The following is a 57,671-nucleotide window of genomic DNA, read 5'->3' as shown; positions in this document are numbered from 1 at the left end:
CTGTTCAGGCAATTGCGTTAACTCAAAATAGTGGGTAGCAAATAGAGTCATCGCTTTGATTTGGTTAGCTAAATTTTCAGCACATGCCCATGCTAATGAAAGTCCATCATAGGTTGAGGTGCCACGGCCAATTTCATCCATTAATACTAAACTATTTGGCGTAGCGTTATGCATAATGTTAGCGGTTTCAGTCATTTCAACCATAAATGTAGAACGGCCTGAAGCTAAGTCATCAGATGCCCCAATTCGAGTGAAGATACGATCAACAGGACCAATTGTCGCTTTAGAGGCCGGAACAAAACTACCTATGTAAGCCAATAAGATGATTAACGCCGCTTGACGCATGTAAGTACTTTTCCCGCCCATATTTGGGCCGGTGATAATCAACATTCGTCTATCTGATGAGAGAGACAGCGAGTTGGCGATAAATGGTTTTTGTAATACTTGTTCGATCACAACATGTCGACCATCTTTGATTTCAATACCTGTTTGATTAGTTAATGTTGGACAATGATAGTTGAGCGTGAAAGCTCGTTCAGCAAGATTAGTTAGAACATCAAGTTCGGCAATCGCATCGGCACTGGTTTGCATATCAGCTAATTCAGGCATAAGTAGATCAAACAGTTGTTCATAAAGCTGCTTTTCAAGCGCTAATGCACGACCTTTTGAAGTTAAAACTTTGTCTTCATACTCTTTAAGTTCAGGAATGATATAACGTTCGACATTTTTCAGTGTTTGTCTACGCGTGTAGTGTATTGGTGCGAGGTGGCTTTGACCTCGGCTAATTTGGATGTAGTAACCATGTACTGCATTAAAGCCTACTTTTAGAGTATCAATTCCTAAGGTTTCGCGCTCGCGAATTTCGAGCTGTTCTAAATAATTGGTTGCACCATCTGCTAAATCACGCAGTTCGTCCAGCTCTTGATTATAACCGCTAGCAATGACACCTCCATCTCGAATGATAACCGGTGGGGCTTCGACAATTGCCCGATTTAAGAGATCGGCAATTTGATCAAATTGGTTGATTTTGGCGCGTAGTGCGATGAGTGATGGTGCGTTAAATAGCGTTAACTGTTGTTGGAGTTGTGGTAATAGGTTATAGGCATCACGTAACCGAGCAAAATCGCGTGGCCGAGCACTTCGTAGCGCTAATCTTGCTAAAATTCTTTCAAGATCACCAATTTGCTTTAATAGCGGTTGTAGTTCGGTGACATCATTTTGTAATTCTTTAATTGCTTGTTGACGATTTTCTAAAATGGCCAAATTACGAATTGGCGAGTGTAGCCAACGTTTAAGCATTCGACTGCCCATTGCCGTTTGGGTTTTATCTAAAATGTCGGCAACGGTATGTTCAGTACCACCTGATAGGTTTTCGGTAATCTCTAAGTTTCTACGAGTGGACGCATCTAATACCACAAAATCAACTGAAGATTCTTTAATTATTGAACGAATGTGTGGCATGGCTGTGCGTTGGGTATCTTTGACATATTGCAATAAGCAGCCAGCTGCACATAAGGCATAATGACAATCTTCCACCCCATATCCGACTAAGTCATTGGTGCCAAATTGTAAATTAAGTTGCTGTTTGGCCGTTTCCAGATCAAAATCCCAAATTGGACGTCGTCTTAATCCGTGGCGATTTTCGATTAAACACATTGATTGAAAATCTTCAGGATAGAGTAACTCAACTGGGTTGGTTCGTTGTAATTCAGCTTGCATTGCTTCCGAATTATCACATTCAAATACAAAAAAACGTCCTGAACTCATGTCTAAAGTAGCATAGCCAAAGTGCTGTTTTTGTTGCCATAAGCAGGCAAGTAAGTTGTCTTTACGATCTTCTAATAATAATTCATCACTTACCGTGCCGGGAGTGATAATACGGACAATTTTACGTTCTACTGGCCCCTTGCTAGTTGCGGGATCACCTATTTGTTCACAAATTGCCACTGATTCACCAAGTGAAATAAGTTTGGCTAAATAACTTTCTACTGCATGATAAGGTACCCCAGCCATCGGGATCGGCTGACCATTTGATGAACCACGTTTAGTAAGCGAAATATCTAAAAGTTGTGAAGCACGCTTGGCATCTTCATAAAACATCTCATAAAAATCACCCATACGATAAAACAATAAAATATCTGGGTTTTCAGCTTTTAACTTGAGATACTGTCGCATCATTGGTGTGTGGTCAGTCAAATCTTGGTTTTCTGTCATAGCGTTGTTTCTTTAGTTTAAAAAATATTTAGATTTTAATCGTTAAATTTCATATGTAAGTGGTTATCTGTATTTATAACCGTTTACAACTGTTTTAAATACCAACAGTTAAAGTTTGTATAGAATAATAATATATATTCTTTTTTGGATCGATTCGTTCTTAGCTACTTTATTGACAAGGTATTGAGCTAATAGCCCATTATTATACCCAATTATTTTTACTTAATGCAGAAGTTATTTTTTTCTTGCAGCGTTAAATTATTTTATAATTTAATATATTGATTATAATTATTATTTTATTTGGTTTATTTGTTTACCTAAAACTATTTCATTAATTCGTGCCTAATTACGTGTAATGATCTTGAATAAACCCCCAAAATTTGGTAGTTTACTGCAAGTTATTTTTATCATATACAACAAAAAAGAAGGTAATTGTTATGACAATCAAAGTAGGTATTAATGGTTTTGGCCGTATTGGTCGTATTGTTTTCCGTGCTGCACAAAAACGTTCTGACATTGAAATCGTTGCGATCAATGATTTATTAGACGTTGATTATATGGCTTATATGCTTAAATATGATTCAACTCATGGCCGTTTTGACGGTACTGTTGAAGTTAAAGACGGTAAATTAATCGTTAATGGTAAAACAATCCGCGTTACTGCTGAAAGAGATCCTGCAAACTTAAAATGGAATGAAGTAGGTGTTGATGTTGTAGCTGAAGCAACTGGTTTATTCTTAACTGATGAAACTGCTCGTAAGCATATCCAAGCTGGTGCTAAAAAAGTTGTATTAACTGGTCCATCTAAAGATAGTACTCCTATGTTTGTTATGGGTGTTAATGATAAAGACTATGCTGGTCAAGATATCGTTTCTAACGCATCTTGTACTACTAACTGTTTAGCGCCTTTAGCTAAAGTAGTTAATGATAACTTCGGTATCGTTGAAGCGTTAATGACTACTGTTCACGCAACTACAGCAACTCAAAAAACTGTTGATGGTCCATCTCACAAAGATTGGCGTGGTGGTCGTGGTGCAGCTCAAAACATCATCCCTTCATCAACTGGTGCGGCTAAAGCGGTAGGTAAAGTTATTCCTGAATTAAATGGTAAATTAACTGGTATGGCTTTCCGTGTTCCAACTCCAGACGTTTCTGTTGTTGACTTAACAGCTCGTTTAGCAAAACCAGCTAAATATGAAGACATTTGTAAAGCAATCAAAGCTGCTGCAGAAGGCCCAATGAAAGGCGTTCTTGGTTATACTGAAGATGACGTTGTGTCTACAGATTTCTTAGGTGAAGTTTGTACTTCTGTATTTGATGCTAAAGCAGGTATCCAATTAAGCGATAACTTTGTTAAATTAGTATCTTGGTACGATAACGAAGTTGGTTATTCAAATAAAGTATTAGACTTAATCGCAGTTGTTTCTAAAAAATAAGAATCAATTGTAATAAAAAAAGCGACCTTGTTGTCGCTTTTTTTATTTCTGCTTGAATCTTTATTTTTAAGCATAAAAAAACGCCTATTTCGAGAAATAGGCGTTTTGCTTATATTATTTAATTAAATTTAATTAGATAACAACAACTTCAGCCGCTGCTGGTCCACGAGGGCTATCTTGGATAGCAAATTCGACTTGTTGTCCTTCAGCTAAGGTTTTAAATCCGTCGCCTGAGATAGCAGAGAAGTGAACAAATACATCTTTGCTTCCATCGGCAGGGGTAATAAAACCGAAACCTTTACTTTCGTTGAACCATTTTACTTGGCCTGTTTTTTTATTCATTTACTAGACATCCTAACAATAATTAATAATTTGCCTTATCGGCTGTTTAGGCTTTACTAAGCATTATTACATCAACTCAATAACTAATTTAACTTGTTAAACACTAAATTAAAAAGTTAATCGTTTCCATAAAAACGCTTCATGTTGTTAGCCCATTACTATTACCTCATAATTTAAAATCGAAAGCAAGAGCTTCATTACAATTTTTTCATCTTATGATAAAGTTTTTTTTATGATTTTTTGGTAATTGATCGTTTTTTGATCTATAGCAAATTGCTTATATTATAACTACTTGAAGATATTTCGAAAGTCAAAATAAGTGGAAAAACACGAGCCATAAAATTATTTTTTTATGACTCGATAAAACGATTACTTTTTTGTTAAGAAATGTTATTTTTGTTTTGCACGTTCAAAAGATTCGATAATTTCTTTGCGTGCGGCTTCAGCATTATCCCATCCTTCAACTTTTACCCATTTGCCTTTTTCAAGTGCTTTATACTGTTCAAAGAAATGTTTGATCTGAGATTTTAATAATTCAGGTAAGTCATCAACATCTTTAATGTGATCATATTCTTTTGACAGTTTAGTATGTGGAACCGCGACTAATTTTGCATCAGAACCTGCTTCGTCCGTCATTTTTAATACGCCAACTGGACGACAACGAATAACTGAGCCCGGTTGTAATGGGTAAGGTGTTGGAACTAATACGTCAACAGGATCACCATCGAGTGATAAAGTGTGATTAATGTAACCATAGTTACATGGATAAAACATCGCAGTTGCCATGAAACGATCGACAAATACTGCACCAGTATCTTTATCTACTTCATATTTAATTGGATCAGCATTTGCTGGGATTTCGATCACAACATAGATGTCGTCTGGTAATTCTTTACCTGCTGGTACGTTTAATAGTCCCATTTTTGTATCCTCTATCTTTTATTTGTTAATAGTGTTTAATGATAAATATAATGCAAACATTATAAAAATTTACTCTGTTTCGCTCAAATCTTTTAAATATTGAAAAATTTGTCTAGCAGTTTTTGGCGGTTTGTTTGCAGTGAGTTCTTTTTTTGCTAAACGCGCTAATGTACGCAATTGCTGTCTATCTGCGGAAGGAAATAGCTCCATGATTGATTCTGCATCACCAGTATCGATAAGTTCATCGCGTAATCTTTCTAATCGATGAAATTGAGCGACTTGCTGATTATGGCGATTTTTAAGTTTATCTAAAGCTAATGTAATCGGTTCGATATCACGACTTCTAAGTAATTTGCCAATGTATTGGATCTGTCTTCGATAACCCTCTTTTTTTATTTTTTGCGCTAATTCAACCGCATAAAGTAAATCTTCATCAAGGGGAATTTTGGCAATTTCATTTTTACTTAAGTTGACAAGTTCGACGCCTAACTTTTTAAGTACTTCAGCATCTCGTTTGATTTCACTTTTACTAACGTAAATAATGTCTTCATCATCAGGTTTTATATTGAAGTCAGGTTCTAAATTTGGCTCTTGATTGCTATTCATGCTATTTCTTTTGTTAACTAAAATTGAATTCTGGCATATTATAACGTATCACTAGCAGAATTGTAGAAAATAATAGAATGAGTATAGAACAAATTAAAAAAGACGCAATGAGCCAAAAGCAGCATTTGTCAGAGATTGTCGCCGATGCGATAAAACAGGCACAAGCCCGAGTTGATGCTGTTGAAGTGTCGATTAATCAATCGACCGGTATTAGTGTCAGTACTCGAGAAGGGGAGACAGAGAATGTTGAATTTAATAGTGATGGTGCATTAGGCATTACTGTTTATCAAAATCAGCGGAAAGGTAGTGCTTCAACCAGTGATTTATCACCTCAGGCAATTAGTCAAACGGTGGATATGGCTATTAATATTATGCAGTATACCTCAGCGGATCCCTATTCTGGTTTGGGCAACCCTGATTTAATGGCTTTCGAGGCTCCGGATTTAGATCTATTTTATCCAAGTGATTTGAATGTTGATAATGCTATTGAGCAAGCAAAACAAGCTGAACATAGTGCGCTAGCTCACTCTTCTTTTATAAGCTGTGATAGTGGTTATTATAGTAGCCGTTATGGTGTTTATGTTTATGGAAACAGTTTAGGGATGTTACAAGGCTATTGCGCAAGTTCGCATTCACTTTCTTGCTCAGTTATAGCTCAGCAAAACGGACAAATGGAGCGTAATCATGAATATACGTCATCCCGCGATGCTAACCAGCTAAAATCATCTGCTTGGGTTGGTAAGCATGCTGCAGAAAAGGCGCTTGCCCATTTAGGTGCGAGGCAAATTTCGACAATGCAAGTTCCTGTTCTTTTTTGTGCTGATGTTGCTGTGGGGTTGATGCGGCACTTAGTTGGTGCAATCAGTGGTGGTGCTATCTATAGAAAATCCTCTTTTTTATTAGATAGTGTCGGTAAAGCGATTTTTCCCGCTTGGCTGACAATTTTAGAAGATCCCCATATTTTAACAGGGATAGGTTCGTCACCATTTGATAGTGAAGGTACCCAAACATTTAAGCGTAATATTATTGATCAAGGTATCTTACAAACTTATTTGTTAAGTAATTATTCAGCAAGAAAATTGGGTTTGAAATCAACTGGACACGCAGGTGGTATTCATAATTGGTTAGTTTCACCAAGTCAATCTGATGCTGATTTTGCTGCAATGCTTAAAAAATTAGATAAAGGTGTTGTCATTACCTCTTTAATGGGACAAGGTGTTAATAATGTAACCGGAGATTATTCGCGTGGTGCTACAGGTTTTTGGGTAGAAAATGGTAAAATCCAATATCCAATCAATGAAATTACTGTTGCGGGTAATCTTAAAGATATGTATCAAAATATTGTAGCAATAGGTAATGATATTGAGACCAGAAGTAGTATTCAAACTGGATCAATATTAATTGAAAATATGAGTATAGCAGGGAAATAGGCAAACATGGAAAAGTTTACCAATAGCACATTATTCCAAAAATTGATTCTTTGGATGCCGGGGTTAATGAGTTTATTGCGCTATAAGCGTGAATATCTTAGTTTTGATATTAAAGCGGGATTATCAGTAGCAGCAGTCTCTTTGCCAGTATCTATCGCCTATGCGGAGCTTACTGGTGTCGGTGCGATTGCTGGATTATATTCAACGATTTTACCGCTGATTGTTTATGCACTTTTTGGATCTTCAAAACAACTCATTGTCGGCCCTGACACGGCAACTTGTGCAGTGGTGGCGGCAGTGGTGTTTCCTTTGGCCGCTAATGATCCTATTTTACGTTGGCAATTAGTGATACTGTTAACTATTATGATCGGTATTTGGTGTCTTATCGCTGGTAAACTTCATTTAGGTGCGTTGGCTGATTTATTAAGTCAACCAATTTTGATTGGTCTGCTTAATGGGATTTCCATTACCATTATGGTTGATCAGTTAGCTAAAACTTTCGGCTTTAACTATGACTACTCATATTTAATTGAACGTATCGTGTATTTACCGTTTAAAATATCGGAAATCCACTTATTAACTACCTTGGTGTCTTTTTTTACATTAGTGATTTTAGTGGTTTTAAAAAAATTCAAACCGCGTTATCCCGCACCACTTTTTGCTGTAATTATTATGACTTTTCTCTCTTGGCTATTTAATTTTGAACATTACAATGTTCGGATTATTGGTAGTGTAACTAGTAATTTTATTCCTGCTGAGTCATGGATAGATTTTGATAAAGGTTTGATGCGAAATTTAGTGGTACCTTCACTTAATATAGCCGTGATCTGCTTCGTTAGTATGATGATAACGGTACGTAGTTTTGCCTCTAAAAACAATTATGAAACTAACGCCGATGTCGAATTTAAAGCGTTAGGTATGGCAAATATTGTAGCTGGTTTATCACAAGGTTTTGTAGTAAGTGGAACTTCTTCGCGTACTGCTGTTAATGATGCTAATGGTGGTAAAACTCAATTAGTGTCAATTATCGCCGCTGTTTTGATTGGCTTTGTAGTATTGTTCTTTTTGTCACCGCTACAGTATATTCCAACTTGTGTGTTAGGGGTGATTTTAATTTATTCCTCTTTATCTCTTATTAATTTTCAGACAATCATTCGATTTTTCAAATTTGATCGAGATGCATTTTATTTAAGCTTAACAACGCTAATTTCAGTGTTAGTCATTGGTATCATACCAGGTATGGCGTTGGCGGTGTTATTAGGTCTATTTTTGTTTTTACGACGTGTTTTCAGACCAAATGATCAGTTATTAGGTGTTGATGAAAGCGGGCGAATTCATTCCATTGGTGCTGATGTCAATCCGTTAAGTAATACGATTATTTATCGTTTCAATTCACCATTAACTTATTTCAATATAGCCTATTTTAAACGTAGAATTATCGGTTATATTGATGAATCTTCTGAGCCAATTAATTATGTTATTGTTGATGCGATACCTTGTTTTACTTATAAAGATGTCAGTGTATTAACCGGTATCGATGAGTTGGTTAAATCATTAAAAGTTAGAAATGTCGTGCTAATTTTATCAGGTCGACGCAAAACTTTGAAAAATTGGTTTAAACAGATGAATCTAAAATTAGATAGTGATTATATTGAGTTCGCTTACGATCTTTATTTTGCGGTGCGGTTAGTACAAAGTAAAGAGCATATGGACAGCAGAACCGACGAAGATGTTGATAATTAAACTGTTAAGTATCATATTAAATTAGCTAAGGATAATTATGAATCAGATAAAATAGCGCATCAAAATTGAAATGCTTAGTACTGGTGATGAAGTTTTATATGGTCAAATTGTCGATACTAATGCAGCTTGGTTATCAGATTTTTTATTTGAAGAAGGGATCGCTATTACATCGCGCCATACGGTAGGCGATGATTTATTGACCTTGGTCAATACTTTGCAAGAGCGTAGCTTATGCAATGATATTTTAATTGTGAATGGTGGATTAGGACCAACCACAGATGATCTTAGTGCCCAAGCCGCAGCGCAGGCGAATAATGAATCGCTGGTTTTACACGAAGAATGGCTTAAGGCGCTTGAACGCTACTTCCTTAATCGAGGTAGAGCGATGCCTGCAACTAATATTAAACAAGCTATGTTACCTCAGAGTGCAATGTTAATCGATAATCCTATCGGCACTGCTTGCGGTTTTAAAATGCAGTTAAATCATTGTCTTTTATTTTTTACCCCAGGTGTGCCTTCTGAATTTAAAGAAATGGTTAGAAATTCGATCCTACCGGAAATTAAAGCTAATTATCCAATAACCGAAAGTAAACTTTGTTATCGATTAACCACTATGGGACGAACTGAAAGTGATTTAGGGCAGGCGATCGAGACAACCGTTGAGATTCCTCATTATATTACTGTTGGTTATCGTGCAGCTATGCCTATTATTGAGTTGAAATTAACTGGGCCACAAAGTAAAAAAAGTGAAATGGATAACATCTGGCTAAAGATAAAATCCATTGTAGCAGATAATTTACTTTATGAAGGGATCGTGTTTAATCAAGGTGAGTCGGGCCTAGCTCAAGTGGTATCAAAGTTATTAAATCAAAGTAAGCAATCTATTGTCGTTATTGAACAGCAATCCGCGGGAATGGTGAGTTACCAATTGCTCGAAGCTAATGCACCTGTTGTAAAGTCAGAAGTAGTCCCTTTTGTAATGGAAGAACCAATTGATTACTTTTCACAAATATTGCAAAATCAAAGAGCTGATATTGCACTCGGCATAGTGAATTTTCAGGAGAAAAATACTGAGTTCACTTTAATTATTGCCACCATAAAGCACGTTTTACAATTTAAATTAAAATATATTGGAAGGTCGCAAAATAGTAAAATTCAACAACAAATTTTGACAGCGATTGCCTTGGATGGTTTGCGTCGTTATTTGTTAAATTTGCCTATTATTGGTCCAAATGTTTGGTTGGAACTGATTACATAGATTTATCAAATATTTTTTGCTTTTCGAATAATTTAAATTGGGTTTTTCACTAATTAGTAATATAACTATGGACAATTCCCTACAAAATTAAGTAGAATAATTGATCTTTCAATTGAAGCATTTAAGTTAAAAAATTAGAGGTAAAAATGGCTCGTGTAACTGTCCAAGATGCAGTAGAAAAAATTGGTAATCGCTTTGATCTCGTTTTAGTTGCAGCAAGACGCGCTCGTCAACTACAAGTTGAAAACAAAACACCACTAATTCCTGAAGAACACGATAAAGAAACTGTAGTGGCTTTACGCGAAATTGAGAATGGGCTTGTAAATAAGCAAATCCTTGATACAGCTGAATTCCAAGCTCGTCAAGATGAAGAATCTGAAGTGCGTAATGCTCTTCATGAAACGGTACTTTTAGAAAACACTCCTTCATACGAATAAACATTGCTGAGAATTGTCCATGCAATATTTTGAAAGCTTAAAAGAGGTTGTTGCATCTTATCTTCCAGCGAAACAAGTTGAATTTATTCAAGATGCCTATTTCTTTGCCAAGCAAGCGCATGATGGACAATTCCGTTCCAGTGGTGAACCTTATATTACTCATCCGGTTGCGGTAGCAACCATTTTAGCCGAAATGCGGTTAGATTATGAAACCGTTATCGCGGCACTTTTACATGACACCATCGAAGATACTCCAGTCACCTTTCAAGATATCACCCAAAAATTTGGTAAACATGTCGCTGTTTTAGTTGAAGGTGTCTCAAAACTTGATAAGTTAAAATTTAGAAATCGACAAGAAGCCCAAGCTGAAAATTTTCGAAAAATGGTTCTAGCCATGACCGAAGATGTGCGTGTAATTTTAATTAAGTTAGCAGATAGAACGCATAATATGCGTACTCTTGGTGCATTGCGACCGGATAAACGTCGTCGGATTGCCAAAGAAACCTTAGAAATTTATGCGCCTTTGGCTCATCGATTGGGTATTCATCATATTAAAACTGAGCTTGAAATTCTTGCTTTTACCGCTATGCATCCGAATCGGGCTAAAGTTCTTGAAAAAGTGGTTAAAATTGCTCAGGGAACCAGAAAAGAACTGATCCAACAAATTCTTTCTGAGATAAGAGGCCGTCTAGCAGATGCAGGAATTGATGCTCAAGTAGAAGCGCTTGAAAAGAATATCTATGCGATTTATCAGAAGATGCAACTGCGTGAGCAACATTTCCATTCAATTATGGATATTTATGTTTTTCGCATTGTCGTTGCTGATGTCGATGCTTGTTATCGTACGCTTGGTTTAGTCCATAATCTGTATAAACCAAGACTTAATCGCTTTAAAGATTATATTGCTATTCCCAAAGCCAACGGTTACCAATCATTACATTCGTCATTAATTGGTCCACATGGTACACCGGTCGAAGTGCAAATAAGAACCGAAGATATGGATCAAATGGCAGAAATGGGGGTTGCTGCGCATTGGATTTATAATGAGAATGATGAGTTAAATAACACTACGGCACAAATCAAAGCTCAACGTTGGATGCAAAGTTTATTAGAGCTTCAGCAGAGTGTGGGTAATTCATTTGAATTTATTGAAAATGTTAAGTCAGATCTATTTCCCAAAGAGATATATGTCTTTACACCAAAAGGTCGAATCGTCCAATTACCCGAAGGGTCAACAGCAGTTGATTTAGCATATGCCGTCCATTCTGATATTGGTTTCCAATGTATTGGTGCTATGGTTGATCGTAAACCTTATCCGCTTTCTCAACCGTTAAGTAATGGGCAAACGGTTGAAATTATTACCTCCCCTGAAAGTCGTCCTAATGCAAGTTGGTTAAATTTTGTGGTGAGTGCCAAAGCCAGATCACGTATTCGTCAAGCATTAAAAACCTTGAAACGAGAAGATGCTATATTGTTAGGGCGTAAATTGCTTAATTTGGCTTTAATGAAAACCAGCGGAATTGATTCGCTAACTGATAATCAAAAAGAGCGTATTGTAGGATTGACTCAGTTGAGCTCATTTGATGATGTTCTAGCCGAAATAGGGCTTGGCAATATTATGAGCTATTTTATTGTCAAAGGTCTTGAACATAAAGCACTTTTATCTAACGAATCTGAGGCCAATAAAACATTAGTTATAACCGGAAGTGAAGGAGTATTAGTAACCTTTTCAAGATGTTGCCATCCTATCCCTAATGATCCGATTATCGGTCATGTTAGTCCGGAAAAAGGTTTGACGGTTCACCATGAATCTTGTCGTAATATCACTGGTTATCAAAGCAATCCTGAAAAATTTATTTCGCTTAAATGGGCCCCCGATATTGAACAGTTTTTTGTGGCGGAAATCTGGGTAGATATTGTCAATAATCAAGGTTCTTTGGGGCATGTTCTTTCTATAATTAATGATGAAAAAGCCCATATTCAATGGTTGAATACCGAAGAAAAAGATAGACAAATATATACCATTATTTTGCAGATTGAAGTTAAAAATACGCAACAACTTAATGATTTAATCCGAAAATTATCACTCCAGCAAGATGTAGTGAGTGTGATACGCAATATTAATTAGTTATTATGGCTGATCGTTTGCTAAACCGCATACCACTTGCAAAATTAGCGGGAATTGGGTCTAGTTTAGAAAGTAAATTCTCTCAGCTAGGTATTAAATCTGTTCAAGACTTGTTATTACATTTTCCGCTTCGTTATGAAGACCGTACTACATCTTCCGCTATTGGTGAGGTGGCAATTGGCGAAACAACCACTATTCAAGGTTGTATCATTAAAAGTGAAATTATCATTACCAAACGTAAAATGTTGTTGTGTCATATTCAGGATGATTCTGGTATCGCTACTTTACGGTTTCTTCATTTCAATATGGGGATGAAGGCTTCCCTAGCGCCAGGTAAATGGGTGAGTGCTTACGGGGAGATAAAAAGAGGTAGTCATTATCCGGAAATTATTCATCCACAATTTAAAATTCAAACCAAAAAAGAAGCGAATTCCACTTTTTCTGATGCCAATGAAGAGCGATTTACGCCAATTTATTCTACTACCCATGGATTAACTCAAAATGTTATTCGTAAAGCAATACAATCGGCACTAATATTATTAAAACGCAATCCACCCGATGAAATTTTACCAGCTACATTGAGTTCCAGATATTTGCCTGTCTGTGAATCATTAGACATTGTTCATAATCCTTCATTAACCACCGATATCGAGCAGTTAATTGCTGGAGAGCATCAGGCAATAAAGCGATTTGTTTTAGAAGAGTTACTTGCTTATCATTTAAGTATGTTGCTGATTAAGTTTGATAATCAAAGACAACATTCTTACCCAATGCATGTTACTCAACGTTATACTCAGCCTTTTCTTGCTGCATTACCATTTGAACCGACCAAGGCGCAAAAAAGAGTGGTGCAGGATATCTATCAAGATATGGCAAAATCAGTGCCAATGATGCGATTAGTCCAAGGCGATGTAGGGTCGGGTAAAACCTTAGTTGCCGCGTTGGCAGCTTTAAATGCTATTGAAAATAAACAACAAGTCGTCTTAATGGCACCAACTGAAATATTAGCCGAGCAACATTTTCATAATTTTTGTCAATGGTTTGAGCCACTTGGGATAAAGGTTGAGTTACTTACTGGTCGCTTAACCGCTAAAAATAAACAACTACGCTATAATGATATCGAATTGGGTGAAATTTCAATGTTAATCGGTACTCATGCAGTGTTTGTTGATAAAGTTAAGTTTAGCCATTTAGGATTAGTCATTATTGATGAACAGCATCGGTTTGGGGTAAATCAACGATTAAGTCTTTGGGAAAAAGGTGCTAAAGATGAATTTCATCCTCATCAATTGATTATGACGGCAACACCAATTCCAAGAACCTTAGCAATGACGGTTTATGCTGATTTAGATGTATCAATCATTGATGAGTTACCCCCCGGACGAACCCCAGTAACAACTATTGTTATACCTAATTCACGTCGAGATGAAATTATTGAAAAAGTGAATAATGCTTGTCTTAATAATCGTCAGGTTTATTGGGTTTGTACGTTAGTTGAAGAGTCTGAAACGCTAGATGCGCAAGCTGCTGAAATGTTGGTTGAAGAATTGCGACTATTATTGCCTCATTTAAAGATCGCTTTAGTCCATGGCAAAATGAAATCGGAAGAAAAACAAGCTGTTATGAAAGCGTTTAAATCAGGTGAAACACAACTTTTAGTTGCAACAACCGTTATTGAAGTCGGGGTTGATGTGCCAAATGCAAGCTTAATGATTATTGAGAATGCTGAACGATTAGGGCTTTCGCAATTACATCAATTACGAGGGCGAGTTGGTCGAGGTAGTGCCATTTCATATTGTGTCTTAATGTATCAAGCGCCACTGAGTAAAATCGCTCAACAGCGGATGAAAGTGATGCGCGAGAGTAGCGATGGTTTTGTTATTGCGCAAAAAGACCTTGAAATCAGAGGAAGTGGCGAAATTTTAGGTACCAGACAAATGGGAGTAGCCAACTTTAAAGTGGTTGATTTAATTCGTGATCAACATTTAATTAGCGACGTCCAACAAGCCTCATATTATATTCAACAAGATTATCCAGAGTCTGCGCAACAACTTATTGAATGCTGGTTGCCAGAAAGACAGAAATATATAAATGCCTAGCTGTATGACTAATTGCTTAGTTTGGCTTAAAATCAATTAGCGGATTGCACTACAAACAAAAAACGGACTTTGAGATTATTCAAAGTCCGCTTGCTTTATCTTTTTACTTTACAAGAATGAACGGTATGGCAATTCAGGTTCATCAGTAAAGATATCTCTAAATCCACGATAGTGTTGATAGTGCATTTTGTTTTTATCGGTTGGATAAGTATATTTGCCACCAACTTGCCAGAAGAATGGCGTAAATTGATATTCCAGACGATCCTTTTTCATTTGCCAAAGGACTTCTATTTCTCGGGGATCACTTTGGAAATTGGCCCATATATCGTGGTGGAATGGAATCACTACTTTGGTATTTAACGATTCTGCCGCACGCAAAATATCTGATGAAGTCATTTTATCGGTTACGCCGCGCGGGTTCTCGCCATAAGATAACAAAGCAACATCGATTTTATGATCATTACCATGTTTGGCATAATAATTAGAGTAGTGAGAATCGCCAGAATGATAGAGTGATCCGCCAGAGGTTTCGAATAAATAGTTAACCGCACGATCATCCATACCATCTAATATTGATTTATCGGTGGAAGAAACACCTTTCGGTAAAGTGACTAATGAAGTTCTATCAAAAGAGTCTAAAACGCGAATGGTAATATCACCAACTTGAATAGTTTCACCTACTTTGGCAACGATACAGCGATCTTCAGGAACCCCCCAATTTTTCCATAATTCAACACAGGCTTTAGGACCAATGAATTTGACTTTTGGTGAGCAGTTTTGAATGACTGCTGCCGCAACATTGACATCAATATGATCAGCATGATCATGGGTTGCCATTACCGCATCAATCTCTTTGATTGCAAAAGGATCAAGAACAAATGGGCTAGTTCTAAGATTTGGTTGTAATTCACGCACGCCACCCATTCGCATCATTTGATGTTGTTTATTCATCAATGGATTTGCGTGAGTTTTTTTACCTGTACCACACCAAAAATCGACAGAGATATTTGTATTACCTGCTGATTTTAACCAAATTCCGGTACAAGCAAGCCACCACATCGTAAACGTATTAGGTTTAACCTCTGTTGTTTCTATTTCTTCATTAAGCCACGTTCCCCATTCAGGAAAGGTATTTAATATCCAAGATTCTCTGGTAATTTCGTTTACTTTACTCATACTTTGTTCCTTTTACAATTTAATTATTAAACTAAAATCACTTCTGTGCCTTGTTCCTTTATGCTTTCAATTATTTCCTTATTCGCTTGTTTACCAGTTATTAAAATATCAATTTTAGTAATCGGGCAAAAAAGCATGCCAGAATTTGCTTTGGTATTTATCTTAGAACTATCAACAACAACGACTAATTTCTCAATTTTCTCAAGTATTTGTTGTTCTGCTACCGCACCTAATATTTCATTTTTATACAGTCCATTAGGCGTTAAGGTTTTACCACTGGTAAACATCCATTTACCTGCATAAGAATCAGTTATGTTAGCGATTGGGTTGAGAATAATATTTTGTGTTTTGTTATATAACCCTCCCATAATGATGACGTTTTCATGATCATGTTCAATCAAGTAACACGCTAATGGAAAATAGTTGGTGATGATTGAAACATTCTTGCCACAAAGTTCACGACCTAACAGAAATGCTGTAGAACCACAATTAATCACGATATTTTCATCACTTCCACATAATTTGGCTGCTCTAATCGCAATGCGTGCTTTTTCATGATAATGATCGGTATTGTTATTGCCTATCGGCGCCCAAATGGGTTTTGCAACTTCAATCCGCATAATACCATTGCGAACTTTTTTTACTCTTCCATCTTGATCGAGCTTGGTAATATCTCGACGAGCCGTGGCTGGTGATATTGAAAAATAGGAAACTAGTTCAGTGACTCTTACCATTCCTCGATCATTAACCATCGCTACAATTTCATTATGTCGTGATATTTCGTTCATTATTGCCTCTTATTAAGTAAATATGATTTTTTATGATTGAAAATGATATTAATTTTCATTTATTTATTTGTCAATCGTTTAAATCAATAATCTTAACTTGTCACTACAATTTATTGATAATAATAGTTATATTTTCAAGTTTTACTTGCGTTTTTTTATCAAAATGTGATGAAAGTCACAATTGTTTGGATAATAACATAAGAAAAGTGATCCTCGTCAAAATAATCATAAACAATCATTGAGTGATTATTTGTGATTGTGGAATATAGCAGTAGTTATTCATTTCTCTGATTTGAATAACGCTAAATGAGCAAAAGTTCCATCAATTCGTTTTTGCGAGATGAGTAATTATACAAATGACATTAAGTGGGGTTGATGTCTCCATGCTATAGCGCTAACGCTATCTAAAGTTGTCAACAATCAATGAGAGGGACATATGGAAGTAATTTATAATATATTTTATATCTTTTATAGTCAGGTTATGACGAAGGCACCATTATTACTAGGCTTAGTTACCTTGCTAGGTTATTGTCTTTTAAGAAAAGATATCACCACGATTTTAAAAGGAACGATTAAAACCATTGTTGGATTCATGCTATTACAAGTTGGTTCAGGTGTTTTAGTTTCAACATTCAAACCCGTTATTGCTAAACTTTCCGAATATCATGGTATAACAGGATCGATTATCGATACTTACGCTTCAATGGTAGCTGTCGAAAAGGGGATGGGTGAGCAATATTCATGGGTTGGTTATGCTGTATTGCTTGCATTAGCGATTAATATTTTACTGGTTATCTTTAGGCGTTTTACCGGAATTAGAACCATCATGTTGACCGGTCATATTATGTTTCAACAGGTTGGTTTAATAGCACTTTTCTACTTCCTGTTTGGTTATAGCATGTGGGAAACCATTATCTACTCAGCAATAATTACGGCATTATATTGGGGAATCTTTTCAAATATGATGTTTAAACCGACAGAAGCGGTAACTGGCGGTGCGGGTTTTTCAATTGGTCACCAACAGCAGCTTGGCTCATGGATTGCGGTGAAATTAGCGCCAAAATTGGGTGATAAAAATGATTCAGTAGATAATTTAAAATTACCAAAATGGTTACATATTTTCCATGATAGTATTGCCGCCACAACGATCGTGATGACAATCTTCTTCGGTATTATACTTATCTCTTTTGGTCTAGATAATTTACAAACAATGGCGGGGTCGACCCATTGGACTATCTACATTTTCGAAACCGGACTTAAATTTGCCGTAGCCATCCAAGTTATTGTTGGTGGTGTAAGAATGTTTGTGGCGGAGTTGTCAGAAGCATTTAAAGGAATTTCTGAAAAATTAATACCAAATGCAGTGCTGGCTATCGATTGTGCGGCTATTTATGCTTTTTCACCTAATGCCATGGTATTTGGTTTTATTTGGGGGGCATTAGGTCAATTTTTAGCAATAGCGCTATTACTGGTATTTAAATCGCCAATCATGATCATCCCTGGTTTTATTCCTATGTTTTTCTCTAATGCCACCATTGGCGTATTTGCTAATCATTATGGTGGATGGAAAGCGGTAATGAAACTCTGTTTCGTTATGGGAATGGTTGAGGTTCTTGGTTCAGCTTGGGTAATTAATATTTTCGCCCAAAATGGTACGCCAATTGATTCTTGGATGGGAATGGCTGATTGGGCAATCTTATTCCCGCCGATTTTACAAGGTTTATCTTTCTCTCATCTGTTTATCTATGTCTTGATTGCGTTATCTCTGGTCTATATGTTATTTGCAGCTAAATCACTGCGAGCAGAAGAAGCCTTACAAAAACAACAACCGGCCAATGATATTCATGATGATGTTAATGAAGCAGTAGTTGAAAAAATGGAGGAAGTCGCAATTAGTGAAGGTCAACCGATTCGTATTCTTGCTGTTTGTGGTAGTGGTCAGGGATCGTCAATGATGATGAAGATGAAAATTGCCAATTATTTAGATAAAAAAGGTATCGCAAATGTCATGGATTCATGCGCAGTCACGGATTACAAATCAAAACTACCTAATGTCGACATCATCGTTGCTTCTAAACATTTGATTCATGAAATTGAGGTTAACGAAGGACAACATGCATTAGGTGTACAAAACATGTTAAATCCTCAAACTTTCGGCGATGAACTTATTGAGCTTATCAATAAAGTGAATGGTAAATAAGCAGAATATTTAAAGGAGTCCTACAATGGCTTTCAAAGAATCATTAATTGAAAATAACTCTATTTTACTTAAAGCAGAAGCTACAAATTGGCAAGACGCGGTTAAGCTAGGAACAGATATGCTAGTTGCGTCTAAAGCAATTGAGCCTCGTTATTATGATGCCATCATTCAATGCGTTAAAACCATGGGGCCTTATATCATTATTGCACCTAATCTAGCCATGCCACATGCGCGACCAGAAGATGGCGTTAACCGTACGGCTTTTGCATTAGTAACTTTGAAAAAACCTGTTTATTTTGACGGGGAAGCAGATCCGGTTGATGTCCTAGTTACCCTCGCCGGCAGTACTTCTGATCAGCATATGGAAGGATTAATGGAAGTGACTCAAATTTTAGATGATGAAAATAGTGAGACAGGTGTTGATCTGGATAAATTGAGACGCTGTAACAGCAAAGAAGATGTTTATGCGGTTATCGATCGCGCGCTAAATGGAGGCTAAATGATGTTTCAAGCATTAAAAGAACGCGTACTACAGGCTAATTTATTGCTACCACAATATAATTTAGTCACCTTTACATGGGGAAATGTATCGGAAGTTGATCGTGCAAAGGGGGTCATTGCCATTAAACCATCTGGGGTTGAGTACAGTGATATGACCATAGATGATATTGTTGTGGTTTCATTAACCGGTGAAATTGTCGAAGGCAAACTTAATCCCTCTAGTGATACCGCAACTCATCTTGAACTCTACAAGGCCTTTGCAAATATTGGCGGAATTGTGCATACCCATTCTCGCTATGCAACGGTTTGGGCACAGGCAGAATTGGATATTCCTGCATTAGGTACCACTCATGCTGACTATTTTTATGGTGATGTACCTTGTACCCGCAGATTAACTGATAGTGAAATCGCCACAGATTACGAAAAAAATACCGGATTAGTTATTATCGAGGAATTTAAACATCGTGGTATTGATCCTATGGCGATGCCTGGCGTTATTGTTTCTGGTCATGCGCCATTTTGTTGGGGTAAAAATGCCTTAAATGCGGTACACAATGCCGTGGTACTTGAAGAAGTCGCAATGATGGCAATTTCAACTCGACAACTTAATCAAACCATCAAAATTCAACAAACATTATCCGATAAGCACTATTTTCGCAAACATGGTGCTAATGCTTATTATGGTCAAAAATAAAATTAGATAAGGAAACCAACATGACAACACCAAAACTACAAATTGCTTTAGATCAAACTGAATTAACCTCAGCATTGGAGGTAGCAAAAAATGTTTCAGGATTTGTTGATATTATCGAAGTTGGCACTATTCTCGCTTTTGGTGCCGGAATAGAAAGTGTTAAAAATTTAAGAAAACTATATCCTAATCATATATTAGTCTGTGATTTAAAAACAACTGATGGCGGAGCGATATTAGCTAAAATGGCTTTTTCAGCTGGGGCTAACTGGTTAACGGTTTCAGCTGCAGCGCATATAGCTACCATTGAAGCATGTAAAAAAGTAGCTGACGAATTTAATGGCGAAATTCAGATCGAATTATATGGTCATTGGACACTTGAAGATGCTAAAGCATGGCGGAAATTGGGGATTAAACAGGCTATTTATCATCGTTCTCGTGATGCCGAGCTAGCTGGCGTAGGTTGGGGGGAAGCAGATCTTGTTAAAATGCGTCAACTTTCGGATTTAGGTCTTGAGCTATCTATTACCGGTGGGATAGTACCAGAAGATATTCATTTGTTTGCTGGTATTAAAACTAAAGCTTTCATTGCTGGTCGCGCATTAGCAAATGAAAATGGTAATAAAACGGCGCAAGCATTAAGAGAGCAGATCGCTAAATATTGGTAATTTAACTGATGCAGTCGGTAATACGACTGCATTTTTCTGTGATTAAACAACTGTTATTAGGTTTTAATTATGTCGAAATTTGCAATCGATCCAACCAAGCTGACTAATCATATTGGTATTTATGAAAAAGCCTTACCTAATGATCTCACTTGGCAAGAAAAACTATACCAAGCAAAGTCACTCGGATTTAATTTTATTGAGATCTCAATTGATGAATCAGATGAACGTCGGGCAAGACTTGATTGGTCAGATGACGAAATTTATCAATTAAAACGATTATGTGAACAATCAGGTTTACCATTACATTCAATGTGTTTGAGTGCTCACCGTAAATATCCTTTTGGTTCTGCTGATGAAACCATCCGTCAACAAGCAAAAATCCTTATGAATAAAGCGCTCATTTTTGCCTATAAATTAGGTATTAGAGTTATTCAATTGGCTGGCTATGATGTTTATTATGAACCAGCCAATTTACAAACTCACCAACGCTTTATTTCAGGTATGCAATGGTCTGCCAAACAAGCAGAAAAATTAGGGATAATGCTAGCTGTGGAAATTATGGATACTAATTATCTAAATTCGCTTACCAAGTTTGAAATTCTCAAAAAAGAGGTGAGTTCACCTTATTTTATGGCTTATCCCGATGTGGGTAATATATCCGGTTGGAATTATGATGTTTGTACTGAACTTATGTTAAGTCGTGAACATATTGTGCAAATACATTTAAAAGATACTTATAAAGTTAACGCCAATTATGAAGGTCAATTCAGAGATTTAACGATTGGTGAAGGTGAAGTTGATTTTCTTTCCATCTTTAAAACCCTAAGAAGGATGGATTATACCGCACCATTAGTTATCGAGATGTGGGCTAAAGATGATAAATGGCAAGAAAATATTATCACCGCAAAAAAACGCCTACAAGCAATCGCTAAACAGGCAGATTTTCCTTTATTTTGAATATCTCATTTGCAATGATAATTCAAAACAATGCTCCATAAAATTTTAACTTGGAGCATTGATTAGGTTAGGCTGTGGCGGTTATCAGACTTAACCAGATAGTGATGACACGGTATACATGTCGCAATATTTTTTATCAAAAATTTTATTAAACCAAGTAATCATCGTCGAAAAAATAATCAACTTATTAAATTATTTCAGTTCAAGGTGTGATGATATTTATCGGATAACCTTTTTTTTAAAAAGAGATAATATTGGGTATTCATCACTAACTAGAATTTGTTGATAAATAAAGCATCATGCCAGTTGATAGTTAAATTTTTTGTCGCAATTTTCTCGGATTTACTGTAGAAAACTTAATGAATTGCTCTTTGCACGAATATGGCTATCGTGTAATATAGATCACATTATAAATTTGATTAAATCGTGAATATTGTATGAAATTCTTTCTGAAATTTGTTGCTATTTTTTTAGTTGTTTTCGCTTTAGTCGGCTGTGGTTTAAAAGGCCCGTTATATTATCCGGCTGATGAGTCAGCTGCTGCTATTGAATCTAACGATATAAATAAAATCGCTTAAAGGAATCATTTAATGGAATTGTTACACTATCACAATGGCCAGTTATTGGCTGATAACGTCGCTATTTCTGAACTAGCTAACCAATATGGCACGCCGTTATATGTCTATTCTGCAAATCATATCACTCAGCAATTTCGTGCTTATCAAGATTCGCTTAAAGATAAGCAACATCTAATTTGTTATTCCGTTAAGACCAACAGTAATTTATCGGTTCTCAACTTATTAGCCAAACTTGGTGCAGGTTTTGATATTGTTTCGCAAGGTGAGTTAGAAAGAGTATTAAAAGCCGGTGGTGATCCTAAAAAGATTGTTTTTTCAGGTGTGGCAAAATCCATTGTCGAAATCAAAAGAGCGCTTGAGGTTGGCATTAAATGTTTTAACGTTGAATCCGAATCAGAATTATATCGCATTAACCAAATTGCTCAACAATTGGGTAAAATCGCTGCAATTTCATTACGAATTAATCCTGATGTGGATGCAAAAACCCATCCCTATATTTCAACTGGACTGCGGGAAAATAAATTTGGTATAAGTTATCAATTAGCTTTAGACGTTTATCGTAAAGCGGCTTGTTTAAGTCATATTAAAATAGCTGGAATTGATTGTCATATTGGCTCTCAGTTAACAGAACTATCACCATTTCTTGACGCTACCGATAGAATTTTAGCTTTAGTTGATAAGCTTAAAGCAGAAAATATTCATCTTGAACATATTGATTTAGGTGGCGGATTGGGTGTTTGTTATGATAACGAAACACCACCTTCCGCATCATTACTTACTTCAGAATTAATAGCAAAATTAACCAATTATACTGATCTTGAAATTATTTTTGAACCGGGTAGGTCAATTATCGCCAATGCAGGTATATTAATTACTAAAGTTGAATACACCAAACATCAAGATGGTAACCATTTTGCTATTGTAGATGCCGGAATGAATGATTTAATTCGACCCGCACTCTATAAAGCTTGGATGCGAGTTTTACCGGTTAAAGAACCAACAAGTTCGGATAAAAAAGAATGCTATAATGTTGTTGGGCCTATTTGCGAATCAAGTGACGTATTAGCCTATCAGCGCGAATTATCTGTTGCACAAGATGATCTGTTAGTAATTTGTAGTGCAGGTGCTTATGGCTTTAGTATGGCGTCAAATTATAATAGCCATCCACGCCCAGCCGAAATCTTGCTCGAGGGAGGCAATCAACATAAGCTAATTCGAAAACGTGAAACGTTTGATGATTTATGGCGTGGTGAATTAGTACTATAATTTGCTTAAGAGGGCACTAACGATGTGCTGATGCGTAGGCAAATAAAGCGCTTTTTGAATCAAATTTTAAACAATAATCAATAATAATGTTTCACACTAAAAGGTAATTAAAGATGAACTTTTCTAAAATGCATGGATTAGGTAATGATTTTATGGTTATTGATGCAGTAACGCAAAATGTTCATCTTTCTAGTGAAATGATTAAACGAATGTCAGATCGATATACTGGAATAGGATTCGATCAGCTACTGATTGTAGAACCACCTTATTCACCAGAAAGTGATTTTCATTATCGAATATTTAATGCTGATGGTACTGAAGTTGGACAATGTGGCAATGGTGCACGTTGTTTTGCTCGTTTTGTTCGTTTAAAAGGGTTGACGAAAAAACGGGTATTAAAGGTGAGTACCATGAAGGGTAATATTGTTTTAACCGTTAATGATGATGAAACCGTGCGGGTTAATATGGGAAGTCCCATATTTGAGCCGAATAAAATTCCTTTCAAAGCCATTAAAGAAGAAAAAACCTATATTATTCGGGCGCAAGAACAGACAGTTTTGTGCGGTGTGGCTTCAATGGGTAATCCTCATTGTGTTTTGCAAGTAGATGATATATCGACAGCTCAAGTTGCCACATTAGGTCCCTTATTAGAACAACATGAACGTTTCCCTGAAAAAGCCAATATTGGTTTTATGCATATTATCGATAAAAGTAATATTAATTTGCGAGTATTTGAACGCGGTGTTGGTGAGACACAGGCTTGTGGTACCGGTGCCTGTGCAGCAGTTGCTGTTGGAATAAATCAAGGACTGTTAAATCAGCGAGTCAATGTTAATTTGCCAGGTGGCAAATTAGTTATCGAATGGCAAGGCAATCAGCAACCACTTTATATGACAGGACCTGCTACACACGTATATGATGGTTATATATCAATTTAATAACTTATCAGGCAATGAGGTTTACTGTAACTAACCTCATTGAGCACAATAGAAATAAATTATGGTCAAAAAAAAAGCAGAGAAAATCAAAAATAAGCTAAGTCCTCGACAAGAAGCTGTCGTCAAATTGAATGATGAAATGGTGAGTCAATATATCATTGATAATCCTGATTTCTTTATTCGCAATGCGGCGCAAATTGAACGTATGCGTGTACCACATCCTGTCCGTGGGATAATTTCATTACCAGAATGGCATATGGCTAGACAACGGAATAAAATTAATCAGTTAGAATCTGAAATAACCATGCTGATGGAACATGCTAGTGCTAATGAACTGTTGTTTAATCAGCTAATGAAATTACAATATGAATTAATTAAAGCAAATGATATCGATGGGCTAATAGCTTCTTTAAAAAATTGGGCTAAAGAGTTAGGTCTCAATGGTGCTTACTTATATCTTTTCGATGATAAATGGTTGATAAATGCACCATCTAACTATCATCATTTAGCTTTAAGTTCTTCACAATTTGATTTTATTCGTGTCCGTCATTTACAGTATAGTCAATTCTATTTAGGGCAGTTAAACACCAGTGAATTAGATCTTCTATTACCACACCATGGCTACGTAGGGTCGGTTGCTTTATCCTTGTTTGGCCAATTTGGCGACCTCGGGGTGTTAGTTTTTACTAGTTCTGATTCTATGCATTATCAGGTTGGACAAGGTACTTTGTTATTAGAAAAGGTAAGTGAAATATTACCTATTTTGATTGAAAAATGGATTATGCGAAAAAAGTAAGGAATTATGATGGTTGAAAATAATCCCAGTCACTCCTCTTTATTAGCTATACCGATTGAACAGTTCTTAAATTATTTAAAATCGGAAAAACAACTTAGTCTTAATACACAAATTAATTATCGTCGCCAACTCTATGCTATTATCGATTTAAGCAGAGATTTGGATCTCACTAATTGGCAAGATCTCGATTCATCAGCGGTACGACTGTTAATTAGTCGTAGTCGGCAAACTGGCTTACAAGCAAGAAGTCTCTCCTTACGCTTGTCTGCTCTACGTAGCTTTTTAGATTGGATGGTGAAAAATGAATTGATAGTGGCCAATCCGGCTCGCGGTGTAGTTAATCCGAAATTAGGTCAGCATCTTCCCAAAAATATTGATATTGACGAAGTGAATCAATTACTGAATATTGAATATAATGACCCATTATCGGTACGCGATAGAGCTATGCTCGAAGTGATGTATGGTTCTGGATTACGACTTTCTGAATTAGTCAATATCAATTGCCGAGAGCTAAATTTAAGAGAAGGTGAAGTCCGTGTAATGGGGAAAGGCAATAAGGAAAGAAAATTACCTCTAGGGCGCGAGTCCATCAAATGGATTGAACATTGGCTAAGCATGCGTAATCAATTTAATCCCCATGATGATGCTCTATTTATTTCAAAATTGGGTAAACGAATTTCGCCGCGTAATGTGGAAAAACGTTTTGCTCAATGGGGTGTCAAACAAGGTTTAAGTTCGCATGTTCATCCACATAAATTACGTCACTCGTTTGCCACGCATATGCTTGAATCGAGTGGTGATTTACGAGCAGTACAAGAATTACTAGGTCATGCTGATTTATCCACAACTCAAGTTTATACTCATTTGGATTTCTCACATTTATCGGAAGTTTATGATTCTGCTCATCCACGAGCTAAAAGAGGGAAAAAATAATGCATTTTTATCGTTCAATTGACTGCATTAAAGCGATTACTTTCGATCTTGATGATACTTTATACGACAATAGTATGATTGTCGATAAAGCTGAAGAGGAGATGTTGAAAACATTACAAAAATATAAACAATTAGCAAATTTAACCTTAGACTTATATTATCAAGAAAAAAATCTGATACTCAATTTAAATCCGGAAATCTATCATGATGTGATAGATTGGCGGATTGAGACCATCAAATCACTATTGAGTAAAACCAATATCCCCGTATTACAACATACTAATATTATTGATAGCGCTTTAGACTGTTTTAATATTTGGCGGCATAAAATGGTGATTCCTGAATCTACGCATGTCTTGTTAGCTAAACTCGCCAAAAAATATCCATTAGCCGTAATTACTAATGGCAATGTCGATGTCAATAAAATAGGTTTAGGTGACTATTTTCAATTTTCTTTACGTGGCGGTCCGGATGGTCGTTCAAAACCATTTCCTGAAATTTTTGACTTAGCTGCAAAAAAATTAGCGGTAGCTAATAACTACATTTTACATGTTGGTGATAATTTAGAGACTGATGTAAATGGTGCCATTAATAATGGCTATTTGTCATGTTGGATAAATATTTTTGGTCAAGATATCTACCGTCTTAGTGATGCAAGGTGCTTACCTCATGTTGAAATAACTCGATTGCCAGAATTAGATAATCTGTTATAATTGTTCAATATGTGTATAAAAAGACAGTGAAGTTAGATGTAATTACGAGTTGCATTTACTCTCTGTCTTTATTTTTTTAACGGATTCTCTAATAAATATTATTAAGAAAATGAAATTATTAAAAAGAGTTGCAACATTTAAAACCAAGAGTGGTTTTTGTTATCGTGATGGGTTAATGCATAATGGACATTAATCAATCATTATTAAGCGATCTTAATACCGAACAACAAACTGCAGTAACAACTGATAATCAATATACTATCGTACTTGCCGGTGCTGGAAGTGGTAAAACTCGTGTATTAGTACATCGAATAGCTTGGCTTTGCATTGAAAAAAATTATTCATCCGGTTCAATTTTTGCGGTCACATTTACCAATAAAGCAGCAGCTGAAATGCAAGAACGAATAAAAGCGCTGGTTGGTGAGAGCTATTTAACTGGTATGTGGGTGGGAACCTTCCACGGCTTAACCCATCGTTTACTACGGATGTTTGCCCAACAAGCTAATCTTCCCGATAATTTCCAACTTATTGATACTGAAGATCAGATTCGACTTATCAAGCGGATCTTTCGCGAATTACAAGTAGATGAGAAAGAGTGGTCAGCTAAAGAGTGTGCCAATTTTATCTCTGCTCAAAAAGAAAAAGGATTACGTGCGAAAGATTTAGTGCCAGAAGATCCAAAACAAGTTATGTGGCAAACGATCTATCGCGATTATCAAGCAATTTGCGATAAAGTAGGTTATGTCGATTTTTCGGAACTAATTTTGAGAGCTTATGAATTACTCTGTAAAGACGAAAATGTTTTAAATTATTGTCGTCACCGTTTCTCAAATGTGTTGATTGATGAATTTCAAGATACCAATAAAATTCAGTATCGATTTGTACAAAAGCTCGCGGGGAACACGGCTAATGTAATGATTGTTGGTGATGATGATCAATCTATATATAGTTGGCGTGGAGCTAATGCTGATAATCTTCAATTATTTATCAATGATTATCCTGATACAGAGATTATTCGTTTAGAGCAAAATTACCGGTCTACGGGGATTATTTTAGATACTGCAAATAAATTAATTGCAAATAATAAGAATCGCTTAGGTAAAAATTTATGGACGGATAGTGGTGAAGGCGAGAAGATCACTGTATATAGGAGCTTTAATGATGCAGATGAGGCCAGATTTGTTATTGGCCAAATAAAAAAGTATCATGATGAAGGTCAGAAATACGCAAGTTGCGCTATTTTGTATCGTAATAATATTCAATCACGAATATTTGAAGATACCCTAATGCAAAATGCTATACCTTTTCAAATTTATGGTTCAATTAGATTCTATGAAAGGCAAGAGGTTAAATTAGCACTCGCCTATTTACGTTTATTGCATGACCATAACAATGATATGGCATTTGATGCTACCATAAATACCCCGACTCGCGGTATCGGACAAGTCACATTAGATAAAATTAGAAATTGTGCTAACCATAATGCTATCTCATTATGGGATGCTTGTTTAATGTTGATTGAACAAAATGCACTTACTGATCGACAACGTAACGATGTTAATCGTTTCTTACATTTAATGGAATCAATCTACGCCGAAGTTAAAGATTTACCTTTCTATAAACAACTTGAAAGGATCATTAAATTATCCGGTGTAATGCGAATGTATGAACAAGAACCAGGCATTAAGGGACAAACAAGAATAGAAAATCTTGAAGAACTTGTTTCGGCGGCTGAACAATTTTATCTTTTAAATCAAAATGCGGTGATTGAAGATAATGCCACTGGTAAGCCATTAACTGTTCTTGAATCATTTTTATCGGTTACCTCACTTGAAAGCCGGGATGCGGTTAGTGAGCAAGATTCAGTTCAATTGATGACGCTTCACTCGGCTAAAGGTTTAGAGTTTGATAACGTGTTTATTGTGGGGTTGGAAGAAGGGATTTTTCCTGCACAACGATCAATCCAAGAAACAGATAAAATGGAAGAGGAAAGACGATTAGCTTATGTGGGAATTACTCGTGCTCGAAAATGTTTAACACTTTCATTGTCAGAACAAAGACGACTTTATGGACGTGAAGAACGTAATTTACCATCGCGTTTTTTAGATGAATTACCGATTGAAAATTTAAATGAAACTTTCTACCATGGTAGTTTTTCATCATTTAGCCATCGTGGCAAATATCAGGACAAAGATGATCAATTCTATCAAGAACGTAAAAAATCATATTCTAAAAAGAAGAAAGAAGATGATGGCTATACGTTAGGTAGAAAAGTGAAACACAACCGTTTTGGTGAAGGCTCTATTATTAATCTTGATGGTGAAGGTGAGCATAAACGGGTCCAAATTGCTTTTGTTGATGTTGGTATTAAATGGCTCGTGATAAAACTAGCTAACCTGACGTTACTGTAATTAGTATATGTACTAAAAATCGGCGCTAAATTACGATCTAGCGCCTTTTTTAGATAGCTATTATTCGGCCTGTTCTTGTACAGCTTGGGCAAAGATATCTACAAATGATTGATCGCTACGGTTGCAGATCCATTTGTCATTGATAAAGTCAAAATGATACCCTTGCTTTCTGGTGGCTAACCAAACTTGAAATAGGGGTTCTTGAGTATTAATAATGATTTTACTGTGATTAGGAAAACTAACGGTAATGACATTCCCGTTAGTTTCATAATCTAAATCGATATCATGCTCATCAGCATAATCATCAAGGTATAATTCGATTTGATTAAAAAGTTGATCAGTTAAGGTATGGAATTGAGCGATATTCATATTGATCTGATTATAGTTGGCTGACTAAAGTGGCGATATTAGCATAAATAAAAAGACTCTGCCACAGCTAGGTGGCAAGAGTGTGAATAAGTAAATAAAGAGTTTATTTATTAAGTGGTAAAGAACAAGCAATTACGAGTAACTGATGCTTATCGTCCCCTTTCCGTGCTCGAATCCAACGACTAGGAATATTAATATGATTAATCATCTTACCTTCTGCAAAAAAGTTTTCAACAAGGTCTAGTTGTCCTTTAGCGATCTCTTTTTTCGCGCAGTTAGCATAATAATTAATGGCAATTGCATGATATGGCGTTTTTACATTATCAATGTTTTGTACTAATTCTGGGACATAATTGATAACTTCCCTAAAAACACGAATTCTTTGATTATATGGGTGTAATTTTATTGAATCCTTATCGAGGTAAGCATAACCGGCCTTGTTATCTTCATTACTTTTCGAAATTGGAATGAATTGTTTGCCAATTTTGGGATTACTCAGCATTAATTCAACTTGCTTTGCTTGCGCTGCTTTCTCTTCCTCGGTATAGGGTGATGTCTCTTTTTTTTCTGCAGCATGGATTGTTGCAGCAAAAGAAAAGAGCATTAAGAATAGACATAATTTTTTCATTTAAGTTTAATCTCCTTCCTTCGAGCTACTGTTTTTTAGTTGGCTGTGGTTGGTTTTGGGACACTGTTTTTTTTTCTTGTTGTTCTTTTTGTTTCTTCAATTTATAGGCTTTGATCTTTTCTTGACGATTTTTTTCAATCTCTTCGTCAAATGGTTTTATATCTGGACGATCTTTGTAGAGAAGTTCTTTATTTAAATCGCCTTGAATAGAGCAAAGTATACTATTCTGTTTATTATCAACCTTTTCTAAATAAAGGGCTTTTTCAATAGTGCCAAGTCGTGGTACTACAGAATCAATTGAGTAGGGATTGTTTTTCCATTCAGCTATTTTGGTGTTGCGATCATAGATTTTTGAATTAGCAATATAGACTTTTTCATTGTATCTGGACCATTTTAAATTATCTAAGTTTTTGACAATTTCATCTTGGTTATTATCAAAAATAAAACCCCAATAATAATATTGACCTGATAGATTGGTTGGTATGAAAATATTTTGATAGCCAATTATTTTCAAACCACGATATTCAAATGGTTTTTTGAAATTGACGCTATTTTTATCTGGTTGATAAATCGATTCAACTGGGATAAAAGTGACATTATCCTTAGTAGTTAAATCAACATATTCACTTATTGCTTGCTTATTTTCTGCTAAATAATGAAAAAATTGACTATCACAGTTAAGAAAAGTATCGACTAAATTATCAGTAACGCTTGGTTTATAATCTTGCGCAAAAACCATGCAAGAAAATAGTGAAAAACAAGTAGAAAGTGTAAATTTTTTTAAAACCATGTTGTAGTTCCTATAAAAAAGTACTCTTATAAAATGTAATAGCATTGTAAAGTAATGTAAATTTAAGTCAATTTAAACAGCATCTATCTTCAATGAAAATTAATAAATTACCATTTTTAAAGGAAATTTCTACTGTGTCAGCAATCGCTTTATTACGTAAACTGGTAAAACCACCCAAAGATAAAGTTTGATTATCTAATGGGTATTTAAAGCCGCTAATAGTCAAATGTGTTACCGTTGATAATGGCATTAGTGAAATAATATGGTGTTTGACATGGTGAATAATTTGATGATGAGTAGCAAAAAAAAAGTGACAATAATCATCGTAAAACACCATTTTGAACTGTTGATGATATTGCATAGCAACCGATAAATTACCTAAAAAATGGTCACTAGCACGTCCTGTTGCACCATATATAGTAAATGATGTGACCCCTTTACTATTTAAAAATAACAGCGCCTTTTCAAAATCAGGTTTAGATTGATCTGGGGTGTGAATGATTTGCGTTTTATCCGGCACGGTCATTTTCGGGTTAATACTGTCTAAATCGCCAATAATAAAATCAGGCACAATTGCGGATTCAGATAGATAACTGTGATATGCGCCATCCGTGCAAGCAATATAATGATAGTTCGCTAAATGTGTAGGAAGATTTTTAGGTGGCTCGCCATTTACAAATAATAGTGCTCTGGACATAATTACTCCCGTCAAAATAATTTATAGCGCTAAAGTATAAGCCATAATAATTGCATCTTCCCGATGACCATTGGTAGATGGATAATAGTTTTTTCTTATAGTTATTTGATTAAATCCAATTAACTGATATAAGGCAATTGCTGGAGTATTTGATCTTCTAACTTCTAACCATAGTGTTGAAATCTTATAGGGTGCGTTTATTGACATTAACTCATCAATTAAATGGTTTAATAGTGCTTTAGCTAATCCTTGCTTTCGGTATTTGGGGTGGATTGCAATATTAAATAAAGTTGCTTCATCAATCACTTTTTGGCAAATACAAAAGCCTACAATTTTATTAGCAACTGTTATTTTAAGATTTAAATAACGTTCGCCCTGATTTGAAAAAAAAGTCTCCTTAGACCATGGAATAGGGTGACATAGTTGCTCTAATTGATAAGCTTCGGCTAAATCATTTTCGTTCAGGATGGAAATGGTTTTCATAATTACATAATTGTTGCCAAAGTTTGCGCTTTTGTTGCGGATCTTTGGCGAGCGAATCTAAATCGCTAGTGTTAATAATTAAGTTATTTTGCCAAGATTCAGTGCTATTTACATCAATAAACCAAATCACAATTTTTACTTCATTTGCTGGTATTATTAATTGCGAAGGGGTAAGAAATAAAACTTGCTCTTCGGTTAATTCTATGGCTTTTAAAATATCATAATATATTTTTTGTGTTGGTTGTTGTTTAGCGATCACAATTAAACGAATTTTATCATCTATATGAGTAGCAAGTTCACCTTGAAAAACGGCAGAATTGCGTAAAACATATTGGGTAATATCGCATTGCTTAAGATACCAATCAATTTGTGTCATTGTCGGATTTCGGTTTTTATTAGAGATTAAAGTGAGTTAATTGTATAATCTTCGCTTCAATTTATAAAGGTTTTTCATTGAGGCATTATGGCAACATCGATATTTACTCCTGCTAGCCAAGTACTTGAACGTCACCAATCCTTTTTTGAGGATAAAAATATTTTAATTGCAGGCGATATCCAAGATAATTATCCAGCGGTTATTGCGGCTAATTTGGTTAAGATCCACTGCTCGCAATATCACACATTCTTAAATTTTAAACACAGCAAACGAGCAGATAGTACAAATTTTTCGCTCTATCCTGACGAATCTTTTTATACCGATATCAATACACTCATTTACTATTGGCCTAAAACCAAAAGTGAAGCGCAATTTCAGTTATCGTTTTTGTTAAATAATATGCCAAAAGAGAGTGATATTTTCATCATAGGTGAAAATCGTACAGGGGTAAAAAGTGTTGAAGGGTTATTAGCTGATTTTGGCACTATTCAAAAAATAGATAGTGCTAGACGATGTGGTTTATATCATTTTCGAGCAGATAGCCGTTTAGCTTTTGATTTAAAAGAGTGGTGGTTGAGTTATCATTTAACTATTGGAAACCAAGCTATTGAAATTAAGAGTTTGCCAGGTGTCTTTAGTCAAAAAAGTTTGGATGCTGGAAGTGAATTACTATTGAATGCACTTATGGAGCAGAGTGATATTATTAAAGGCAACGTCCTTGATGTAGGCTGTGGCTCTGGGATATTATCAACAGTTATAGGTAAGTTATATCAAGATCTAAACTTGACATTAACCGATGTTAATAGCTCAGCGTTAGAATCCAGCAAAGCTACTTTAGCTAGCAATCACATTGCTGGAAATGTGATTGCTAGTGATGTTTTTTCAGATATCAACGATAAGTATCACTTGATCATCTCTAACCCTCCTTTTCATGATGGTAAGGAGACCAGTTATACGGCAGTGAACAAACTGATTAAAGAAGCTAAAAAGTACTTAAAATTAAACGGTTATCTTTGTATTGTGGCAAATTCATTTTTACCTTACCAGTCGATTTTGGATGAGACCTTTAAACGGGTTGAAGTTATTGCACAAACAACCAAATTTAAAGTCTATTTAGCCAGTCATTAATTATTAAAGATAACCAAATATTCATGCGTGAATTAAGCAAATTAAATCACGCGTGAAAATTGATGTTGTCGGACTAAGCGACGCATATAGATATCAAAGCACATACAAATATTGCGTATTAGCAAATGACCTTTAGGTTGAACAACGATGCTATCTTGATTAACGATTACTAGTTCATCTTGGGCTAATGGTGCAAGTAGTTTTAAATCGTCAGCAAAATAGTCATCAAATTTAATGTGATAAAGTTGTTCAATCGGTTTTTTATCAAGATGGAAATGACAAATTAGCTGCTTAATCACATCTCTGCGTATTTTATCATCTTGGTTTAAGGTAAAACCTTTCCATAGACCATGACCTTTTTGTTCAACCAAAGTTTGATATGATTTTAGATCTTTCTGATTTTGCGCATAACTATCACCCAGCATGCTAATTGCCGATACCCCAAGCCCCACTAAATCCGCATCGCCTTTAGTGGTGTAACCTTGAAAGTTACGATGCAGCTTATTTTGCTGTTGGGCGATAGCTAACTCATCGGTTGGTTTGGCAAAGTGATCCATGCCGATAAATTGATAACCAGCTTGGGTTAATTTTTCGATACTGGTTTGTAAGATATTTAGTTTTTGGTTTGCATCGGGTAGATCATGGTCTTTAATTTTACGTTGAGCAGCAAAACGGCTAGGTAAGTGTGCATAATTAAACACACTTAATCTATCAGGAGAAATATCAATAACTTTATTTAATGTCTCGGTAAAACTTTCAACAGTCTGCTTAGGTAATCCATAAATTAAATCAAGACTAATCGATCGAAAATGATTTTTTCGTGCTTGGGTAATTAATGAGCGGATCAAATTCTCATCTTGTTCACGGTTAATAAGATTTTGAATTTCATGATTGAAATCTTGAATCCCCATACTTAACCGATTAAAGCCAAGTTTGGCAAGATGATCGATAGTTTGAGGGGTAATTTCTCTAGGGTCAATTTCAATGGATAGTTCGGCATCTTGAGCAAAGTTGAAGTGTTGCTTTATAGAGGTAATTAATCGGCTAATTTCATCATCAGTCAAAAAAGTTGGTGTACCGCCCCCCCAATGCATTTGGGTGACAATTCGATCTTTGAATAATTCAGCTTGTTTGGTTATTTCAATATCTAATATATCAAGATATCGGGTAACTTTATGAGTTTGCCGGGTTACGAGTTTATTACATCCGCAGAAATAACAGAGTTTGTGACAAAACGGAATATGAATATAAAGCGATAATGGCCGCTGAGGATAACAATTAGCGGCTGAAATAAAGTCTTGCTCAGTAAACTGCTCATTAAATTCAAGTGCTGTCGGGTATGAGGTATACCTTGGGCCGGAATAGTTATACTTTTCAATTAACGCTTGATCCCAGAGTTGCGATTGAAGCATATTATTATTTTTTAATTCTACGTTTGACATTGCCACTTCCATAACGTTTTGCGGTATTAGGCTGTTTGGTCTTTAATTGCGTTTTAATTTTAAGCCGATTGATTTTTTTCAAATATAATAATGTGCAAATAAATAATCCCAAGTACAAACCTAGCATAATAAATATTGGCATGATAGATGGCTCTTTATGGTGATTTGTATAAAATTATTGATTTAGCATTGATATCGAATCAAATTAACTTACTTACGCTTAAGTAGGCCGACGATATCTTCTTTAGGCTCGTCTAACTCCTCATCGTCTTCAAAATCATCATCTTCAATACCTAACTGTTTCATCAGTTGATCAATGCGATCTAATTTATTATTGAGATAAGATTGTTGATCATCAGTTAATGTTTTGCCTTGCTCAACCAAATCAAGTAAATGATCTAGTTTAGTATCATTTTCAAGTTGTTCTAACTCTTGTTGGGGTGTTAATTTAGTTTTTTGTGGTTGATTAACTTTGTTTTTTATTGATGAATCATTGGTTTGTAGCAATGAAATTGGTTTTTTGCTGCCAATGCGTGGATCTTTAATTGTATTGGTAGATTTTTTATTTTGATTGTTATCTGGTCCATTAAAACGAGAACCACTAGGTAAACCTTTATGTTTACGTTTGCGCTTGAGTTCGCGTGACTCTTCATTAATCTCTTGACGGGTTTTTTTAGGTTTTAGTTTCGATTTATTTTTTAACATACAATCTCAATTTGATATCTGGTTATTAATGCATTAAACCTATTTTACCAGTAAGTGGTTAATATAGCTATGAGCAGAAGGTAATGCGAATTTATGATTGTAAAAAAATAGATTTAGTATAATCTGAGCCAAATAATTTTTAATTACTGAGCAATAGAGAATAAAACATGAAAAATCATTTGAGCCCTTATATGCAATTTACCCGACAAGAGTGGGCAGGCTTGCGTAATGCGGTACCGATGACTTTAACAGCCGAGGAGCTAACTTCACTACAAGGAATTAATGAAGACTTATCAATGGATGAAGTAAGTGAAATTTACTTGCCTTTATCTCGATTACTCAATTATTATATTAATAACTGTTTTAGCCGTCAGGCAGTCTTATCAAAATTTCTAGGTAAAAGCCAAAAAATACCTTATGTTATCGGTATTGCTGGTAGTGTTGCTGTAGGTAAAAGCACTACAGCCCGTGTTTTACAGGCATTATTAACTCGCTGGCCGGAGCATCGCAAAGTTGCGTTAGTGACGACCGACGGTTTTTTATATCCTAATCGTTATCTTGAAGAACGTGGTATCATGAATAAGAAAGGATTTCCTCAATCTTATGATATCAAAAAATTGATTAATTTTGTTGCTGATGTAAAATCAGGGCAGTCGGAAGTTAAAGCACCGGTTTATTCACATTTAGTTTACGATATTGTTGAAGACGAACAAATCACAATCGATAGTCCAGATATTTTAATTCTTGAGGGATTAAATGTTTTACAAGGCTCCATAAATTATGCTCAAGCTAACAATCGGGTATTTGTTTCGGATTATGTCGATTTTTCTATCTATGTCGATGCACAATTACCACTACTACATGACTGGTATGTGAATCGATTTTTAAAATTTAGAGCTGGGGCATTTAGTGATCCTAACTCTTACTTTAACCACTATTCTAAGCTTCCTGAACAAGAAGCCGTGAATATTGCTAACCGCCTTTGGCGTGAAATTAATGAATTAAATTTAATCGAAAACATCCTGCCAACACGGGAACGAGCAAGTTTAATTCTAACCAAAGGTAAAGACCATAAAGTAGATTGTGTTCAATTAAGAAAATAAACTTAGGGGAATCAATATGAAATCAGCAATAAGGTTATTAAGTAAGTTAAGCATTATCACTTTAGTTACTGCGTTTTCTGTCAACAGTTATGCAACAAGCAATGATGAATACCAAGGGTTAACTTGCGACGCTAAAAAGCAAGCAATCCAAACCAAAATTAATCAAGCTAAAACTGCCAATAATACCAATGAAGTAACCGGTCTTGAAAAAGCTCTTCAAGAAGTTAATACCAACTGTAAAGATGAAACATTAGAAGAAAAATACAAAAGAATAGTGGTTGAAAAAACTCAAAATGTTACGGACAAAACTAAAGAATTAGTTGAAAAAACCAAAGAGTATGCAAAAGATAAACTCAATGCCAATCAAGATAAAATTGATGCTTTAAAATCGAAACTTAATGAAGCAGAAAAAGAGTTAACTGAAGCCAAAAATAATTTAGCTGATTATTATAACAAACTTAAAGCTAAATAATTGAGATTTTTGTTCTTATCTTATTAGATAGTTATCGATTATTAACCATAATAAGATTAAATTTTTCAAATTAATGATGGTCTCATGTAGATAAATTTCAAATCTGCATGAGACCTTTTTTATAGATTTTTTATAGATTGTAAAATATTTCTCTTTATAAAAGAGTTACAATTCTTTAAGATAATTGATTACTAAAATAATAAGTCTATAATTTATATATAAATATAAAGAAATATAATGGAAAACATCACTAAAATTCGCGAATGTATTAAAGTTGCTACCCAAGATTTTATTGGTCGTCAACAACTTGCTGAACTTATCATACTCGCAGCTATCGCCAAAGAACATTTATTAGTTATCGGGCCACCAGGTACAGCTAAAAGTGCTGTAGTTAGGCGTATGGCTAGAATCATGGATGGTAACTATTTTGAATATCTTTTAGGTCGTTTTACCGAACCATCAGAATTGTTTGGGACAGTAAACCTTAAAAAACTTCGAGAAGGAAGAGTTGAAACTGATACCCAAGGGATGTTACCGGAAGCTGAAATCGCATTTTTAGATGAAGTTTTTTTAGGTTCAACTGCAATTTTAAATACCTTGCTAGGTATATTAAATGAACGAAAATTTAGACGTGGACATACGCAAATAGACTGTCCATTGAAAATTTGTATTGGAGCATCAAATTCGCTTCCAGAAGACGAAGGTCTAGCGGCTTTCGCCGATCGTTTTTTAATCCGTCTTTTTATTGAACCAATTGCTGATAGTTTTATTGAAGACCTGTTAGTCGGTGGCTGGCAAGCTGAGTTTACCCATGTTGATTCAGTTCTTTCATTAAATGAACTTTCAGAAATGAGCGAACACTTAAAAAATGTTAAATTAGATCACATTATTCCTTTTTTTGCTGATGCAATCCGTTTACTCAGACAAAGTGGCATTGTTTTAACTGATAGACGAGTGGTAAAAACATTAAAACTTATTGCTGCAGCAGCTTTAGTAAATGGTCGCCTTGAAGCTCAAAAACAAGACATATGGCCTTTATTTTACGTTTTACCTACCAAAGATATGCAACAGCGTGGTCAAGAGATCTTAAAGGAATTTTTTACACTATCAAATAATTCTCAACTATTTTACGCTACTGAATTGGCGTCGCAACAACCTAACGGCCGTTTGCAAAGGTTGGTTGAACTGGCTAAGCGTTGCCTAAATCAAGGCGATATTCAGGTAGAAAGTGTGTTACGTGAAATTGATGCTAATTACACCACTGAAACTATACCTGATGAATTAAACCAGTTAAGAACACAATTAATTAAATTGATAGCATAATATGAACAACAAAAGTTTGATCAACTGGCATTGGCAACTCAATACTGAGGCAGTAATCCCTGTTGCTGTAGTTGCATGGTATGAAACAGTGCCACGTTTACTAATCTATCTTTTGAAAAATCAAGATAAATACGATTTGCAAAAATTTAAATTTGTGAAAGGTGAAAATTTTATAATTATCATTGGTCCTGAATCTCAATTACCGTGGGTAGATGGAGTACAGTATGCAATGGTTGACAGTCAAGTTCCCCAGCTTTGGTTACCGTGTCATGCTAAACCCTCAATTTCAACCTTGCTTTTAGCTAATGCTATCGCGAATAAATTTACCCATAAACATGTACTATTATGGGATCATCCTAAAATGGTTATTCCTTTAGGTGTTAGTTGGCCATTAACCAAAGAGTTTCTTGAATATGCCATATAATCAATTAACCAAACCGATTAAAACTTGGCAGTCTTGGTTATCATGGTTTGATGAAGACTTACAACCCGTTATTGCTGATTTGCTTTTGCAATTAAGTAATTTTCTTGGTCCTGTCAAGGAAAGTAAATGGTGTGACCAGATGTTATCATCAGGTTTAGGTGACATTCGCAATCGAGGAAATTACCAACACTTATTGACGACTGAATGGTTAATAGGGAAAGAAGAGCCTGATGAGTTTATCCGTCGTGCAGTTAGTAATGAGCATCTTTTCGTAACGCCGATATATGAAAAATCAAAAGCGAATGGTGTGATTATCGCTTTGTTTGATTGTGGATTACTACAATTAGGTATTCAGCGTCTTGCTCATTTGATTTTAATGATATTATTTGATATTCGCGCTCAGCAACACAAGAGTCAATTTTACTGGGGCATCATACAATCAAGATCAAAATTAAAATTGTTTTCAGGTATAGACGATTTAAAGCTGTTGTTGAATAGCCGTACAATTAAATGTATTGATGATAACCAATTAGATTATTGGCATAGTAATTTACAAAAATCTGAATTATTTTATGATGAGTGTTGGTTAATTGGTAACAACATTTCACAAATTGATTTTGCAACTCATAAAGTATCAACAAGTAGATTGATGGATCATTTTAGCAAAATAGCAGTTAATATAGCGAGTAAAAATGTAGATAAGTATTTTGAGCTCAAATTACCGAACGAAATTATTTGCGCTAAATTATTGTCGGGGCAATTCGAACATAGCGGTAATTATGGGAAAATTGATCAACACGCCATTGGATCGATAAATGTTAACTTCAAGCCTAAAATTTCAACCAATGGCAATTATGTTTTGACATTTGATAATAAAAAAAATGATATCCATCTTATTGGTATTAATGATGTTCTTTCTCAGAAACAGAAATGCCGTATCATTCATTTTCATTTATCATTGAAATCTAAGGTATTGGCGTCAGATATTCAAGGTAAAAACATATGTGTTTTATATCAGGAAGAGCAAAAATTGTTTTTGTGGGGAAATAAAGGGCCACGAAGAGCGTTATCTAAAGATATTCAGATCAACAACAACCAGCTATTATCTCATTTTTTATCGATATATGGAGATCATACAACAAATATTTTATATATTGACGATCATAAAGTCCTTTATTCAATGTTTTTCATACCAAAGAATGGCGATGAAATTAAAAAAGTTGATAAAATTGCTCAAAACGTTATCGCATTGTTCAAATTAAGTGATAGAAATGTATGTTATATTTGTGATCAGCAAGAGCAGTTTTGCATTAAAAGTCATCATTTGATTCACCTATCGTATTGTTTAAAAATAAAATCAATTCACGATAATCTACAGTGTTTTATTTCCGCCGAAAACTTATGGTTGACAGGTTTTGGTCGATTAGCAATTGGTGCTGAACAACAATGGCAAGTATTTGATAATGAGAATAGTTATGTTGAAGTAAAAACGCCTTTAAACTGGCAGGTTTTTGGGCTTTTTCATGATTATCATGAAGATAAAATTAATTTTCTAATAATCAATGATGATAAAAAACAAGTGGCAACATTTGATTATCTCAATAATAACATTGATATCTGTTTCAGTTCATCAAATAAAATTGTCAATTATAGTTATCACTCATTAGCTCAATGCTTCACAATTATCACTGATAGCGGTGAATTAATTTTGTATTCCTTTTTGACGCGATCAACAAGATTAAAATTATATCAAGATGATTAATGCTATGAATAATAACTATTTTATTGGCTATCCAACCTTGAAAGGCGTACAAACTGTATTTGGAATATGGTTTCCTAAGCAATGGTTTGATCGTGAGCAACGTCTAAGTTTGTTGATAAAATCGTGGTTTATAGGATGTTCAATTTATCGATTTGAACAAGGTGACTTACTCAAGTTTGCAACCCCAAAAACGCTCAATTGTAATAATTTAGATGGTTGGCCATTAGTTTTAGAAAATGGAATCCTCACCTCAACACAATTTGTAAAAAAACCAGATGACGAAATCATGAATTATGATTTGATCATTGTAATGGGGAACGATATCAATTGTTATCGTTATGAAGATGCGGTCCATATCGATCCTGCCGATTGGATTGATCTAACAGAATATCAATTATGCGAGACCAACAGTTATAATGTTAATATTGTTTATGATGAGTTAACTGAAGATATTGAAGAGAGTAAATCCATTGAGCAAATATTTGCTGGAAAAATACCTCGCCCTAATCGTCGAATGTTGGCGTTCATTAATAGCCAAAAAAATGATATTAAACAGGAAAAAATTAAACAATATAATAAATACGCTCAAGAAAGATCGATAACAAAAAGGACTTTGATCTTACCAATTTTTATTCTATTAATCTTGCTGATGGCAATATTGATTTATTTTAATTTTAAATTATTTTCACTTGAAACACGACTTAGTCAAAATTTATCTAAAATTTCATCTTTTATCCTTTTGACCACATTTTATGTTGTGACTATTTTGCTAGGTACAAAAATTATAAAATTTCTATACAATCTCCCATCTAAGGTTAAACAAGCTAATTTTCCTCCCACCATTGTAGCAAAAAATTTTTCTTATAATATTAAAGCGGATGATTTACAAGCAAATACTAACCTTAATTACTCAACGCTACCATCGCGTGCTAATCGAAAAAAATCGGCATTAAGCCAGTGGCGTTATTACGCAACATTATTTGCCTTAGTTTCGAAATTGAGCCATTTAGTTGCTTTTCGACAAGGTAAATATATTGACACAATGATTAAAAAACTTGAGAAGGGTGATTTGGAGGATGCTTTACGTTATGCTATTCCGATCAATGGTGATCAACCTCCAATAGGACAATCATTTGGTGTACCCAAACCGCGTGAAAAATTGTCATTAAGTGAATTGGTTTATGGAAATTCGCTCGCTATTAATCTTGACCAACAATTAAGAAATTATTTGCAAGAGTTATATCGACAAAGTGCTACTAAGTTAATCCAACAAAAAAAAATTGAAGCGGCGGTTTATGTTTTAGTTGAACTACTCAATAATTTAAAAGAAGGGATAGAATGTCTAGAACAGCATAAAATGTACAAACAGGCTATGGACTTAGCTATTGCTAGGAATGCAAATACGGCATGGATAGTTAAACTATGCTGTTTAGCTAATGATTGGCATACAGCAATAATGATAGCAAGACGAGATCATGCATTTGCTAGTGCGATTATAATGCTTGAAAAAGAGCAACGTGAAATTGCAAATAAGTTAAGAGTAGAGTGGGCCAAAACCTTAGCGGAAAAAGCAGAGTGGTTAGTAGCGATTGAAGCTATTTGGCCACTAACAGAATATCGCTATCTAGCTGAACAGTGGCTTTGTAACGTTGATAAATTTAATGCCAAAGCGATCGTAAAACGCTTTATTCTAATGCCAGATTCCATTAATAAACTTGAAGAATGCTTAATGGAAATCAAAACTAATGTTAGTTATTATCAAACAAGACTGGAAATAGCTTATGAAATTCTAGAACAACAAATATATATTGATAAATTGCGCGGTTTGTTGCGGATAATGATCAATCATATTCTTGTTGATGCCATCACTTATCCTAATAAATTTACTAAATCTGATATAGCAGCATTAATTAAACTAACTCAAGATAAAGTGTTGCAGGTGGATCTGCCGTTATCAAGTTTAAACCGTGTTAAACAAAAATCGTTATTAGAGACGAGTAATGTAATACGATATCATTGTCCCGATAAGGGCCAGAAAGCAATTTTTGCTATGATACCGTTAACCAATAATAACTTTTTATTAGCATTAGGTGAACTAGGCATTATTCAAGTTAATAAGCAAGGTAAGCAACTAGCTCATTTTATGATAGTTGCTGATAGCTTTGTAGTATCTGCAAACCGATTACAGATTTTAGCATTGATTAAACGAGATAATTATTATCGTATTCATAAACTCGATTTGAGTACCGGTAGCATCGTCGATCTTGGGGTGATCAAATTTGATTTATGTTGCTGGGAGTTTGATGGCATCAATTGGACTATTATTAAAGATAATTGTCTAGAAATTATTGATATAAGTGATAAGTTATCTGTGGTTTGGCGTGTGGATTTTTCCCCGAATAGTGTCAAACAAATAACCATGAATAAATATCACAAAACTATTTTGACGCTCAGTAATGAAAATAAATATGAATATGAAGCTTTTTGTTATGATTTGGCTGAACATCGCTTAATAGAACGAATTGATATAAATGAAGAAAATGACAAAATATTTATTTCTTATAATTTTGGCATAATGAAAATGGAATATAATCAATTCGATCAGCAGTTGCGATTTAGATTTAATGATTATCGTTATTGTTCCGAGTTTCCATTAAAAATGATTAAAAAACAATTTGATAATCTACTTATCTACTCAACAGGCCAACTTATGGCACTTGTCATTCAAAGAATAGATGAATCCGGTTATGATATTCATCTCTTTTATCCTTTTAATAAGAAAATATGCATGACAATTGAGTGGAATGCATCGACCAAGGTGTCGTGTTCGCATATTGGTGATGAATATTGTTTTTTTGATGATCAGGGGAGAGCATTGCATGTCAATGTTACGGAAAATAAGGTAACGTCGTTTTCTGTGTAGAATTAAATTAAGCATGTCATTTTTAGATAAAATGCGCGATTTTTTTTAATAAATTAATTGTAGCATTGCGCTATCAATAAACACTTAAACCAGCTCGTTTTTAATCAATATTCTAGACTTTTAGCCCCAAAAAGAGTATGGTGTGCGCCTTATTACGTGGTTCGTGAACCTCCCACGCTAAAAAACTAAGGAAAATTATGAGTAACCTAACACTACTTGGCGATCAATCCGTTCGCTATCCAACTGACTATTGCCCAGAAATTTTAGAAACATTCGATAATAAACATCCCGGCAATGATTATTTTGTCAAATTCAACTGTCCGGAATTTACCAGTCTTTGTCCAATTACTGGCCAACCCGATTTTGCTACTATTTATATTTCGTATGTACCAAATATAAAAATGGTAGAAAGTAAATCACTCAAGCTATATTTATTCAGTTTCCGTAATCATGGTGATTATCATGAAGATTGCATCAACATCATTATGAAAGATCTAATTAAGTTAATGGATCCCAAATATATTGAGGTTTGGGGCAAATTCACGCCGCGCGGTGGAATCTCAATCGATCCATATGCCAATTATGGTAAAGCTGGCACGAATTGGCAGCAAATAGCGATGAATCGTTTAGCTAATCACGATCTTTATCCTGAAAAAATTGATAATCGTTAATATTTTTAACGCAACAGTATTACGAAATAGTTAAATCGGAATAAAGAAACATGCAAAATCGTAAAGCACTAGTGATATTTTCTGGTGGGCAAGACTCTACCACCTGTTTACTGCAAGCCATTGCTGATTATGGACGCGAAAATGTGGAAACCATTAGCTTTCAATATGGGCAACGGCATGTTATTGAACTTGAAAAAGCTAAATGGATTGCTGAAGATCTTGGCGTTAAACAAACGGTGATCGATACTTCGGTGATTAAACAGACCACTAATAATGCTTTGATTGATGACTCGCAAGAAATCAAAGCACCCAAAGAAGGGGATTACCCGAATACTTTTGTTGACGGTCGTAATATGCTGTTCTTACTTTTAGCAGGTTGTTATGCCAAGCAACAAGGTATACCTAATATTATTATTGGTGTCTGTGAAACCGATTTTAGTGGCTATCCTGATTGTCGAGATATCTTTATCAAATCAATGAATGTATCGATGAATCTGGCTATGGATTACAACTTTAATCTAATCACGCCACTGATGTATCTAACCAAAGCCCAAACATGGGAAATGGCCGATAAACTTGGCTATTTGGCTTATGTCCGAAAGCATACGCATACTTGTTATTATGGTGTAGATGGTGGATGTGGCCAATGTCCTAGCTGTATTCTTCGCGAAAAAGGTTTAAACGAATATCTTAATCATTCAAATTAATTGTAACACTGGGTTCACTTACCCCATTAAAAAAGGAAAAATTTATGTATCTGAACACTAATTCAGAACAAACTAGCAAATTTACTCACGCACAACAAATGAAAGCCCTTGGTTGGCTTTCGTTTTTTCATATTTTGGTTATTGCTTCAAGCAATTATCTGGTACAAATCCCTTTTGATATTTTTGGTTTCCATACCACTTGGGGGGCGTTTACCTTTCCATTTATCTTTTTAACTACCGATTTAACTATTCGGGTCTTTGGCGCAAGTTTAGCGAGGAAGATTATTTTTGTGGTGATGATTCCGGCTTTACTATTTTCTTATTCTATCTCAGTACTGTTTTTTGAAACTCACTGGATGGGATTTTCCGCGTTAACCGTGTTTAATAGCTTTGTTTTTCGCATTGCTTTAGCGAGTTTTGCCGCTTACTTAGTAGGTCAATTGATGGATATCACGGTGTTTAATTATTTACGTAAAAATAGAGCATGGTGGGTAGCGCCTTCAGCATCGGCAATATTAGGCAATGGTATTGATACCATCGTCTTTTTTGCGATCGCCTTTTATAAAACAAATGATGAATTTATGGCTACGCATTGGGTCGAAATTGCCACAATCGATTATAGTTTTAAAATTATCATCTGTGCTCTATTCTTTTTACCATTATATGGCATTATCCTGAATTTTATCTTAAAAAAATTAATTATAAAATCGCAGTAAATTAATCGGTTAGCAATTAATAATTGCTGCAAGAATCGCCATTTAGCGCTTATCTGATTCCTGATAAGTGCTAAATGTCAGTATTCCCCCTTTAATATCTTGTCCCTCAATTTTTTCACTAGTATCAAAAGATTTGTCTATCGCAGAATAAATTATCAATTTCATTGAAGATTTTTGCTAAAGTTTGTGTGATAATGGAAATTATTAAAAATAATAACAAATAGATTCATTAGAATTAGAAATAGTAAGGATTGGGTGAAAGAATGAAATTCATAAAACCTTTATGTATGTTAAGTTTGTTTTTGACGTTATGCGCTTGTGATGATCAAAAAAAGAAAACTACCGATTCGGGAAATATCAATAAAAGTGAAGTAACTACAACTAAAAGCGAAGTAACTACGTCTGAAAACGAGGTAACTACGACTAAAACCGAAGATGCTACTACGCAAAATATGGTCACTACTTTGCCAGTTAATAATGCTTTTAATCCTACTCCTGAATTAATTGAAAAATATAAAGGTAAAGAACTAAAGGTAATTGATAGTTCAGAAGTTATTCTGGATGGTTCAAGTACTTTAGTCGTGACTTTTTCAGTACCAATCAATCCTAAATTAAATTTTTCAAATTTATTGAAATTGGTTGATAAAGAAAGTGGTGTGGTTGATGGTGCATGGGAATTGTCAGAAAATGGAACTGAATTAAGACTACGTTATCTTCAACCCAATCGTAAATTGATGTTAACTATTGACAAAATGGTATCAGCCATCAACGATAGCCATTTACCATCCGTTTATCAAACCGAAATAACCACACAAGATCGCCAACCAACAGTTGGTTTTGCAAGCTCAGGATTTTTATTGCCTAGTAAGTCCATGAGTGGATTACCTATTACCACGTTAAATGTTAATAAAGTTGATATTAATTTTTTCAAAATTAAACCGGAACAATTATCTAGTTTAATTGATAATTATGGTTTTATTAATATGTTATCAACTTGGCGTTCACAAGAGATGAGAAAATATGCCGATTTAGTTTACTCATCAAAATTTGATCTTAATCCTAAACCGAATGCTCAAGAAACCATTATAGTTAACTTAGCTAACATTTCTGAACTTAACCAAGAAGGTGTTTATATCGCGGTAATGAACGAAGTTGGTGCTTATAACGAAACCAATCCAGCGACACTATTTTCAATTAGTAATATTGGGGTTTCGTTACATGGCTATAAAAATGGTAAATTGGTGGTAATGGCACATGCATTAGATAATGGTAACCCACTAAATAATATCAATTTATCACTGCTGTGTCAGACCTATGAGAGTAATAAAAAATGTAGCAATGTTACAGCAACCACTGATCAAGATGGTTACGCAGAATTTGACAAACCTAAAGGCTTTACATATAACATATTAACCGCTACTGATGGCCAACAAACGTCTTTTGTCACAATTGATCGAAATGCGCTTAATTTAACGGATTTCAATTTATCAGGTAAACCTTTCTATCAAAAACAATTATTTGTTTTCGGGCCACGTGATCTCTATCGTCCAAAAGAAACAGTCTATTTTAATGCTCTCTTACGTGATGCTGATGGTCAACCATTACCTGATCAACCGATTCTAGCTGATGTGATTTCTAATGGTGGTCGAGTTGTTAAATCTTACCAATTAAAAAGTAGCCCTGATACCAATGGTCTATATCAACAAGAGTTTGTTATTCCAAGTGATGCACCGACCGGTATGTGGTCAATTCGTTTTAATTTAGGCGATGATAACTATCGTTATTGGCAATTCAAAGTTGAAGAATTTTTGCCAGAACGTATGGCGATGGAGATTAAAAGTTTATCAGATGTCCCACTTCAAAATGATGAAGATATTTCCTTCGATATCAAAGGTTGGTATTTGTATGGCGCGCCTGCATCAGGCGATCGCTTAGATGCCAACATTTATCTAAAGAATGTGGATACTATTTCAGGATTAGATGAGTTTAAAATTGGTTCAGTTACTGATAATAATCCATACCGTGAACTTGATTCTTTAACTTTGAAGTTGGACAACGATGGTTTAACTCACATTAATGTTGATAAAGGTTATTGGTCAGGAACACGCTCACCTATGAAAGTAGTTTTACAAGCTAGTTTGTTAGATTCAGGTGGGAGACCAGTTACCCGTTACGCAACACAAACTATTTGGCCGGCAGCTAAAATGCCGGCAATCCGTGCATTATTTGGTGATTCACCATACTATGATTGGAATAGTGATAACTATCATCTACGTCCTACTGTAGACATAAATAGTAATGCTGAGTTCGAAATTGCTTATGTCGATACTAAGGGTGAAAAACTAGCAACTAATTCACTAAAAGCTAGAATAATTCGTGAGCGTAATAATTATTATTGGGTATGGTCTGACGAAGATGGCTGGCGTGAAAATTACACCACGAAGGAATTTTTGATTTCTGAAGAACAGCTATCTATTGTAGAGGGTAGTACCACAAAAATAGCCTATCAACCAATCGATTATGGTTCTTACCGAGTGGAAGTTGTTGATACTGATAGCAATGTAGTGAGTAGTTTTCGCTTCTGGTCTGGTTATGATTGGGAAGATAATACTCGTGGCACCAAATCCGTACGCCCAGATCAAGTTAAGTTGAGTATTGATAAACCATCTTATAATCCTGGTGATGTGGCTAAAATTAATGTTCAAGCACCTGTTGCTGGGTCTGGTTATATTTCACTTGAAACCAATGATGGTACTATTTGGAAAAAAGCAATTACGGTTGGCGAAGAAGGTTTAGATGTCGAAGTTCCGGTTGAAAATTGGGGACGACATGATATCTACATTAGCGCCATAATTGTTCGCCCGTCGACTGATGCTTCAGTTCAAACTGTGAAACGAGCAATTGGTTTACTTCATTTACCTATTGATACGACTAACCGTCAATTAAACGTGTCAATTGATGCACCTGTACAAATAGAACCCGAAAGTGTGGTACCAATTAAAATTAAAATGGATAAGCAATCTATCCAACAAAATAAAAAAGTTACCGTATTGATTTCTGCTGTTGATTCAGGTGTCTTAAATATCACCGATTATGTTACGCCAGATCCTTATGCCGAATTCTTAGGTCGTAAACGTTATGATGTCGATATCTATGATGTTTATGGCAAATTAATTGAAGCGACAGGTCGTAATGTTAACATGAGCTTCGGTGGAGATGCGATGGGTACTGGCGGCAAAAAACCGTCAAATGAAGTTAAGATTGTGGCACAACAACTAAAAACTATTCAATTAAACGATCAAGGTGAAGGAATAATTAATTTACCATTACCTGATTTCAATGGTGAATTACGTATAATGGCACAAGCATGGGATGATAATCGTTTTGGTAAAGCTGAGAAAAAAATGAAAGTTGCAGCTCCAGTTGTAGCAGAATTACTAACTCCACGATTCTTGTCTGGTGGTGATAACGCAGTATTAGCGTTAGAACTGCAAAATTTGACTGATAGTACGCAAAATATGCAAATTGCAGTATCAACTAGCGGTTTACTAAATCAAAATGAGATAAAAACGCTCTCTGTCAAACTTGATAGTAAACAAAAAGATATCGTTCAAATTCCAGTGGTAGCTGATTACGGCTATGGTACTGGTAAAGTAACCGTAGATGTCAAAGGAATTTTACTTGAAGATAATACAGACGTTAACCTACAACGTTCATGGTCAATTGGCATAAGACCTGCATATGCTGGAACAACAAAATCTTATGTAGTAGCATTGAATGCAAATGAAAGTTGGCAATTGCCAAACCAAGCATTAGTTGGGTTAATTGAAAACACTATTGAAGGGCAATTGGTTGTCTCTAATCAACCACCGTTAAATATAGCTCAGTATATCAAACAGTTATATGCATATCCTTATGGTTGCCTCGAACAAACGACGAGTGGTTTGTTCCCATCGTTATATGCTAATAGTGAACAACTTGCAAAGTTAGGCATTAAAACTGATTCGGATGATGAGCGTCGTAAAAAAGTTCAAAAAGGCATTTCACGTATCTTATCCATGCAACGTAGCAATGGTAGCTTTGGTTTATGGAATAGCGAAAGTGAAGAAGAGCATTGGCTGACAGTTTATGCAACAGACTTTTTATTGCAAGCTAAAGAACGCGGTTACCAAGTTAGTGATAAAGCGCTTGATTCAGCAATGACGCGTTTAGGTCAGTATATCTATGATAACTCTGCATTTAATAATCTCAATTACTATGGTGATTCAAATGTTCTTGAGTTTAATAAATTGTCAACCAAAGCATATGCTTTAATGGTGTTGACTAAACAAAATAAAATAACTTCGGCAATGCGTAATGAGATATATTATTTGACAGATAAGATTACTCAGAATAAATCATCTCTCTATTCACCATTACCTATAGCCCAATTAGCGGTTACCGCAAAAATGATTGGTTATCAAACTACTTATGAAAAATTATTGCCAATGGTATTTAACACTTCATATAAGTACAAAGATAACTGGCTTGGTAACTATGGTAGTGTTATACGTGATGAAGCATTAATTCTATCTTTATTGATAGAGAATAATATGGCTCAGAATAATCAAGCAAACTATTTAGTTAGATTATCAAATTTATTAAATGATAAAAACTATCTCTCAACGCAAGAGTTAAATTCCTTGTTTATTGCTGGTTGGTCAATAGAACAACACAAGGCTAATAATAAATTTAACGTGTCAATAAATGGGACAGTTAATGAAGTTGATTCAGTGTTATCACGTGCTTATGATTATACCGGATTAGCACAGGGGTTATCGTTGAAAAATTCAGAATCAAAAGATCCGCTTTATATTAAGTTTACTGTTAATGGCTATTCTAAAACACCACTAGCACCAACCTCTACTGATGGTTTCTTCAATATTAGTCGAACCTATTATGATTTGCAGGGTAATAGTATCTCACCAGAAAATTTAGAAGTTGGTTCAATGATGGTCGTGGCTCTAGATGTGACAGCTCAACAGGCTGTTCATGATGCGTTGATTGTTGATTTTTTACCTGCAGGTTTAGAACTTGAAAATCAAAACCTTTCTAACAGTAGTGTGAATCTATCATCAATTCCTGGTATTACTCATTTAATGAAAGGTCAAGATATTAGCGATATTAAATATCAGGAATATAGAGACGATAGATATGTTGCAGCGGTAAACCTTCAAAATTATATAGGACGTAATAAATATCATACCCGTATCGTTTATTTAGTTAGAGCGGTAACTACTGGTAATTATATGATTCCTTATCCTTATGTTGAATCAATGTACCGTCCAGAACGTTTTGCTATAGGAAATGCCCCTGATTTGATGACAATTTCAAATCCTAAAAAGGAAGAAAATTAAGCAACTATCGATAAAAATCAAGCTTGTCTGATTATTCCGCCAATCAATTTGGCGGAATTTTTATTTGTAAATATATTTAGCTGAGTAATTGAATAACGATAATGAAAAAATTTTTTTATAAACTACTTAAATTTTTATTGATATTATTAGTTTTAATGGTTGGCAGCTTTTTTATTGCTGACTATTTTTTTCCATTATCTGTTTCACAAAATAAAACTACCCAAACGGTTGTCGCCGAAGATGAAACGCCATTATGGCGATTTGCTGATGAAAATGGAGTATGGCGTTATTCAGTCAGTCTTGAGGAAGTTCCTGACTATTATCTTGAAGTTTTATTGAATTATGAAGATCGCCATTTTTACGATCATCTCGGTATTAATCCGCTTTCTTTATTTCGTGCCGCTTGGCAAAATATAACTAATGATAGAATTGTTTCCGGTGGCAGTACTATCTCTATGCAAGTGGCGAGACTATTATATCCACACGATCGAACATTGGCCGGTAAGTTAAAACAGATTTTTCGAACCTTTCAACTTGAATTACATTATAGTAAAAAAGAGATCTTAACTTTATATATAAATCATGCTCCTTATGGTGGTACTATCGAAGGTATTGGGGCGGCAAGTTGGTCTTATTTTGGTAAACAACCCAAAGATTTAACCAGAAGTGAGGCTGTATTATTAGCTGTGTTGCCTCAAGCACCAAGCCGGTTAAGACCAGATCGATTTCCTGAAAGAGCTAAACAAGCTCGTGACAAAGTATTAGATAGATTGGCAGAATATGAAGTATGGTCAAATGACTTGATAGAAACAGTTCGCCGGGATGAAGTTTGGGTGTATCCACGCAAGGCACCACAATTAGCTCCGTTACTAGCTTACCGTTTAAAACGCAAATACCCTAATGAAGATATTATCCATTCAACGATTGATGTTGGAATTCAATATAATTTAGAAGATTTAGCCATTAATCGTGCAAAACAGTTACCACCAAAAACCTCATTAGCTATTTTGGTTGTGGATCACTCAGATATGACAGTAAAAGGTTATGTTGGTTCGGCTGATTTTAATGATAACGAACGTTTTGGTCAAATCGATATGATTAGTGCATTGCGTTCCCCTGGCTCGACATTAAAACCTTTTATTTATGCCTTTAGTATTGATGAAGGTATGATTCATTCTGAATCGTTATTACAAGATGTCCCACGCATTACTACCGATTATCGACCAACTAATTTCGATGAAGGATTTTATGGTCCGGTTAGTGCATCTGATGCATTAAGTAAATCATTAAATTTACCTGCGGTGCAATTAATTGAGTTATATGGACCAAAACGATTTACCGGTAAACTAGCTGCTGTTGGTTTACCTTTATCCTCAATAGCAAATGAACCCAATATCTCCTACATCCTAGGTGGAGCTTCATTAAGAATGGATAATCTTGTTAGCGCTTATAGTGCATTTGCAAGGCATGGTGAAGTGAGTCCATTGCGCTTTACGCTAAAAGAACCATTGATTAATAAACCACTTATTTCCGATGGAAGTGCTTGGATAACGAAACAAATGCTAGCTAATAGTAATTTATTAGCTTATAAAACAGGAACCAGTTATGGATATCGCGATGCTTGGGCGGTGGGTATAAATCCAAGATATTTAATTGGTGTTTGGGTCGGGCGACCGGATGGTACTCCCGTTGTAGGACAATATGGTTCAATGTCTGCAATACCAATTTTACAACATATTAATTCAATGTTATTAAACCGTGAAAATCGTCTAAATCGCCCATTTCTTAATTATGAAAAACCAGAATCAGTATCTTCTATGAAAATTTGTTGGCCGTTAGGACAACCACTAGACGAATCCGATATAAATTGTCATCGACAGAAAACAGCATGGGTACTGAATAATATGGTACCAGCAACATTAAGTACCTATAGCGAACTAAAAAATAATATCTATCGTTCTGGTTCCATAACCATTTGGGTTAATGAACAAGGTAAGCGTGTTGCAGCAGATTGCCCTGGTGCACAAAAAAAACAACTCGCGCTGTGGCCGGTTTCATTAGAAAATTGGTTATTAACCAAAGAGAAAAGACATACCATCTTACCACCAATTGATAAAAGTTGTCCGGTAATGAGGCAAGATGTTTTTGCCCCACTTAATATTGTTGGATTACGCGATAGACAACTGGTTAGAGCATTACCGGGAGCTAAACAAGTCACAGTTGGTTTAACACCGGAAGGTGGCTATGGTGAAAAATGGTGGTTTTTAGATGGTGATTTAGTTGCTAATTCCCAAGATAATGAAAAAATTGCTGTAACTATTACCAAAAAAGGCGTTCATCGTTTATTATTAGTAGATGAAAGCGGGCAAATTTTTCGATTAACGTTTATGTCTGATTAATTAAGATATTGCATCAAACATGATTCCTTGCTGTGTAATTTCCTGAAAATCTGTATATTTTGCTAATATTTATTGATTGAAAATTAGGTGATTTATAGATTAATTAGATCTTTTTATGAGGTTGGAACAATTATCATCAATGTTAAAAGTGCTACTTACGTTTCAGTGACTTAAGCAGAGGAGTTTGATAAAACTAACCATATTGAGGTTGAAGCATAATATACTGAAACAGCTGGTTAATAACCTTGATATTACCGATAAATGGATTTTTTTAGCTTATTTGTGGCATAGATTAATTGGCAATGTGTAATTTAAATATCTGGTTTTGAAGAACTTGTAATGTTTCTGTGTCTAAATGATTATCGGTAATAATGTCGGTAAAGCGGTTTAGTGGAATAGAGGTAAATAAAGAGTAAGAGTTATATTTACTACTATCAGCAACCAGAACGACTTTATCAGCCTTCTCTGCAAAACCGGCTTTGATTAACGCTTTATCTTCAGTTGGTGCGGTTACCCCCTTACTTAAACTCCAAGAGTTACAACTAATAAATGAAATATCTGGATTAATTTGCAATAACAGGGATCGACCATGTTCACCGATACAGGATTGGCTACTGTCATCAATTTTTCCACCAATAATGGTGACTTCAATTTGTTTGAATTCGGACAAAAATAGCGCAATATGTAAGTCAGAAGTAATAACCCTAACTGGCATCTGAGTAATTCTTTTGGCTATTTCTAAAGTAGTCGTTCCTGCATCAAGAGCAATTGAGTCACCCGGATTAATTAACTTTGCTGCTACATCGGCAATCAATTGTTTTTCATTAAAGTTTTTATGAATTTTTTCAGAAGTCGTTGGCTGACTAGGAATAAAGCGGTTTAGTGTCACGCCACCATGGGTTCGACTAATGACACCATGTTGATCTAATTTGATTAAATCTCGACGAATTGTAGCAGGAGAGGCTTCAGTAGCGATAACTAACTCTTCGACTGTTACTAAATTATGAAGCTTTAAATAGTCCATGATTTGATCAAGTCGATTATATTTTCCCACTGAAAGTTCCCCCTTTCTATTTTTACTTAGATAACAGTTCCGCTAATCGGATTGATTCTATCATACTATCGGGTTTTGCAATACCTTGCCAAGCAATATCGAATGCAGTTCCATGGTCAGCAGATGTTCTTATAAATGGCAGACCAGCCGCAATATTCACACCATCATAAAAACCTAATAGTTTAAGTGGAATATGACCTTGGTCATGGTACATCGCAACAACAATATCAAATTTACCTTGATGAGCTTGTAAAAAAACAGTATCAGGTGCACACGGACCAATAGCATCAATACCACAACTCTGCATTTTTTCGATAGCAGGGGTAACAAATTTGATTTCTTCATCACCAAATAATCCATGTTCTCCAGCATGTGGATTAACACCTGCTACTGCAATTTTAGGGGCAGAAATTCCAACTTTTTTAAGAAAATCATTAGCTATTTTAATTACTTTTTCAATTCTAGCACTGCTTAAAGTATCTAAAAAATTGCGCAGTGAGACATGTGTCGTGACGTGAATAACTTTAAGAGAGTCAGTATAAAGCACCATAGCAACATCTTTACTATTAGTCAATTTGGCTAATAGTTCAGTGTGCCCAGGATACATATGTCCAGCCGAATGTAATGCTTCTTTGTTTAGAGGTGCTGTTGCAATTGCAGTCACTTCCCCTGCAAGTGCTAATTCGGTAGCTTTTTTTACACAACGATAAGCCAGATCGCCCGCCTGAGGTTGAATTTTGCCAGGTTGCAATGCATCAATATCTGCTAATTTTACATCTATAATATTGATGACATTTTCTGAAAAATTAGCATCATTCACGTTGTTAATTATGTTGAAACTAACATTATTAAATAGTCCCATTGTTAACTGTTTTTTTAATAAATCAGCCGAGCCAATTACAACAGATTTTATGTTTTTTAAAATATCTGATTGTAATGCTTTGACAATAATTTCTGGTCCAATTCCAGCTGGATCCCCCATAGTTATCGCTACGATTTTTGACACAATTTATCTCCTTAAATAAATCTTAATGATTTTAAAAAAATATCCTTTTTTCCAAACCCACCAGCCTTGGTAAATACTCGATAATTTAAATTTTGGGTGCTTAATAATTTACCGTAAGGGACACCATCGCAAACTTGTCCTTCAATTCTAAAACCTATTGCACCTAACGATTTAGCAACTGAAATTGCCACATCACCACCTGTTAAAAATAAATTATCGAACTTCAATTGCTTAACTAATTTTGCTAATTCATTACAAATTTTTTCGCCTAGTTCGGTTCTTGATAATTGATATTGTTGACAATATAAATCGATTTTTTCTCGTTCTTGTTTATTTGTACTGGTTCTAACAACACAATGTCGATTATCATCAAGTACTTCTTGAATTTTATTCTTATATTTTTCCAATGTATTTGCTGATAGTTTGGGTAATAGATCTGAGATTTTTAAATCAATGACATCCCATTTATTATCATGTTGGATGGTATAATTTATCTGTTGTTGGGTAACTTCGCTCATTGAACCTGCAATAACTAGCATTGGTTGCGAACTGGTATGTTCAGTTTTTGCTATATTATCTATCATTGATGGTGAAAGAAAATCAACCAATCCAGCTGAGCCAACTAATAAAACGTCATCTTGAAATGCCTGAATTTGTTCAATTATGGTTTTTAAATCATGATTTGTTTCAGCATCGATGATGATGATTTTTGTTCCTCGTGTTAAAAAGTCTTCAATACGTTCTTCTACTTGATGAGTTCTTACTTCATTTAGATTGATCTCTTCACATGGATAATCAGTTTGCTGTTCTATAATTGTTTTAATATTCGATGAACAAATAGGTGTTTTAGGGTCAGTTGCAAATTCAGTATGAATTAACTCTTTACCATCAACATAACATTTCCCATTTTTAGTTATGCGGTTCATGTTGGGAAAAGCAGGTATAACTAAGGCAAATTTAACTTGAGTAGTAGCTAATAGCGTTTCTATTTCACTACCGATATTCCCTCTCATCGTGGAATCTATTTTTTTATAAATAGGTGATAAATGTACATTATTCAAGATGACTTGTTTTATTCTTTCCTGTGCCTCGTATCGCGAAATTGCTCTACTTTCCGTATTAATAACAACAACTTTATTATCACCATCACTAGTATTTAATAATTGATTAGACTTCCAATCAAAAACCACATCTACAGTGAATCCTTTGTTTACAAGCTGCACACCAGCATCGTTAGAACCAGTAAAGTCATCAGCAATTATTAATTTTATCATTGATTATTTTTGCTCAAAAAAAACTATTTTTGCGATTATACAGATTATTTTAAGAAAAAAACAATTTAAAATGATTAAATTAAATCATTTTAATCATAATGTGATCTAGATCATAGTTTTGTAATCTATAAATTGATCATTTGCTTAACATAAAATAACATTAAATGATTGAATTAAGTCAATATGATTTTTAATACTCATTTTATTGCAAATTATTGGAGCAAATTATGCACATTAACAGTACTGTTTTAAGTGGACAAGGTGTACTAAATGATCTTAATTTTTTATTAACACAAAGAAGTCATGTAGTTTTTCTTACAGATAAGAATATTATTAATTTGCCGATTGTTAGCAAACTAATAAAGACTATCGAAGATACCGTTCCCCATTTAACACTTATTGATGATATCCCTCCAGAGCCTAGTCATCATGATGTTACGAATTTATTAGAGCGAATGAAAGTAACTAACGTTGATGTAGTTGTTGGAGTTGGCGGTGGTAGTGTTCTTGATGTTGCTAAATTAATTTCAGTATTGTGTGCCAAGGACAATCAACTTACTCTTGAAAAGTTATTAGAGGGTGAAAAACCTTCT

At 35.0% G+C, this 57,671-nt stretch carries 49 protein-coding genes and 1 riboswitch (2 of these 50 cut by a window edge); of the genes, 32 read left to right on the top strand and 17 right to left on the bottom strand.

All coding sequences use genetic code 11. The annotated features are described in order from the left end of the window. A protein-coding gene (mutS, locus tag DKK79_RS09385; RefSeq protein WP_110423838.1) for a DNA mismatch repair protein MutS crosses the window boundary here: on the bottom strand, positions 1 to 2,214 show its 5' portion. Its footprint begins 345 nt before the window's first position; the window shows 2,214 of its 2,559 coding nt (coding positions 1-2,214); its start codon is at positions 2,212 to 2,214; its stop codon lies beyond the left edge, outside the window. A gap of 437 nt (positions 2,215 to 2,651) precedes the next feature. Between mutS and gapA the strand changes: the two genes are divergently transcribed. Next, on the top strand, positions 2,652 to 3,650 hold the full coding sequence (gene gapA / locus DKK79_RS09380; protein ID WP_110423837.1) for a glyceraldehyde-3-phosphate dehydrogenase: 999 nt from the start codon (positions 2,652 to 2,654) through the stop codon (positions 3,648 to 3,650). 132 nt (positions 3,651 to 3,782) lie between these two features. Here gapA and cspE read toward each other — a convergent pair whose 3' ends face one another. The 3 genes from cspE to yjgA all read right to left on the bottom strand — a co-directional run bounded on the left by cspE (position 3,783) and on the right by yjgA (position 5,519). Next, complete coding sequence (gene cspE, locus DKK79_RS09375) at positions 3,783 to 3,992, bottom strand: transcription antiterminator/RNA stability regulator CspE (RefSeq protein ID WP_025315032.1); 210 nt, start codon at positions 3,990 to 3,992, stop codon at positions 3,783 to 3,785. A gap of 390 nt (positions 3,993 to 4,382) precedes the next feature. Beyond that, on the bottom strand, positions 4,383 to 4,913 hold the full coding sequence (ppa, locus tag DKK79_RS09370) for an inorganic diphosphatase (RefSeq protein ID WP_110423836.1): 531 nt from the start codon (positions 4,911 to 4,913) through the stop codon (positions 4,383 to 4,385). 69 nt (positions 4,914 to 4,982) lie between these two features. After that, a complete protein-coding gene (gene yjgA / locus DKK79_RS09365) occupies positions 4,983 to 5,519 on the bottom strand; it encodes a ribosome biogenesis factor YjgA (RefSeq protein ID WP_110423835.1) in 537 nt (178 codons plus the stop codon). 77 nt (positions 5,520 to 5,596) lie between these two features. Here yjgA and pmbA point away from each other — a divergent pair, with 77 nt between their 5' ends. The 6 genes from pmbA to recG all read left to right on the top strand — a co-directional run bounded on the left by pmbA (position 5,597) and on the right by recG (position 14,614). Next, the gene (gene pmbA, locus DKK79_RS09360; protein WP_110423834.1) at positions 5,597 to 6,949 is read left to right on the top strand and encodes a metalloprotease PmbA; all 1,353 of its coding nucleotides are present in this window, start codon (positions 5,597 to 5,599) and stop codon (positions 6,947 to 6,949) included. Positions 6,950 to 6,955: 6 nt separating this feature from the next. Further along, complete coding sequence (locus DKK79_RS09355; RefSeq protein WP_220019161.1) at positions 6,956 to 8,692, top strand: SulP family inorganic anion transporter; 1,737 nt, start codon at positions 6,956 to 6,958, stop codon at positions 8,690 to 8,692. A gap of 70 nt (positions 8,693 to 8,762) precedes the next feature. Next, the gene (locus DKK79_RS09350) at positions 8,763 to 9,950 is read left to right on the top strand and encodes a CinA family nicotinamide mononucleotide deamidase-related protein (protein WP_110423833.1); all 1,188 of its coding nucleotides are present in this window, start codon (positions 8,763 to 8,765) and stop codon (positions 9,948 to 9,950) included. Between the two features lie 146 nt (positions 9,951 to 10,096). Next, positions 10,097 to 10,387, top strand: coding sequence for a DNA-directed RNA polymerase subunit omega (gene rpoZ / locus DKK79_RS09345; RefSeq protein ID WP_110423832.1), 291 nt, complete (start codon positions 10,097 to 10,099; stop codon positions 10,385 to 10,387). Positions 10,388 to 10,406: 19 nt separating this feature from the next. Beyond that, complete coding sequence (spoT, locus tag DKK79_RS09340) at positions 10,407 to 12,515, top strand: bifunctional GTP diphosphokinase/guanosine-3',5'-bis pyrophosphate 3'-pyrophosphohydrolase (protein ID WP_110423831.1); 2,109 nt, start codon at positions 10,407 to 10,409, stop codon at positions 12,513 to 12,515. Positions 12,516 to 12,520: 5 nt separating this feature from the next. Then, entirely contained in the window at positions 12,521 to 14,614 is a 2,094-nt protein-coding gene (gene recG, locus DKK79_RS09335) for an ATP-dependent DNA helicase RecG (RefSeq protein WP_110423830.1), read from the top strand. Positions 14,615 to 14,722: 108 nt separating this feature from the next. Here the strand turns inward: recG and ulaG are convergent, their stop codons facing one another. Together ulaG and ulaR are read right to left on the bottom strand one after the other, a co-directional pair. Further along, positions 14,723 to 15,790 (bottom strand): L-ascorbate 6-phosphate lactonase, encoded by a 1,068-nt coding sequence (ulaG, locus tag DKK79_RS09330; RefSeq protein ID WP_110423829.1) that lies wholly within the window; start codon positions 15,788 to 15,790, stop codon positions 14,723 to 14,725. A 26-nt stretch (positions 15,791 to 15,816) separates the two neighbouring features. Continuing rightward, the gene (ulaR, locus tag DKK79_RS09325; protein ID WP_110423828.1) at positions 15,817 to 16,578 is read right to left on the bottom strand and encodes an HTH-type transcriptional regulator UlaR; all 762 of its coding nucleotides are present in this window, start codon (positions 16,576 to 16,578) and stop codon (positions 15,817 to 15,819) included. Between the two features lie 436 nt (positions 16,579 to 17,014). On the opposite strand from ulaR, the gene DKK79_RS09320 reads away from it, so the two are divergent. The 12 genes from DKK79_RS09320 to uvrD all read left to right on the top strand — a co-directional run bounded on the left by DKK79_RS09320 (position 17,015) and on the right by uvrD (position 29,230). Then, on the top strand, positions 17,015 to 18,778 hold the full coding sequence (locus DKK79_RS09320; protein WP_110423827.1) for a PTS ascorbate-specific subunit IIBC: 1,764 nt from the start codon (positions 17,015 to 17,017) through the stop codon (positions 18,776 to 18,778). A 25-nt stretch (positions 18,779 to 18,803) separates the two neighbouring features. Further along, positions 18,804 to 19,277 (top strand): PTS sugar transporter subunit IIA, encoded by a 474-nt coding sequence (locus tag DKK79_RS09315; RefSeq protein ID WP_110423826.1) that lies wholly within the window; start codon positions 18,804 to 18,806, stop codon positions 19,275 to 19,277. A gap of 3 nt (positions 19,278 to 19,280) precedes the next feature. Beyond that, positions 19,281 to 19,973: an L-ribulose-5-phosphate 4-epimerase gene (gene araD, locus DKK79_RS09310; RefSeq protein WP_110424070.1), complete on the top strand. Its 693-nt coding sequence runs from the start codon at positions 19,281 to 19,283 to the stop codon at positions 19,971 to 19,973. A gap of 20 nt (positions 19,974 to 19,993) precedes the next feature. After that, the gene (locus DKK79_RS09305; protein WP_110423825.1) at positions 19,994 to 20,638 is read left to right on the top strand and encodes a 3-keto-L-gulonate-6-phosphate decarboxylase UlaD; all 645 of its coding nucleotides are present in this window, start codon (positions 19,994 to 19,996) and stop codon (positions 20,636 to 20,638) included. A gap of 69 nt (positions 20,639 to 20,707) precedes the next feature. Then, a complete protein-coding gene (locus DKK79_RS09300; protein WP_110423824.1) occupies positions 20,708 to 21,595 on the top strand; it encodes an L-ribulose-5-phosphate 3-epimerase in 888 nt (295 codons plus the stop codon). A 437-nt stretch (positions 21,596 to 22,032) separates the two neighbouring features. Next, complete coding sequence (gene lptM / locus DKK79_RS09295) at positions 22,033 to 22,173, top strand: LPS translocon maturation chaperone LptM (protein WP_110423823.1); 141 nt, start codon at positions 22,033 to 22,035, stop codon at positions 22,171 to 22,173. 12 nt (positions 22,174 to 22,185) lie between these two features. Next, positions 22,186 to 23,439, top strand: a complete 1,254-nt coding sequence (lysA, locus tag DKK79_RS09290) for a diaminopimelate decarboxylase (protein ID WP_110423822.1) — start codon at positions 22,186 to 22,188, stop codon at positions 23,437 to 23,439. A gap of 113 nt (positions 23,440 to 23,552) precedes the next feature. Beyond that, entirely contained in the window at positions 23,553 to 24,377 is an 825-nt protein-coding gene (gene dapF / locus DKK79_RS09285) for a diaminopimelate epimerase (RefSeq protein WP_110423821.1), read from the top strand. 61 nt (positions 24,378 to 24,438) lie between these two features. Further along, positions 24,439 to 25,173: a DUF484 family protein gene (locus DKK79_RS09280; RefSeq protein ID WP_110423820.1), complete on the top strand. Its 735-nt coding sequence runs from the start codon at positions 24,439 to 24,441 to the stop codon at positions 25,171 to 25,173. 9 nt (positions 25,174 to 25,182) lie between these two features. Then, a complete protein-coding gene (xerC, locus tag DKK79_RS09275; protein WP_110423819.1) occupies positions 25,183 to 26,106 on the top strand; it encodes a tyrosine recombinase XerC in 924 nt (307 codons plus the stop codon). Further along, entirely contained in the window at positions 26,106 to 26,819 is a 714-nt protein-coding gene (yigB, locus tag DKK79_RS09270; RefSeq protein ID WP_110423818.1) for a 5-amino-6-(5-phospho-D-ribitylamino)uracil phosphatase YigB, read from the top strand. The genes xerC and yigB overlap by 1 nt, the downstream gene beginning before the upstream one ends. Positions 26,820 to 27,001: 182 nt before the next feature. Continuing rightward, positions 27,002 to 29,230: a DNA helicase II gene (gene uvrD, locus DKK79_RS09265; protein ID WP_110423817.1), complete on the top strand. Its 2,229-nt coding sequence runs from the start codon at positions 27,002 to 27,004 to the stop codon at positions 29,228 to 29,230. A 60-nt stretch (positions 29,231 to 29,290) separates the two neighbouring features. Here uvrD and cyaY read toward each other — a convergent pair whose 3' ends face one another. The 6 genes from cyaY to DKK79_RS09240 form a co-directional block, all read right to left on the bottom strand. Next, positions 29,291 to 29,599: an iron donor protein CyaY gene (cyaY, locus tag DKK79_RS09260; RefSeq protein ID WP_034883988.1), complete on the bottom strand. Its 309-nt coding sequence runs from the start codon at positions 29,597 to 29,599 to the stop codon at positions 29,291 to 29,293. 103 nt (positions 29,600 to 29,702) lie between these two features. Continuing rightward, entirely contained in the window at positions 29,703 to 30,227 is a 525-nt protein-coding gene (locus DKK79_RS09255) for a surface-adhesin E family protein (protein WP_034883989.1), read from the bottom strand. 25 nt (positions 30,228 to 30,252) lie between these two features. After that, the gene (locus DKK79_RS14400; protein WP_146212016.1) at positions 30,253 to 31,017 is read right to left on the bottom strand and encodes a hypothetical protein; all 765 of its coding nucleotides are present in this window, start codon (positions 31,015 to 31,017) and stop codon (positions 30,253 to 30,255) included. Positions 31,018 to 31,084: 67 nt separating this feature from the next. Further along, positions 31,085 to 31,714, bottom strand: coding sequence for a thiamine diphosphokinase (locus tag DKK79_RS09250; RefSeq protein WP_110423816.1), 630 nt, complete (start codon positions 31,712 to 31,714; stop codon positions 31,085 to 31,087). Positions 31,715 to 31,735: 21 nt separating this feature from the next. After that, a complete protein-coding gene (rimI, locus tag DKK79_RS09245; RefSeq protein WP_110423815.1) occupies positions 31,736 to 32,197 on the bottom strand; it encodes a ribosomal protein S18-alanine N-acetyltransferase in 462 nt (153 codons plus the stop codon). After that, entirely contained in the window at positions 32,166 to 32,573 is a 408-nt protein-coding gene (locus DKK79_RS09240; protein WP_034883994.1) for a DNA polymerase III subunit psi, read from the bottom strand. Before DKK79_RS09240 ends, rimI begins: the two co-directional genes overlap by 32 nt. Positions 32,574 to 32,660: 87 nt before the next feature. Here DKK79_RS09240 and rsmC point away from each other — a divergent pair, with 87 nt between their 5' ends. Further along, the gene (gene rsmC / locus DKK79_RS09235) at positions 32,661 to 33,701 is read left to right on the top strand and encodes a 16S rRNA (guanine(1207)-N(2))-methyltransferase RsmC (protein ID WP_110423814.1); all 1,041 of its coding nucleotides are present in this window, start codon (positions 32,661 to 32,663) and stop codon (positions 33,699 to 33,701) included. A gap of 41 nt (positions 33,702 to 33,742) precedes the next feature. On the opposite strand, the gene hemN is transcribed toward rsmC, so the two are convergent. Beyond that, the gene (gene hemN, locus DKK79_RS09230; protein ID WP_220019159.1) at positions 33,743 to 35,143 is read right to left on the bottom strand and encodes an oxygen-independent coproporphyrinogen III oxidase; all 1,401 of its coding nucleotides are present in this window, start codon (positions 35,141 to 35,143) and stop codon (positions 33,743 to 33,745) included. Between the two features lie 210 nt (positions 35,144 to 35,353). After that, entirely contained in the window at positions 35,354 to 35,848 is a 495-nt protein-coding gene (gene yihI / locus DKK79_RS09225) for a Der GTPase-activating protein YihI (RefSeq protein WP_110423813.1), read from the bottom strand. A 167-nt stretch (positions 35,849 to 36,015) separates the two neighbouring features. Here yihI and coaA point away from each other — a divergent pair, with 167 nt between their 5' ends. The 11 genes from coaA to pbpC all read left to right on the top strand — a co-directional run bounded on the left by coaA (position 36,016) and on the right by pbpC (position 53,744). Continuing rightward, positions 36,016 to 36,951, top strand: a complete 936-nt coding sequence (coaA, locus tag DKK79_RS09220; protein WP_034884000.1) for a type I pantothenate kinase — start codon at positions 36,016 to 36,018, stop codon at positions 36,949 to 36,951. Between the two features lie 16 nt (positions 36,952 to 36,967). After that, entirely contained in the window at positions 36,968 to 37,423 is a 456-nt protein-coding gene (locus DKK79_RS09215; RefSeq protein ID WP_110423812.1) for a DUF1090 domain-containing protein, read from the top strand. 237 nt (positions 37,424 to 37,660) lie between these two features. Continuing rightward, positions 37,661 to 38,746, top strand: a complete 1,086-nt coding sequence (locus tag DKK79_RS09210) for an AAA family ATPase (protein WP_110423811.1) — start codon at positions 37,661 to 37,663, stop codon at positions 38,744 to 38,746. 1 nt (position 38,747) lies between these two features. Continuing rightward, on the top strand, positions 38,748 to 39,170 hold the full coding sequence (locus tag DKK79_RS09205; protein ID WP_110423810.1) for a bpX5 domain-containing protein: 423 nt from the start codon (positions 38,748 to 38,750) through the stop codon (positions 39,168 to 39,170). After that, a complete protein-coding gene (locus DKK79_RS09200; protein WP_110423809.1) occupies positions 39,160 to 40,932 on the top strand; it encodes a hypothetical protein in 1,773 nt (590 codons plus the stop codon). Before DKK79_RS09205 ends, DKK79_RS09200 begins: the two co-directional genes overlap by 11 nt. 4 nt (positions 40,933 to 40,936) lie before the next feature. Further along, the gene (locus tag DKK79_RS09195) at positions 40,937 to 43,855 is read left to right on the top strand and encodes a bpX6 domain-containing protein (RefSeq protein WP_146212015.1); all 2,919 of its coding nucleotides are present in this window, start codon (positions 40,937 to 40,939) and stop codon (positions 43,853 to 43,855) included. A gap of 150 nt (positions 43,856 to 44,005) precedes the next feature. Further along, positions 44,006 to 44,050: riboswitch (PreQ1 riboswitch) on the top strand. A gap of 2 nt (positions 44,051 to 44,052) precedes the next feature. Continuing rightward, the gene (gene queF / locus DKK79_RS09190; protein ID WP_110423807.1) at positions 44,053 to 44,526 is read left to right on the top strand and encodes a preQ(1) synthase; all 474 of its coding nucleotides are present in this window, start codon (positions 44,053 to 44,055) and stop codon (positions 44,524 to 44,526) included. 50 nt (positions 44,527 to 44,576) lie between these two features. After that, on the top strand, positions 44,577 to 45,233 hold the full coding sequence (queC, locus tag DKK79_RS09185) for a 7-cyano-7-deazaguanine synthase QueC (protein WP_110423806.1): 657 nt from the start codon (positions 44,577 to 44,579) through the stop codon (positions 45,231 to 45,233). Positions 45,234 to 45,277: 44 nt separating this feature from the next. Continuing rightward, positions 45,278 to 45,949, top strand: a complete 672-nt coding sequence (locus DKK79_RS09180) for a 7-cyano-7-deazaguanine/7-aminomethyl-7-deazaguanine transporter (RefSeq protein WP_110423805.1) — start codon at positions 45,278 to 45,280, stop codon at positions 45,947 to 45,949. 263 nt (positions 45,950 to 46,212) lie between these two features. After that, entirely contained in the window at positions 46,213 to 51,345 is a 5,133-nt protein-coding gene (locus DKK79_RS09175) for an alpha-2-macroglobulin family protein (RefSeq protein WP_181415287.1), read from the top strand. A 101-nt stretch (positions 51,346 to 51,446) separates the two neighbouring features. After that, the gene (gene pbpC, locus DKK79_RS09170; RefSeq protein WP_110423803.1) at positions 51,447 to 53,744 is read left to right on the top strand and encodes a penicillin-binding protein 1C; all 2,298 of its coding nucleotides are present in this window, start codon (positions 51,447 to 51,449) and stop codon (positions 53,742 to 53,744) included. A 292-nt stretch (positions 53,745 to 54,036) separates the two neighbouring features. On the opposite strand, the gene DKK79_RS09165 is transcribed toward pbpC, so the two are convergent. From DKK79_RS09165 to dtnK, 3 genes are read right to left on the bottom strand one after another with little or no spacing between them, the layout of a single operon-like run. After that, entirely contained in the window at positions 54,037 to 54,798 is a 762-nt protein-coding gene (locus tag DKK79_RS09165) for a DeoR/GlpR family DNA-binding transcription regulator (RefSeq protein ID WP_181415286.1), read from the bottom strand. Positions 54,799 to 54,820: 22 nt separating this feature from the next. Further along, positions 54,821 to 55,804, bottom strand: coding sequence for a 4-hydroxythreonine-4-phosphate dehydrogenase PdxA (gene pdxA, locus DKK79_RS09160; RefSeq protein ID WP_110423802.1), 984 nt, complete (start codon positions 55,802 to 55,804; stop codon positions 54,821 to 54,823). Between the two features lie 11 nt (positions 55,805 to 55,815). Continuing rightward, complete coding sequence (gene dtnK, locus DKK79_RS09155) at positions 55,816 to 57,078, bottom strand: D-threonate kinase (protein ID WP_110423801.1); 1,263 nt, start codon at positions 57,076 to 57,078, stop codon at positions 55,816 to 55,818. 227 nt (positions 57,079 to 57,305) lie between these two features. Here dtnK and DKK79_RS09150 point away from each other — a divergent pair, with 227 nt between their 5' ends. Next, positions 57,306 to 57,671: the start of an iron-containing alcohol dehydrogenase gene (locus tag DKK79_RS09150; protein WP_110423800.1), read on the top strand. It continues 771 nt past the right edge of the window; only the first 366 of its 1,137 coding nucleotides appear in the window; it begins with the start codon at positions 57,306 to 57,308; the stop codon falls past the right edge of the window.

Origin of the sequence: Gilliamella apicola (genome assembly GCF_003202915.1) — a bacterium.
GTDB lineage: Bacteria > Pseudomonadota > Gammaproteobacteria > Enterobacterales > Orbaceae > Gilliamella > Gilliamella apicola_Q.
This window is presented reverse-complemented; position numbering and strand designations above follow the sequence as displayed.

Excerpts from the sequence above, each read along its gene's own strand:
- gapA (WP_110423837.1), top strand. The coding sequence starts at position 2,652 with ATGACAATCAAAGTAGGTATTAATGGTTTTGGCCGTATTGGTCGTATT.
- cspE (WP_025315032.1), bottom strand. The coding sequence starts at position 3,992 with ATGAATAAAAAAACAGGCCAAGTAAAATGGTTCAACGAAAGTAAAGGT.
- ppa (WP_110423836.1), bottom strand. The coding sequence starts at position 4,913 with ATGGGACTATTAAACGTACCAGCAGGTAAAGAATTACCAGACGACATC.
- yjgA (WP_110423835.1), bottom strand. The coding sequence starts at position 5,519 with ATGAATAGCAATCAAGAGCCAAATTTAGAACCTGACTTCAATATAAAA.
- pmbA (WP_110423834.1), top strand. The coding sequence starts at position 5,597 with ATGAGTATAGAACAAATTAAAAAAGACGCAATGAGCCAAAAGCAGCAT.
- DKK79_RS09355 (WP_220019161.1), top strand. The coding sequence starts at position 6,956 with ATGGAAAAGTTTACCAATAGCACATTATTCCAAAAATTGATTCTTTGG.
- DKK79_RS09350 (WP_110423833.1), top strand. The coding sequence starts at position 8,763 with ATGCTTAGTACTGGTGATGAAGTTTTATATGGTCAAATTGTCGATACT.
- rpoZ (WP_110423832.1), top strand. The coding sequence starts at position 10,097 with ATGGCTCGTGTAACTGTCCAAGATGCAGTAGAAAAAATTGGTAATCGC.
- spoT (WP_110423831.1), top strand. The coding sequence starts at position 10,407 with ATGCAATATTTTGAAAGCTTAAAAGAGGTTGTTGCATCTTATCTTCCA.
- recG (WP_110423830.1), top strand. The coding sequence starts at position 12,521 with ATGGCTGATCGTTTGCTAAACCGCATACCACTTGCAAAATTAGCGGGA.
- ulaG (WP_110423829.1), bottom strand. The coding sequence starts at position 15,790 with ATGAGTAAAGTAAACGAAATTACCAGAGAATCTTGGATATTAAATACC.
- ulaR (WP_110423828.1), bottom strand. The coding sequence starts at position 16,578 with ATGAACGAAATATCACGACATAATGAAATTGTAGCGATGGTTAATGAT.
- DKK79_RS09320 (WP_110423827.1), top strand. The coding sequence starts at position 17,015 with ATGGAAGTAATTTATAATATATTTTATATCTTTTATAGTCAGGTTATG.
- DKK79_RS09315 (WP_110423826.1), top strand. The coding sequence starts at position 18,804 with ATGGCTTTCAAAGAATCATTAATTGAAAATAACTCTATTTTACTTAAA.
- araD (WP_110424070.1), top strand. The coding sequence starts at position 19,281 with ATGTTTCAAGCATTAAAAGAACGCGTACTACAGGCTAATTTATTGCTA.
- DKK79_RS09305 (WP_110423825.1), top strand. The coding sequence starts at position 19,994 with ATGACAACACCAAAACTACAAATTGCTTTAGATCAAACTGAATTAACC.
- DKK79_RS09300 (WP_110423824.1), top strand. The coding sequence starts at position 20,708 with ATGTCGAAATTTGCAATCGATCCAACCAAGCTGACTAATCATATTGGT.
- lptM (WP_110423823.1), top strand. The coding sequence starts at position 22,033 with ATGAAATTCTTTCTGAAATTTGTTGCTATTTTTTTAGTTGTTTTCGCT.
- lysA (WP_110423822.1), top strand. The coding sequence starts at position 22,186 with ATGGAATTGTTACACTATCACAATGGCCAGTTATTGGCTGATAACGTC.
- dapF (WP_110423821.1), top strand. The coding sequence starts at position 23,553 with ATGAACTTTTCTAAAATGCATGGATTAGGTAATGATTTTATGGTTATT.
- DKK79_RS09280 (WP_110423820.1), top strand. The coding sequence starts at position 24,439 with ATGGTCAAAAAAAAAGCAGAGAAAATCAAAAATAAGCTAAGTCCTCGA.
- xerC (WP_110423819.1), top strand. The coding sequence starts at position 25,183 with ATGGTTGAAAATAATCCCAGTCACTCCTCTTTATTAGCTATACCGATT.
- yigB (WP_110423818.1), top strand. The coding sequence starts at position 26,106 with ATGCATTTTTATCGTTCAATTGACTGCATTAAAGCGATTACTTTCGAT.
- uvrD (WP_110423817.1), top strand. The coding sequence starts at position 27,002 with ATGGACATTAATCAATCATTATTAAGCGATCTTAATACCGAACAACAA.
- cyaY (WP_034883988.1), bottom strand. The coding sequence starts at position 29,599 with ATGAATATCGCTCAATTCCATACCTTAACTGATCAACTTTTTAATCAA.
- DKK79_RS09255 (WP_034883989.1), bottom strand. The coding sequence starts at position 30,227 with ATGAAAAAATTATGTCTATTCTTAATGCTCTTTTCTTTTGCTGCAACA.
- DKK79_RS14400 (WP_146212016.1), bottom strand. The coding sequence starts at position 31,017 with ATGGTTTTAAAAAAATTTACACTTTCTACTTGTTTTTCACTATTTTCT.
- DKK79_RS09250 (WP_110423816.1), bottom strand. The coding sequence starts at position 31,714 with ATGTCCAGAGCACTATTATTTGTAAATGGCGAGCCACCTAAAAATCTT.
- rimI (WP_110423815.1), bottom strand. The coding sequence starts at position 32,197 with ATGAAAACCATTTCCATCCTGAACGAAAATGATTTAGCCGAAGCTTAT.
- DKK79_RS09240 (WP_034883994.1), bottom strand. The coding sequence starts at position 32,573 with ATGACACAAATTGATTGGTATCTTAAGCAATGCGATATTACCCAATAT.
- rsmC (WP_110423814.1), top strand. The coding sequence starts at position 32,661 with ATGGCAACATCGATATTTACTCCTGCTAGCCAAGTACTTGAACGTCAC.
- hemN (WP_220019159.1), bottom strand. The coding sequence starts at position 35,143 with ATGTCAAACGTAGAATTAAAAAATAATAATATGCTTCAATCGCAACTC.
- yihI (WP_110423813.1), bottom strand. The coding sequence starts at position 35,848 with ATGTTAAAAAATAAATCGAAACTAAAACCTAAAAAAACCCGTCAAGAG.
- coaA (WP_034884000.1), top strand. The coding sequence starts at position 36,016 with ATGAAAAATCATTTGAGCCCTTATATGCAATTTACCCGACAAGAGTGG.
- DKK79_RS09215 (WP_110423812.1), top strand. The coding sequence starts at position 36,968 with ATGAAATCAGCAATAAGGTTATTAAGTAAGTTAAGCATTATCACTTTA.
- DKK79_RS09210 (WP_110423811.1), top strand. The coding sequence starts at position 37,661 with ATGGAAAACATCACTAAAATTCGCGAATGTATTAAAGTTGCTACCCAA.
- DKK79_RS09205 (WP_110423810.1), top strand. The coding sequence starts at position 38,748 with ATGAACAACAAAAGTTTGATCAACTGGCATTGGCAACTCAATACTGAG.
- DKK79_RS09200 (WP_110423809.1), top strand. The coding sequence starts at position 39,160 with ATGCCATATAATCAATTAACCAAACCGATTAAAACTTGGCAGTCTTGG.
- DKK79_RS09195 (WP_146212015.1), top strand. The coding sequence starts at position 40,937 with ATGAATAATAACTATTTTATTGGCTATCCAACCTTGAAAGGCGTACAA.
- queF (WP_110423807.1), top strand. The coding sequence starts at position 44,053 with ATGAGTAACCTAACACTACTTGGCGATCAATCCGTTCGCTATCCAACT.
- queC (WP_110423806.1), top strand. The coding sequence starts at position 44,577 with ATGCAAAATCGTAAAGCACTAGTGATATTTTCTGGTGGGCAAGACTCT.
- DKK79_RS09180 (WP_110423805.1), top strand. The coding sequence starts at position 45,278 with ATGTATCTGAACACTAATTCAGAACAAACTAGCAAATTTACTCACGCA.
- DKK79_RS09175 (WP_181415287.1), top strand. The coding sequence starts at position 46,213 with ATGAAATTCATAAAACCTTTATGTATGTTAAGTTTGTTTTTGACGTTA.
- pbpC (WP_110423803.1), top strand. The coding sequence starts at position 51,447 with ATGAAAAAATTTTTTTATAAACTACTTAAATTTTTATTGATATTATTA.
- dtnK (WP_110423801.1), bottom strand. The coding sequence starts at position 57,078 with ATGATAAAATTAATAATTGCTGATGACTTTACTGGTTCTAACGATGCT.